This window comes from Streptococcus sp. 1449 (genome assembly GCF_013276805.1).
Lineage (GTDB): Bacteria > Bacillota > Bacilli > Lactobacillales > Streptococcaceae > Streptococcus > Streptococcus pseudopneumoniae.
In genome coordinates, this window is record NZ_VMLS01000046.1 from 1 (window position 1) to 57,671 (window position 57,671).

General features: G+C 40.9%; 50 protein-coding genes and 3 pseudogenes (1 of these 53 running past the window's edge). 36 read left to right on the plus strand and 17 right to left on the minus strand.

Going from position 1 to position 57,671, the window contains the following annotated elements:
* Positions 1–339: 339 nt before the first annotated feature.
* From HT687_RS08440 to HT687_RS08465, 7 genes are all read left to right on the plus strand, one after another.
* Positions 340–684 (plus strand): hypothetical protein, encoded by a 345-nt coding sequence (locus tag HT687_RS08440; RefSeq protein WP_025170608.1) that lies wholly within the window; start codon positions 340–342, stop codon positions 682–684.
* A 33-nt stretch (positions 685–717) separates the two neighbouring features.
* Positions 718–912 (plus strand): hypothetical protein, encoded by a 195-nt coding sequence (locus HT687_RS11975; protein ID WP_001810112.1) that lies wholly within the window; start codon positions 718–720, stop codon positions 910–912.
* Positions 913–994: 82 nt separating this feature from the next.
* Positions 995–1,639 (plus strand): YesL family protein, encoded by a 645-nt coding sequence (locus HT687_RS08445; RefSeq protein ID WP_023936029.1) that lies wholly within the window; start codon positions 995–997, stop codon positions 1,637–1,639.
* Between the two features lie 169 nt (positions 1,640–1,808).
* Positions 1,809–2,726 carry a dihydrodipicolinate synthase family protein gene (locus HT687_RS08450; RefSeq protein WP_001281495.1) on the plus strand — a complete coding sequence of 306 codons (918 nt, stop codon included), beginning with the start codon at positions 1,809–1,811 and terminating at the stop codon, positions 2,724–2,726.
* Positions 2,727–2,743: 17 nt separating this feature from the next.
* Positions 2,744–3,628, plus strand: a complete 885-nt coding sequence (locus HT687_RS08455) for an ROK family protein (RefSeq protein WP_000150277.1) — start codon at positions 2,744–2,746, stop codon at positions 3,626–3,628.
* Positions 3,629–3,724: 96 nt separating this feature from the next.
* The gene (locus HT687_RS08460) at positions 3,725–4,012 is read left to right on the plus strand and encodes a hypothetical protein (RefSeq protein WP_000150673.1); all 288 of its coding nucleotides are present in this window, start codon (positions 3,725–3,727) and stop codon (positions 4,010–4,012) included.
* The gene (locus tag HT687_RS08465; protein ID WP_172924159.1) at positions 4,002–4,352 is read left to right on the plus strand and encodes a type II toxin-antitoxin system RelE/ParE family toxin; all 351 of its coding nucleotides are present in this window, start codon (positions 4,002–4,004) and stop codon (positions 4,350–4,352) included. Before HT687_RS08460 ends, HT687_RS08465 begins: the two co-directional genes overlap by 11 nt.
* 61 nt (positions 4,353–4,413) lie before the next feature.
* Here HT687_RS08465 and HT687_RS08470 read toward each other — a convergent pair whose 3' ends face one another.
* Positions 4,414–5,265 (minus strand): MurR/RpiR family transcriptional regulator, encoded by an 852-nt coding sequence (locus HT687_RS08470; RefSeq protein WP_023936026.1) that lies wholly within the window; start codon positions 5,263–5,265, stop codon positions 4,414–4,416.
* Positions 5,266–5,568: 303 nt separating this feature from the next.
* Here HT687_RS08470 and pbp2b point away from each other — a divergent pair, with 303 nt between their 5' ends.
* From pbp2b to HT687_RS08555, 17 genes are all read left to right on the plus strand, one after another.
* Positions 5,569–7,626: a penicillin-binding protein 2B gene (gene pbp2b, locus HT687_RS08475; RefSeq protein ID WP_080674639.1), complete on the plus strand. Its 2,058-nt coding sequence runs from the start codon at positions 5,569–5,571 to the stop codon at positions 7,624–7,626.
* 10 nt (positions 7,627–7,636) lie between these two features.
* On the plus strand, positions 7,637–8,233 hold the full coding sequence (gene recR, locus HT687_RS08480; protein WP_000966761.1) for a recombination mediator RecR: 597 nt from the start codon (positions 7,637–7,639) through the stop codon (positions 8,231–8,233).
* Positions 8,234–8,408: 175 nt separating this feature from the next.
* A complete protein-coding gene (locus tag HT687_RS08485) occupies positions 8,409–9,452 on the plus strand; it encodes a D-alanine--D-alanine ligase (RefSeq protein WP_000814626.1) in 1,044 nt (347 codons plus the stop codon).
* Positions 9,453–9,535: 83 nt separating this feature from the next.
* Positions 9,536–10,909 carry a UDP-N-acetylmuramoyl-tripeptide--D-alanyl-D-alanine ligase gene (gene murF, locus HT687_RS08490; RefSeq protein WP_172924160.1) on the plus strand — a complete coding sequence of 458 codons (1,374 nt, stop codon included), beginning with the start codon at positions 9,536–9,538 and terminating at the stop codon, positions 10,907–10,909.
* Entirely contained in the window at positions 10,896–11,507 is a 612-nt protein-coding gene (locus HT687_RS08495; protein ID WP_000804584.1) for an NUDIX hydrolase, read from the plus strand. Before murF ends, HT687_RS08495 begins: the two co-directional genes overlap by 14 nt.
* A gap of 90 nt (positions 11,508–11,597) precedes the next feature.
* A complete protein-coding gene (locus HT687_RS08500) occupies positions 11,598–12,302 on the plus strand; it encodes a TIGR02206 family membrane protein (RefSeq protein ID WP_001055261.1) in 705 nt (234 codons plus the stop codon).
* Positions 12,303–12,520: 218 nt separating this feature from the next.
* Positions 12,521–13,894, plus strand: a complete 1,374-nt coding sequence (gene ftsA / locus HT687_RS08505; protein WP_000090408.1) for a cell division protein FtsA — start codon at positions 12,521–12,523, stop codon at positions 13,892–13,894.
* A gap of 16 nt (positions 13,895–13,910) precedes the next feature.
* Positions 13,911–15,170 carry a cell division protein FtsZ gene (gene ftsZ, locus HT687_RS08510; RefSeq protein ID WP_138706430.1) on the plus strand — a complete coding sequence of 420 codons (1,260 nt, stop codon included), beginning with the start codon at positions 13,911–13,913 and terminating at the stop codon, positions 15,168–15,170.
* 4 nt (positions 15,171–15,174) lie between these two features.
* On the plus strand, positions 15,175–15,846 hold the full coding sequence (locus tag HT687_RS08515; protein WP_138706431.1) for a YggS family pyridoxal phosphate-dependent enzyme: 672 nt from the start codon (positions 15,175–15,177) through the stop codon (positions 15,844–15,846).
* 9 nt (positions 15,847–15,855) lie between these two features.
* Complete coding sequence (locus HT687_RS08520) at positions 15,856–16,395, plus strand: cell division protein SepF (RefSeq protein WP_000053381.1); 540 nt, start codon at positions 15,856–15,858, stop codon at positions 16,393–16,395.
* On the plus strand, positions 16,395–16,658 hold the full coding sequence (locus HT687_RS08525; protein ID WP_000576513.1) for a YggT family protein: 264 nt from the start codon (positions 16,395–16,397) through the stop codon (positions 16,656–16,658). The genes HT687_RS08520 and HT687_RS08525 overlap by 1 nt, the downstream gene beginning before the upstream one ends.
* Positions 16,655–17,440 (plus strand): RNA-binding protein, encoded by a 786-nt coding sequence (locus HT687_RS08530; RefSeq protein WP_138707165.1) that lies wholly within the window; start codon positions 16,655–16,657, stop codon positions 17,438–17,440. The genes HT687_RS08525 and HT687_RS08530 overlap by 4 nt, the downstream gene beginning before the upstream one ends.
* An 8-nt stretch (positions 17,441–17,448) precedes the next feature.
* Positions 17,449–18,330 carry a DivIVA domain-containing protein gene (locus HT687_RS08535; protein ID WP_001123177.1) on the plus strand — a complete coding sequence of 294 codons (882 nt, stop codon included), beginning with the start codon at positions 17,449–17,451 and terminating at the stop codon, positions 18,328–18,330.
* 252 nt (positions 18,331–18,582) lie between these two features.
* Positions 18,583–21,375, plus strand: coding sequence for an isoleucine--tRNA ligase (ileS, locus tag HT687_RS08540; RefSeq protein WP_054388024.1), 2,793 nt, complete (start codon positions 18,583–18,585; stop codon positions 21,373–21,375).
* A gap of 145 nt (positions 21,376–21,520) precedes the next feature.
* Positions 21,521–22,213, plus strand: a complete 693-nt coding sequence (locus HT687_RS08545) for a phosphoglycerate mutase (protein ID WP_054388025.1) — start codon at positions 21,521–21,523, stop codon at positions 22,211–22,213.
* A 118-nt stretch (positions 22,214–22,331) separates the two neighbouring features.
* On the plus strand, positions 22,332–23,033 hold the full coding sequence (locus HT687_RS08550) for an ABC transporter ATP-binding protein (RefSeq protein WP_054388026.1): 702 nt from the start codon (positions 22,332–22,334) through the stop codon (positions 23,031–23,033).
* A 1-nt stretch (position 23,034) separates the two neighbouring features.
* On the plus strand, positions 23,035–25,743 hold the full coding sequence (locus HT687_RS08555) for an ABC transporter permease (protein ID WP_054388027.1): 2,709 nt from the start codon (positions 23,035–23,037) through the stop codon (positions 25,741–25,743).
* A gap of 198 nt (positions 25,744–25,941) precedes the next feature.
* Here HT687_RS08555 and tpx read toward each other — a convergent pair whose 3' ends face one another.
* The 6 genes from tpx to HT687_RS08585 form a co-directional block, all read right to left on the minus strand.
* Positions 25,942–26,433: a thiol peroxidase gene (gene tpx, locus HT687_RS08560; protein ID WP_172924161.1), complete on the minus strand. Its 492-nt coding sequence runs from the start codon at positions 26,431–26,433 to the stop codon at positions 25,942–25,944.
* 120 nt (positions 26,434–26,553) lie between these two features.
* Positions 26,554–27,483, minus strand: coding sequence for a metal ABC transporter substrate-binding lipoprotein/adhesin PsaA (gene psaA, locus HT687_RS08565; RefSeq protein ID WP_000733071.1), 930 nt, complete (start codon positions 27,481–27,483; stop codon positions 26,554–26,556).
* Between the two features lie 34 nt (positions 27,484–27,517).
* Complete coding sequence (locus tag HT687_RS08570; protein ID WP_000559786.1) at positions 27,518–28,366, minus strand: metal ABC transporter permease; 849 nt, start codon at positions 28,364–28,366, stop codon at positions 27,518–27,520.
* Positions 28,363–29,085: a metal ABC transporter ATP-binding protein gene (locus HT687_RS08575; RefSeq protein WP_000619143.1), complete on the minus strand. Its 723-nt coding sequence runs from the start codon at positions 29,083–29,085 to the stop codon at positions 28,363–28,365. The genes HT687_RS08570 and HT687_RS08575 overlap by 4 nt, the downstream gene beginning before the upstream one ends.
* A 478-nt stretch (positions 29,086–29,563) precedes the next feature.
* Positions 29,564–30,757, minus strand: coding sequence for an MFS transporter (locus HT687_RS08580; protein ID WP_001081491.1), 1,194 nt, complete (start codon positions 30,755–30,757; stop codon positions 29,564–29,566).
* Positions 30,758–31,082: 325 nt separating this feature from the next.
* Positions 31,083–31,865 (minus strand): ThiF family adenylyltransferase, encoded by a 783-nt coding sequence (locus HT687_RS08585; protein WP_230531986.1) that lies wholly within the window; start codon positions 31,863–31,865, stop codon positions 31,083–31,085.
* A gap of 370 nt (positions 31,866–32,235) precedes the next feature.
* Between HT687_RS08585 and pepO the strand changes: the two genes are divergently transcribed.
* The 3 genes from pepO to HT687_RS08600 all read left to right on the plus strand — a co-directional run bounded on the left by pepO (position 32,236) and on the right by HT687_RS08600 (position 38,112).
* Entirely contained in the window at positions 32,236–34,128 is a 1,893-nt protein-coding gene (pepO, locus tag HT687_RS08590; protein WP_172924162.1) for an endopeptidase PepO, read from the plus strand.
* 182 nt (positions 34,129–34,310) lie between these two features.
* Complete coding sequence (locus tag HT687_RS08595) at positions 34,311–34,934, plus strand: recombinase family protein (RefSeq protein WP_172924163.1); 624 nt, start codon at positions 34,311–34,313, stop codon at positions 34,932–34,934.
* A gap of 427 nt (positions 34,935–35,361) precedes the next feature.
* A complete protein-coding gene (locus HT687_RS08600) occupies positions 35,362–38,112 on the plus strand; it encodes an LPXTG cell wall anchor domain-containing protein (RefSeq protein WP_172924164.1) in 2,751 nt (916 codons plus the stop codon).
* Positions 38,113–38,431: 319 nt separating this feature from the next.
* Here the strand turns inward: HT687_RS08600 and HT687_RS08610 are convergent, their stop codons facing one another.
* A complete protein-coding gene (locus HT687_RS08610; RefSeq protein WP_172924165.1) occupies positions 38,432–39,061 on the minus strand; it encodes an MBL fold metallo-hydrolase in 630 nt (209 codons plus the stop codon).
* A gap of 463 nt (positions 39,062–39,524) precedes the next feature.
* Complete coding sequence (locus tag HT687_RS11980; protein ID WP_240152479.1) at positions 39,525–39,734, minus strand: hypothetical protein; 210 nt, start codon at positions 39,732–39,734, stop codon at positions 39,525–39,527.
* Positions 39,735–40,024: 290 nt separating this feature from the next.
* Between HT687_RS11980 and HT687_RS08620 the strand changes: the two genes are divergently transcribed.
* On the plus strand, positions 40,025–42,247 hold the full coding sequence (locus HT687_RS08620; RefSeq protein ID WP_050207829.1) for a bifunctional (p)ppGpp synthetase/guanosine-3',5'-bis(diphosphate) 3'-pyrophosphohydrolase: 2,223 nt from the start codon (positions 40,025–40,027) through the stop codon (positions 42,245–42,247).
* Between the two features lie 29 nt (positions 42,248–42,276).
* Complete coding sequence (dtd, locus tag HT687_RS08625; protein WP_000691416.1) at positions 42,277–42,720, plus strand: D-aminoacyl-tRNA deacylase; 444 nt, start codon at positions 42,277–42,279, stop codon at positions 42,718–42,720.
* A gap of 31 nt (positions 42,721–42,751) precedes the next feature.
* Here the strand turns inward: dtd and HT687_RS08630 are convergent, their stop codons facing one another.
* Positions 42,752–43,171 carry a hypothetical protein gene (locus tag HT687_RS08630; protein WP_000789565.1) on the minus strand — a complete coding sequence of 140 codons (420 nt, stop codon included), beginning with the start codon at positions 43,169–43,171 and terminating at the stop codon, positions 42,752–42,754.
* Between the two features lie 164 nt (positions 43,172–43,335).
* Entirely contained in the window at positions 43,336–43,986 is a 651-nt protein-coding gene (locus HT687_RS08635; protein ID WP_000188523.1) for a metal-dependent transcriptional regulator, read from the minus strand.
* Positions 43,987–44,097: 111 nt separating this feature from the next.
* Here HT687_RS08635 and HT687_RS08640 point away from each other — a divergent pair, with 111 nt between their 5' ends.
* A complete protein-coding gene (locus HT687_RS08640; protein ID WP_000160952.1) occupies positions 44,098–44,940 on the plus strand; it encodes a metallophosphoesterase family protein in 843 nt (280 codons plus the stop codon).
* A 75-nt stretch (positions 44,941–45,015) separates the two neighbouring features.
* On the plus strand, positions 45,016–45,453 hold the full coding sequence (locus tag HT687_RS08645; RefSeq protein ID WP_001166799.1) for an Rrf2 family transcriptional regulator: 438 nt from the start codon (positions 45,016–45,018) through the stop codon (positions 45,451–45,453).
* Positions 45,454–45,661: 208 nt separating this feature from the next.
* On the opposite strand, the gene HT687_RS08650 is transcribed toward HT687_RS08645, so the two are convergent.
* On the minus strand, positions 45,662–46,735 hold the full coding sequence (locus HT687_RS08650; protein WP_000181734.1) for a DUF2974 domain-containing protein: 1,074 nt from the start codon (positions 46,733–46,735) through the stop codon (positions 45,662–45,664).
* 155 nt (positions 46,736–46,890) lie between these two features.
* On the opposite strand from HT687_RS08650, the gene HT687_RS08655 reads away from it, so the two are divergent.
* Together HT687_RS08655 and HT687_RS08660 are read left to right on the plus strand one after the other, a co-directional pair.
* Positions 46,891–47,568: a response regulator transcription factor gene (locus HT687_RS08655; protein WP_000548991.1), complete on the plus strand. Its 678-nt coding sequence runs from the start codon at positions 46,891–46,893 to the stop codon at positions 47,566–47,568.
* Positions 47,561–48,535: a sensor histidine kinase gene (locus tag HT687_RS08660; protein ID WP_054393109.1), complete on the plus strand. Its 975-nt coding sequence runs from the start codon at positions 47,561–47,563 to the stop codon at positions 48,533–48,535. Before HT687_RS08655 ends, HT687_RS08660 begins: the two co-directional genes overlap by 8 nt.
* 46 nt (positions 48,536–48,581) lie before the next feature.
* On the opposite strand, the gene thrS is transcribed toward HT687_RS08660, so the two are convergent.
* The 3 genes and pseudogenes from thrS to HT687_RS11990 all read right to left on the minus strand — a co-directional run bounded on the left by thrS (position 48,582) and on the right by HT687_RS11990 (position 51,522).
* Positions 48,582–50,525, minus strand: a complete 1,944-nt coding sequence (gene thrS, locus HT687_RS08665) for a threonine--tRNA ligase (protein ID WP_050261660.1) — start codon at positions 50,523–50,525, stop codon at positions 48,582–48,584.
* A gap of 57 nt (positions 50,526–50,582) precedes the next feature.
* Positions 50,583–50,906, minus strand: a pseudogene (locus HT687_RS12375) (MazG-like protein).
* 256 nt (positions 50,907–51,162) lie between these two features.
* Positions 51,163–51,522 (minus strand): annotated as a pseudogene (locus tag HT687_RS11990) (hypothetical protein).
* Positions 51,523–51,727: 205 nt separating this feature from the next.
* Between HT687_RS11990 and rpsO the strand changes: the two are divergent.
* Together rpsO and HT687_RS08680 are read left to right on the plus strand one after the other, a co-directional pair.
* The gene (gene rpsO, locus HT687_RS08675) at positions 51,728–51,997 is read left to right on the plus strand and encodes a 30S ribosomal protein S15 (RefSeq protein WP_001018251.1); all 270 of its coding nucleotides are present in this window, start codon (positions 51,728–51,730) and stop codon (positions 51,995–51,997) included.
* 815 nt (positions 51,998–52,812) lie between these two features.
* Positions 52,813–53,427 (plus strand): CadD family cadmium resistance transporter, encoded by a 615-nt coding sequence (locus tag HT687_RS08680; RefSeq protein WP_054393199.1) that lies wholly within the window; start codon positions 52,813–52,815, stop codon positions 53,425–53,427.
* A gap of 292 nt (positions 53,428–53,719) precedes the next feature.
* Here the strand turns inward: HT687_RS08680 and HT687_RS08685 are convergent, their stop codons facing one another.
* Positions 53,720–54,469, minus strand: a complete 750-nt coding sequence (locus HT687_RS08685) for a 1-acyl-sn-glycerol-3-phosphate acyltransferase (RefSeq protein ID WP_054393198.1) — start codon at positions 54,467–54,469, stop codon at positions 53,720–53,722.
* Between the two features lie 132 nt (positions 54,470–54,601).
* Here HT687_RS08685 and HT687_RS08690 point away from each other — a divergent pair, with 132 nt between their 5' ends.
* Positions 54,602–56,938, plus strand: coding sequence for a cation-translocating P-type ATPase (locus HT687_RS08690; RefSeq protein WP_054393200.1), 2,337 nt, complete (start codon positions 54,602–54,604; stop codon positions 56,936–56,938).
* A gap of 561 nt (positions 56,939–57,499) precedes the next feature.
* On the opposite strand, the pseudogene HT687_RS08695 reads toward HT687_RS08690, so the two are convergent.
* Positions 57,500–57,671, minus strand: a pseudogene (locus HT687_RS08695) (IS1380 family transposase) (it continues 1,168 nt past the right edge of the window).

Sequence of the window (57,671 nt, forward strand, 5' to 3'; positions counted from 1 at the left end):
ACGTTTCTCATAAAAATAGGATGAATTGTTTTTTTGTAAAGCTTTGATAATACTCTACCATGAAATTGATCTTTGTGAGGTAGAGAAATGAGAATAAAATATTTAAAAATTGGTATCTTCTTGTCAGTCTGTTTATTGCTAATGAGTAATATTTTACCTTCAATTGTGTATGCGAATGAAGTCTCGCATATCCAAACTATACAGTCAGAAATGGATCGAATAGATGCAAAATTATCTCAAAATTACTTGCTAACTGAACAAGAAATTAAGGATTTGGTGGAAGATAGCAAAGGAGTCTATCCAGACATATCAGATGAACGTAAAATTGAATTGCTAGAAATGGTATCTTCTAAGTATGCTGCAAGAGCTAGTTTCTTAGATGGAAAGGGAATTACAGTTAATGAGATGGCTTGGATAATTAAGGGCATTGTGACTGGATTGATTGGTAAATACATAAAATTAGGTACTTATGCGGCTAAGTATGGTATTAGTATGGCGCGCTCGATCTTAAGTAGGGCAGCTGCAACTGCAGCAGCAAGAGTAGGATTATTGACCAAGATTTCTGGATGGATTTTACAAATAGCTGTGAATGTAGCTGATGTATATGGTAATTTTGCCTACAATATTGCTGCAGCTTGGGATGCACATGATAAAATCCCTAACAATGGTCGTATAAACTTTTAAAATGCGAGAATGAAAGCACTTTGTATTTTTTTATTGAAAGCACTTTGTATTTTTTTATTGAATATGTTAGCTTGGACAGTGCTTGCAATGATAATCCGTGGAGGGCTAGATGGATTTAATGAGCATACTTGGAGTACTATTTTAATTGCTTCGCTGTCCGGGATATATATAGATTATATGTCCATAGATAAAAGTAGAAAAAAATCCAAAAGAAAAAAGAAAAAATAGATTTGTTCATGGTAGGGACTTATGAAAGCTTTACTGACAAAAAAGAAAACAGTTTACAAAGAAAAATGATGGAGGAGCAAACATGGCACAAAAAGGAGTAAGCCTTATCAAGGCAGCATTTGATACAGACAACTTTCTCATGCGTTTTAGTGAGAAAGTCTTGGACATCGTGACAGCCAATCTTCTTTTTGTCGTCTCTTGTTTGCCCATCGTGACGATTGGAGTGGCTAAAATCAGCCTCTACGAGACCATGTTTGAGATTAAGAAGAGCAGACGGGTGCCTGTTTTTAAAATCTATCTAAGATCTTTCAAGCAAAATCTGAAACTAGGTCTTCAGCTGGGTTTAATGGAGTTAGGAATTGTGTTTCTTACCCTTTCAGATCTCTATCTTTTCTGGGGTCAAACAGCTCTGCCCTTCCAATTGCTGAAAGCCATTTGTTTAGGTATTCTGATGTTTCTTACTATCGTGATGCTGGCTAGTTACCCTATCGCGGCACGTTATGACCTATCTTGGAAAGAAATTCTTCAAAAAGGATTGATGTTGGCTAGTTTTAACTTTCCTTGGTTCTTCCTCATGTTAGCCATTCTTGTCCTCATTGTGATGGTTCTTTATCTGTCCGCCTTCAGTCTACTCTTAGGTGGCTCAGTCTTCCTACTTTTTGGGTTTGGACTATTGGTCTTTATCCAGACTGGATTGATGGAGAAAATTTTCGCAAAATATCAATAGGAGTCTTATTTCTGAAACTACTTTCAAAGGCTTCAAACGCTATTCTATAAGCTAGAAACTAAAATCTAAGTGTCTATAAGATATTGAAAGCCTTTTCGGTAAAGTGTATACTAAAGAAGTAAAGAAAGAATCTGCTTTAGCAGAAAATAAAAATAATAGGAGAAAATCTATGTCAGATTTGAAAAAATACGAAGGTGTCATTCCAGCCTTCTACGCATGTTATGATGATCAAGGAGAAGTAAGTCCAGAGCGTACACGTGCCTTGGTTCAATACTTCATTGATAAAGGTGTTCAAGGTCTTTATGTCAATGGTTCTTCTGGTGAATGTATCTACCAAAGTGTAGAAGACCGCAAGTTGATTTTGGAAGAAGTCATGGCAGTTGCTAAAGGTAAATTAACTATTATTGCCCATGTTGCTTGCAACAATACCAAAGATAGTATGGAACTGGCTCGCCACGCTGAAAGCTTGGGAGTAGATGCCATTGCAACAATTCCACCAATTTACTTCCGCTTGCCTGAATACTCAGTTGCCAAATACTGGAACGATATCAGTTCTGCAGCTCCAAATACAGACTACGTGATTTATAACATTCCTCAATTGGCAGGGGTTGCTTTGACTCCAAGCCTTTACACTGAAATGTTGAAAAATCCTCGTGTTATTGGTGTTAAGAACTCTTCTATGCCAGTTCAAGATATCCAAACCTTTGTCAGCCTTGGTGGGGAAGACCATATCGTCTTTAACGGTCCAGATGAACAGTTCCTAGGTGGTCGCCTCATGGGTGCCAAAGCTGGTATCGGTGGTACTTATGGTGCTATGCCAGAACTCTTCTTGAAACTCAATCAGTTGATTGCGGATAAAGATTTAGAAACAGCGCGTGAGTTACAGTATGCTATCAACGCTATCATTGGTAAATTGACTGCTGCACATGGAAATATGTACGGTGTCATTAAAGAAGTCTTGAAGATCAATGAAGGATTGAATATTGGTTCTGTTCGTTCACCATTGACGCCAGTAACGGAAGAAGATCGTCCAGTTGTAGAAGCAGCTGCAGCCTTGATTCGTGAAACCAAGGAGCGCTTCCTCTAATCCATAAGGAGGTATTTATGACACACTACGTTGCAATTGATATAGGTGGAACCAACATCAAGTATGGTTTGGTTGATCAAGAGGGGCAACTTCTTGAATCGCATGAAATGCCAACTGAAGCGTATAAGGGTGGATCTCATATCTTACAAAAAACCAAAGATATTGTAGCCAGCTATTTAGAAAAAGGCCCAGTAGCAGGTGTTGCCATTTCTTCTGCAGGAATGGTGGATCCTGATAAGGGGGAAATTTTCTACGCTGGACCTCAGATTCCAAATTATGCAGGAACCCAGTTCAAGAAGGAAATCGAAGAAAGCTTTGCTATTCCTTGTGAGATTGAAAATGATGTCAACTGTGCAGGTCTGGCTGAGGCAGTATCTGGTTCAGGTAAGGGAGCAAGTGTCACCCTTTGCTTGACCATTGGAACAGGTATCGGTGGTTGCTTGATTATGGATGGGAAAGTCTTCCATGGTTTTAGCAATTCGGCCTGTGAAGTCGGGTATATGCATATGCAAGATGGAGCTTTTCAGGATCTCGCTTCTACCACAGCCTTGGTGGAGTATGTAGCAACATCTCATGGAGAAGATGTTGATCAGTGGAATGGCCGACGCATTTTCAAGGAAGCCACTGAAGGCAATAAACTCTGCATGGAAGGTATTGACCGCATGGTAGACTATCTAGGAAAAGGTCTGGCAAATATTTGCTACGTTGCCAATCCAGAAGTGGTTATTCTTGGTGGTGGTATCATGGGGCAAGAGGCTATCCTCAAACCTAAGATCCGCACAGCCTTGAAAGAGGCTTTGGTACCAAGTTTAGCAGAAAAAACACGATTAGAATTTGCCCATCACCAGAATACAGCAGGTATGCTTGGTGCATATTATCATTTTAAGACAAAACAATCCTAGTTTGGCTCAGCCAAACTAGGATTTTCTAATCAAATTCCCTTGACTTTCTTTATAATTGTGAGATAATAAATAAAATATATAAAGGAATTATATAAAATGACTATAGCGAATTCAAGTAAGATTGTGACCTTCCAAGCTAATAGAGAATTAGTAAATGATGCCATGGAAGTGTTAAAAGAAAAAAATCTCTCTCTTTCATCAGCACTCAGATTATTTTTAAAGAATGTTGCCGTAACAAATGAAGTAGATTTACTGAGTGAAGAGGAATTAGAGAAGGAGTATTTGTTTAGACAATTACAAGCAGAAGTTCAAGAAAGTTATGCCAAGATTGAGGCTGGAAATTACTTGACAGATGAGGATGTCGTGACACGCTATGGATTATAAAAGATATAGGATTTTGTATTCTCCTAGAGTGATTGATAGTCTGGATAAAATATATCAGTATATAGTGGAGGAAATCGGTTCTGTAGAGGCTGCGAGACGAAAAGTAGCCAATATTAGAAAAGATATTAATCGGCTAGAAATTTTCCCCCAAGCTGGATTTGATGCTGATGAAAAATTTGGTAAGAAATTAGACCCTCGCTACCAAACGCGAGGGTTGACCTTGAGTAAGGATTACATTGTATTGTATACAATTGTTGAGGATACCGTCAGACTTGCTTATTTACTCCCTTCAAAAAGTGATTACATGAAATTATTCAAGACTAAGTCAAGATATGACTAATTTATAATCTTGAAGAGGTATGTTTGGTGATGAATAAAAATCCTAGTTTGGCTAAGCCAAACTAGGATTTTCTGACACGTTTTTGTCTACGATAGCCGTTGAGTTTCTTATTTTCCCAGTAGCTATTAAAGATTTTTTCCTTGCTTTCGCGATTGATTTCCAAAAAGTAGGCATAAATCAAATCGATAAAGAAGAGCATAGGAAGTTGAGCGGATATTCGTTGGATATAGGAAGGCTGGCTGTGGGTGGCTACAAGAACAGTCTCTGTGTAGGCCTGGCTATCTTTATTGGGAACACTTGAAAAGAGTACAGTCTTTGCCCCCATCTCCTTGGCATCTAATAGACTATCTAAAATAGAAGGTGTTGTACCAGAAAGTGAGAAGCCCAGTACGAGACAATTTTCCTCCATAATGCTGGTTGTCCATGCAAAGCCATCTTGATCGGTCAAGGCTTCGCAGACCACACCCAGACGCATGAACCGCAATTTCATTTCACGGGCGACGAGGCCAGAACTCCCTGTTCCGAAGAAGTAGACACGCTCAGCATCTTCGATTAGCTGGGCAATTCGTTCTAGTTGGATTTCGTCAATCAAGTCTTGTGTTTGTTCCCTCATGTTGCTATAACTTCTGAGGACTCGTTTGGTCAGTGGACTGTGCTTGGAGACTTGGTTGGCTTGATTTTCTGCCTGATGTTGGTATTGGAAAATAAATTCTCGGTAGCCAGTAAAGCCACACTTTTTAGCAAAGCGGGTCAAAGCAGCTTGAGAAATATGTAATTTTTGGGTGACTTGTTGAGAAGATAAATCATCTGTAATCGTTTCAGCTTGCAAAAAATAGTGAGCGATTTCTTGCTCTAGGTCTGTCATTTCTTCAAAATGTGAATCAATGATAGTTGCGATATCTGGTTTGTCCATAGGGAAAGCTCCTTTACATGAGTCATACTGGAAGACTAGATCAGGGAATAGTCACACTTCATTATAACACATAATATAAGGATAGATAAATAAAAACGCATCTCTGTTTTAAAAACGAAAAAGTCGAAAAAGCTTCTTACTTTTCCATAATTTTCTACTCAAATTGTGGTACAATTAAGAGTAAGATTTTAATTATACTCTTCGAAAATCTCTTCAAACTACGTCATCGTTGCCTTGCCGTACTCAAGTACAGCCTGCAGCTAGCTTCCTAGTTTGCTCTTTGATTTTCATTGAGTATTAGAAATGAGACTGATTTGTATGAGAAAATTTAACAGCCATTCGATTCCGATTCGGCTTAATTTATTGTTTTCAATCATCATTTTACTCTTTATGACCATTATTGGTCGTTTGTTGTATATGCAGGTTTTAAACAAGGATTTTTACGAAAAAAAGCTAGCATCAGCTAGTCAGACCAAGGTCACAAGCAGTTCTGCCCGTGGGGAAATTTATGATGCTAGTGGGAAACCTTTGGTAGAAAATACGCTAAAGAAGGTTGTTTCCTTTACGCGTAGCAATAAAATGACGGCTACAGACTTAAAAGAAACAGCTAAAAAGTTACTGACTTATGTGAGCATCAGCTCTCTAAATTTGACAGAACGCCAGCTGGCGGATTACTATTTGGCTGATCCTGAAATCTATAAACAGACAGTGGAGGCTCTCCCAAGCGAGAAACGCTTGGATTCAGATGGCAATCGCCTATCCGAATCAGAACTGTATAACAATGCGGTCGATAGTGTCCAAACGAGTCAACTAAACTATACAGAGGATGAAAAGAAAGAAATCTATCTTTTTAGTCAGTTAAATGCTGTTGGAAACTTTTCGACAGGTACCATTGCGACAGATCCTTTAAATGATTCTCAGGTGGCTGTTATTGCCTCTATTTCAAAGGAGATGCCTGGCATTAGTATTTCTACTTCTTGGGATCGAAAGGTTTTGGAAACTTCTCTTTCTTCTATAGTAGGGAGTGTATCCAGTGAAAAAGCTGGTCTCCCAGCGGAAGAAGCAGAAGCCTATCTTAAAAAAGGCTATTCTCTAAATGATCGTGTAGGAACCTCCTATTTGGAAAAGCAATATGAAGAGACCTTGCAAGGAAAACGCTCGGTAAAAGAAATCCATCTGGATAAATATGGTAATATGGAAAGCGTGGATACAATTGAGGAAGGTAGTAAGGGAAACAATATCAAGCTGACCATTGATTTGGCCTTCCAAGATAGCGTGGATGCTCTGCTGAAAAGTTATTTCAATTCCGAGCTAGGAAATGGAGGAGCCAAGTATTCTGAAGGTGTCTATGCAGTCGCCCTTAACCCCAAAACAGGTGCTGTTTTGTCTATGTCAGGACTCAAACATGACCTGAAAACGGGAGAGTTGACGCCTGATTCCTTGGGAACGGTAACCAATGTCTTTGTCCCAGGTTCGGTTGTCAAGGCTGCGACCATCAGCTCAGGTTGGGAAAATGGAGTCTTGTCAGGAAACCAGACCTTGACAGACCAGTCCATTGTCTTCCAAGGTTCAGCTCCCATCAATTCTTGGTATACTCAGGCTTACGGTTCATTCCCTATCACAGCGGTCCAAGCTCTGGAGTATTCATCAAATACCTATATGGTCCAAACAGCCTTAGGTCTTATGGGGCAAACCTATCAACCCAATATGTTTGTCGGCACCAGCAATCTAGAGTCTGCTATGGAGAAACTGCGTTCAACCTTTGGCGAATATGGCTTGGGTACTGCGACAGGAATTGACCTACCAGATGAATCTACTGGATTTGTTCCCAAAGAGTATAGCTTTGCTAATTACATTACTAATGCCTTTGGGCAGTTTGATAACTATACGCCGATGCAGTTGGCTCAGTATGTAGCAACTATTGCAAATAATGGTGTTCGTGTGGCTCCTCGTATTGTTGAAGGCATTTATGGTAATAATGATAAGGGAGGACTGGGTGACTTGATTCAGCAACTGCAACCGACAGAGATGAATAAGGTCAATATATCCGACTCCGATATGAGCATCTTGCACCAAGGTTTTTATCAGGTTGCCCATGGTACTAGTGGATTGACAACTGGACGTGCCTTTTCAAATGGTGCCTTGGTATCCATTAGCGGAAAAACAGGTACAGCCGAAAGCTATGTGGCAGATGGTCAGCAAGCAACCAATACCAATGCGGTGGCCTATGCCCCATCTGATAATCCCCAAATCGCTGTCGCAGTGGTCTTTCCTCATAATACCAATTTAACAAATGGTGTAGGACCTTCCATTGCGCGTGATATTATCAATTTGTATCAAAAATACCATCCAATGAACTAGAAAGGAAATTATGCTTTATCCAACACCCATTGCCAAGCTGATTGACAGCTATTCTAAGTTACCAGGTATCGGGATTAAGACGGCTACGCGTTTGGCCTTTTATACGATTGGGATGTCTGATGACGATGTCAATGAATTTGCAAAAAATCTCCTTTCTGCTAAGAGAGAATTGACCTACTGTTCCGTTTGTGGACGTTTGACAGACGACGACCCTTGCTCTATCTGTACCGATCCGACTCGTGACCAGACAACGATTTTGGTGCTAGAGGATAGTCGTGATGTGGCAGCTATGGAAAATATCCAAGAATACCACGGGCTCTATCATGTCTTGCATGGCCTCATTTCCCCTATGAATGGTATCAGTCCAGATGATATCAATCTCAAGGGGCTCATGACTCGTCTGATGGATAGTGAGGTTTCAGAAGTAATCGTAGCAACCAATGCCACAGCAGATGGGGAAGCAACTTCCATGTATCTTTCCCGCTTACTCAAGCCAGCTGGGATCAAGGTTACGCGCTTGGCACGAGGTCTTGCTGTGGGAGCAGATATCGAGTATGCGGACGAAGTCACACTCTTACGGGCTATTGAAAATCGAACAGAGTTGTAAGTGTAGACAAATTTACGAACTCCATTCATTTATAAAAAATCAAGGAGGCTGAAAATCGTTCCTATCGGCCTCTTTTTGTATAGTGTGATGAGTAGGATCAGGTTCAAGTTTTAAAAAACCAAGCAAATATGATATACTAAAGAGCGAGTATTCTAGTAGAATTAGGACAAATAATATGAAACAAACGATTATTCTTTTATATGGTGGAAGGAGTGCGGAACGTGAAGTCTCTGTCCTTTCAGCTGAGAGTATCATGCGTGCGGTTAACTACGACCGTTTCACAGTCAAGACTTTCTTTATCAGTCAGTCAGGTGACTTTATCAAAACGCAGGAATTTAGTCAGACTCCAGGTCAAGAGGACCGTCTCATGACCAATGAAACCATTGATTGGGATAAGAAAGTTGCACCAAGTGCTATCTATGAAGAAGGGGCAGTGGTCTTTCCAGTTCTTCATGGTCCGATGGGAGAAGATGGCTCTGTTCAAGGATTCCTTGAAGTTTTGAAATTGCCTTATGTCGGTTGCAATATCTTGTCATCCAGTCTTGCCATGGATAAAATCACGACTAAGCGTGTGTTAGAATCTGCTGGCATTGCACAAGTTCCCTATGTGGCTATCGTTGAAGGGGATGATGTGACTGCTAAAATCGCTGAAGTGGAAGAAAAATTGACTTATCCAGTCTTCACTAAGCCGTCAAACATGGGTTCTAGTGTCGGTATTTCTAAGTCTGAAAATCAAGAAGAACTTCGTCAAGCTTTGGAACTTGCCTTTCAATATGACAGCCGTGTCTTGGTAGAGCAAGGGGTCAATGCCCGTGAAATCGAGGTTGGTCTCTTGGGAAACTACGATGTCAAAAGCACGCTACCAGGAGAAGTAGTCAAGGATGTTGCCTTTTATGACTACGATGCCAAGTATATTGATAACAAGATTACCATGGACATCCCAGCCAAAATCAGTGATGATGTGGTAGCTGTCATGCGTCAAAATGCAGAGACGGCCTTCCGTGCCATTGGAGGCCTCGGTCTCTCTCGTTGCGATTTCTTCTATACAGATAAGGGAGAGATTTTCCTAAACGAGCTCAATACCATGCCAGGTTTCACCCAGTGGTCAATGTATCCACTACTTTGGGACAATATGGGAATCAGCTACGCAGAACTAATCGAGCGTTTGGTTGACCTTGCCAAGGAAAGCTTTAACAAGCGCGAAGCGCATTTGCTATAAAATGAAAGAGAGGGTAGAAGCCAGAACCATCACTGCCAGGTGACTAGAGTTCTCGGGCTTCGACCCTTTTTAAAGGAGTAGAAATGAAATTAACAATCCATGAAGTTGCCCAAGCTGTTGGAGCTAAAAATGATGTTAGTCTTTTTGCGAACGCCCAGTTAGAAAAGGCTGAGTTTGACAGTCGATTGATTGGGACTGGAGATTTATTTGTGCCACTCAAAGGTGCGCGTGATGGTCATGACTTTATCGAAACAGCCTTTGAAAATGGTGCGGTAGCAACCCTGTCTGAGAAAGAAATCGCAAATCATCCCTACATTCTAGTAGACGACGTGTTGACTGCATTTCAAAAACTAGCTGCCTACTATCTTGAAAAAACGACTGTTGATGTCTTTGCTATTACGGGTTCAAATGGTAAGACAACGACCAAGGATATGTTGGCACATTTGCTGTCAACAATCTACAAAACCTACAAAACTCAAGGAAACTACAATAACGAGATTGGTCTTCCTTACACAGTTCTCCATATGCCTGAAGGAACAGAAAAGTTGGTTTTGGAGATGGGACAGGATCACTTGGGAGATATTCATCTCTTGTCTGAATTGGCTCATCCAAAGATAGCCATCGTGACCTTGGTTGGAGAAGCCCATTTGGCCTTTTTCAAAGACCGTTCGGAGATTGCCCAAGGAAAAATGCAAATTGCAGATGGCATGGCTTCGAATTCCTTGCTTTTGGCCCCAGCCGACTCCATTGTAGAGGCCTACTTGCCAACTGATAAAAAGGTGGTTCGTTTTGGGCAAAGAGCAGAGTTGGAAATCACAGACTTGGTTGAGCGTAAGGACAGTCTGACCTTTAAAGCTAATTTCTTGGAACAAGCCCTTGATTTGCCAGTGACTGGTAAGTACAATGCCACTAATGCTATGATTGCTGCTTATGTGGCCCTACAAGAAGGAGTTTCAGAAGAACAAATTTGTCAGGCCTTCCAAAATCTTGAATTGACGCGTAACCGTACCGAGTGGAAGAAAGCAGCCAATGGAGCAGACATCTTGTCAGATGTTTACAATGCCAATCCAACTGCTATGAAGCTGATTTTAGAGACCTTCTCTGCCATTCCAGCCAATGAAGGGGGCAAGAAAATTGCGGTTTTAGCGGACATGAAGGAACTGGGTAACCAGTCAGTTCAACTCCATAATCAGATGATTTTGAGCCTTTCTCCAGATGTGCTGGATACCGTGATTTTCTACGGAGAAGACATTGCTGAATTGGCCCAACTTGCCAGTCAAATGTTCCCAATTGGCCACGTTTACTATTTCAAGAAAACAGAAGACCAAGACCAATTTGAAGACCTAGTCAAGCAGGTCAAGGAAAGCCTCAGTGCCAATGATCAAATCTTGCTCAAGGGCTCTAACTCTATGAACCTAGCCATGTTGGTAGAAAGTTTAGAAAATGAAACCAAGTGATTTTGTTAAGTATCTGCAAAGAATGATTGCCCTTACAGATACTGGCTTAACCTTTACAAAAGATCCTTTTGACTGTGAGCGCTACGAAGACTTGCGAAGTCTGTTATCTGAAATGTTGAATCAGGTATCAGACCTTGATGCAGACGAAGTGGCAGAACTCTTGAAACCGACCTCCGCTTATGCGACTCCCTTAATGGACGTCCGTGCTTGGATTGTTGAGGATGAGAAGATTTGTCTGGTTAGGGGACAAGGAGAGGATAGTTGGGCTTTGCCAGGTGGCTTTGGTGAAGTCGGCTATTCTCCAACTGAAAATATTCTCAAGGAAATTGAAGAAGAAACCGGTTTTAAAGCCAAAGTTGAAAGACTGCTAGCTGTTTTTGATACCAATCGTTTCCAACTACAGAGCAAACAATATGCAAAGTTTGTTTTTGAATGTAAGCTTCTCGATGGACAATTCCAAGAAAATCAAGAAATCGCTGACCTTCAATTTTTTGCAATTGACCAACTGCCGAATTTATCTGAAAAACGCATTACCAAGGAGCAAATCGAGATTCTTTGGCAGGTTTATCAAGGTCAGAGGGAGCAATATCTTGACTAAGAAGATGATTATCGTATTTCTAAATCCATTTTTGACAAATAGCATGGTATAATAATATGCAGGAAAATTTTGAATTATGAGGAAGACTAGATGAATTTATGGGATATTTTTTTTACAACTCAGCCAACAGAACCACCTAAATTTGACCTTTTTTGGTATGTTAGCCTATTTACGCTCTTAGCCTTGACCTTTTATACAGCCTATCGCTATCGTGAAAAGAAGGTTTACCAACGATTTTTCCAGATTTTACAGGCCGTTCAGTTGATCCTTCTTTATGGTTGGTACTGGGTCAATCATATGCCATTGTCAGAAAGCCTACCCTTTTACCATTGCCGTATGGCTATGTTTGTGGTACTCTTGCTTCCTGGTCAGTCCAAATATAAACAATACTTTGCATTATTGGGAACATTTGGGACATTAGCAGCCTTTGTTTATCCAGTGCCAGATGCTTACCCTTTTCCACATATCACCATTTTATCCTTTATCTTTGGTCATTTAGCACTCTTGGGGAACTCTCTAGTTTATCTATTGAGACAGTATAGTGCGAAATTGCTGGATGTGAAGGGAATTTTTCTCATGACCTTTGCCCTAAATGCCTTGATTTTTGTGGTCAATTTGGTAACAGGTGGGGATTACGGATTCTTGACAAAACCGCCATTGGTTGGGGATCATGGTCTAGTAGCTAATTATTTACTTGTTTCAATTGTGCTGGTAGCTACTATCAGTTTGACTAAGAAAATCTTAGAATTCTTTTTAGCTCAAGAAGCAGAAAAAATGATTGCAAAGAAAGCTTAACACAGAGCTTTCTTTTTTTGTCTTAGAGAGTTTTTACAAGCAGCTTATAAAATAAGAATTTCTGAACATAGAAACTCAAAAATTGGCTGGGAAATTTAGGAAAAAAGCAAGCATGATTAAATTTTTTGTGTTATAATATTCTGTGAATAGCTATGCCTAAGTTTAGCTATGGAATAATACGAAGTGCGAAACTTGGAAGATAGAGAGGATGCGATGTAATGGCTAGAGAAGGCTTTTTTACAGGTCTAGATATTGGAACAAGCTCTGTCAAGGTGCTTGTAGCCGAGCAGAGAAATGGTGAATTAAATGTAATTGGCGTGAGTAATGCCAAAAGTAAAGGTGTAAAGGATGGAATTATTGTTGATATTGATGCAGCAGCAACTGCTATCAAGTCAGCCATTTCCCAAGCAGAAGAAAAGTCAGGCATTTCGATTAAATCAGTGAATGTCGGCTTGCCTGGTAATCTTTTGCAGGTAGAACCAACTCAAGGGATGATTCCAGTAACATCTGATACCAAGGAAATTACGGATCAAGATGTTGAAAATGTTGTCAAATCAGCTTTGACAAAGAGTATGACACCTGACCGTGAAGTCATTACCTTTATTCCTGAAGAATTTATTGTGGATGGTTTCCAAGGGATTCGTGACCCACGTGGCATGATGGGGGTTCGTCTTGAAATGCGTGGTTTGCTTTATACAGGTCCTCGCACTATTTTACATAACCTACGTAAGACAGTAGAACGTGTCGGACTACAGGTTGAAAATGTTATTATTTCACCACTAGCAATGGTTCAATCAGTTTTGAACGAAGGTGAACGTGAATTTGGTGCTACAGTGATTGATATGGGAGCAGGTCAAACGACTGTCGCTACAATCCGTAACCAAGAACTTCAGTTCACACATATTCTCCAAGAAGGTGGAGATTATGTAACTAAAGATATCTCCAAGGTTTTGAAAACCTCTCGCAAATTAGCGGAAGGCTTGAAACTGAATTACGGGGAAGCCTATCCGCCTCTTGCAAGCAAAGAAACCTTCCAAGTAGAAGTTATTGGAGAAGTAGAAGCAGTTGAAGTGACGGAAGCCTACTTGTCAGAAATTATTTCTGCACGAATTAAGCACATCCTTGAGCAAATCAAGCAAGAATTAGATAGAAGACGTCTATTGGAGCTCCCTGGTGGTATTGTCTTAATCGGTGGGAATGCCATTTTACCAGGTATGGTTGAACTTGCTCAGGAAGTCTTTGGCGTCCGTGTCAAGCTTTATGTTCCAAATCAAGTTGGTATCCGTAATCCAGCCTTTGCGCATGTGATTAGTTTATCAGAATTTGCGGGTCAATTAACAGAAGTGAATCTTTTGGCTCAGAGAGCGATAAAAGGTGAGAATGACTTAAGTCATCAGCCAATTAGTTTTGGTGGGATGCTGCAAAAGACAGCTCAGTTTGTACAATCAACGCCTGTTCAACCAGCTCCTGCTCCAGAAGTAGAGCCGGTGGCGCCTACAGAACCAATGGCGGATTTCCAACAAGCTTCACAAAATAAACCGAAATTAGCAGATCGTTTCCGTGGCTTGATCGGAAGCATGTTTGACGAATAAAGAGGAAAAATAAATTATGACATTTTCATTTGATACAGCTGCTGCTCAAGGTGCAGTGATTAAAGTAATTGGTGTCGGTGGAGGTGGTGGCAATGCCATCAACCGTATGGTCGACGAAGGTGTTACAGGCGTAGAATTTATCGCAGCAAACACAGATGTACAAGCATTGAGTAGTACAAAAGCTGAGACTGTTATTCAGTTGGGACCTAAATTGACTCGTGGTTTGGGTGCAGGAGGTCAACCTGAGGTTGGTCGTAAAGCTGCTGAAGAAAGCGAAGAAACACTGACGGAAGCTATCAGTGGCGCAGATATGGTCTTCATCACTGCTGGTATGGGAGGAGGCTCTGGAACTGGAGCTGCTCCTGTTATTGCTCGTATCGCCAAAGATTTAGGTTCTCTTACAGTTGGTGTTGTGACACGTCCCTTTGGTTTTGAAGGAAGCAAACGTGGACAATTTGCCGTTGAAGGAATCAACCAACTTCGTGAGCATGTAGATACTCTATTGATTATTTCAAACAACAACTTGCTTGAAATTGTTGATAAGAAAACACCGCTCTTGGAGGCTCTTAGCGAAGCGGATAACGTTCTTCGTCAAGGTGTTCAAGGGATTACCGATTTGATTACCAATCCAGGATTGATTAACCTTGACTTTGCCGATGTGAAAACAGTTATGGCAAATAAAGGGAATGCTCTCATGGGTATTGGTATCGGTAGTGGAGAAGAACGTGTGGTAGAAGCGGCGCGTAAGGCAATTTACTCTCCACTTCTTGAAACAACAATTGATGGAGCAGAAGATGTGATTGTCAACGTAACTGGTGGTCTCGATTTAACCTTGATTGAAGCTGAGGAGGCTTCACAAATTGTGAACCAGGCAGCAGGTCAAGGAGTGAACATCTGGCTCGGTACTTCAATTGATGAAAGTATGCGTGATGAAATTCGTGTAACAGTTGTCGCAACGGGTGTTCGTCAAGACCGCGTAGAGAAGGCTGTTGCTCCACAAGCTAGACCGACTACTAACTACCGTGAGACAGTGAAACCAGCTCATTCACATGGCTTTGATCGTCATTTTGATATGGCAGAAACAGCTGAATTGCCAAAACAAAATCCACGTCGTTTGGAACCAACTCAGGCATCTGCTTTTGGTGATTGGGATCTTCGCCGTGAATCGATTGTTCGTACAACAGATTCAGTCGTTTCTCCAGTTGAACGCTTTGAAGCCCCAACATCACAAGATGAAGATGAATTGGATACACCTCCATTTTTCAAAAATCGTTAAGTAAATGAATGTAAAAGAAAATACAGAACTTGTTTTTCGAGAAGTCGCAGAGGCTAGTCTGAGTGCTCATCGAGAGAGTGGTTCAGTCTCTGTCATTGCAGTTACCAAGTATGTAGATGTACCGACAGCGGAAGCCTTGCTTCCGCTAGGTGTTCATCATATCGGTGAAAATCGTGTCGATAAGTTTCTGGAAAAATATGAAGCTCTAAAAGATCGAGATGTGACTTGGCATTTGATTGGTACCTTGCAAAGACGTAAGGTGAAAGATGTCATTCAATACGTTGATTATTTCCATGCCTTGGATTCAGTAAAGCTAGCAGGGGAAATTCAAAAAAGAAGTGACCGAGTCATCAAGTGTTTCCTTCAAGTAAATATTTCTAAAGAAGAAAGCAAGCACGGTTTTTCGAGAGAGGAACTGCTGGATATCTTGCCAGAGTTAGCCAGACTAGATAAGATTGAATATGTTGGTTTAATGACGATGGCACCTTTTGAGGCTAGAAGTGAGCAGTTGAAAGAAATTTTCAAGGCGACCCAAGATTTACAAAGAGAAATCCAAGAAAAACAAATTCCAAATATGCCTATGACCGAGTTAAGTATGGGAATGAGTCGTGATTATAAAGAAGCGATTCAATTCGGTTCCACCTTTGTTCGTATAGGTACAGCATTTTTTAAGTAGGAGAGAACCATGTCTTTAAAAGATAGATTCGATAGATTTATAGATTATTTTACGGAGGATGAGGATTCAAGTCTCCCTTATGAAAAAAGAGATGAGCCTGTGTTTACTCCAGTAAATTCTTCACAGGAACCGGCTCTCCCAATCACTCAAACTCCACAATCAGCTGGAACAAAGGAGAACAATATCACCAGACTTCATGCAAGACAACAGGAATTGGCAAATCAGAGTCAGCGTGCAACTGATAAGGTCATTATAGATGTTCGTTATCCTAGAAAATATGAAGACGCAACAGAAATTGTTGATTTATTGGCAGGAAACGAAAGTATCTTGATTGATTTTCAATATATGACTGAAGTGCAGGCTCGTCGTTGTTTGGATTACCTGGATGGGGCTTGCCATGTTCTAGCTGGAAGTCTGAAAAAAGTAGCTTCTACCATGTATCTGTTGACACCAGTGAATGTTATTGTGAATGTAGAAGATATTCGTTTGCCAGATGAAGATCAACAGGGTGAGTTTGATTTTGATATGAGACGAAATAGAGTACGATAATGATTTTTTTAATTCGTATGATTTATAATGCAGTGGATATTTACTCCCTGATTTTGGTAGCCTTTGCTGTCATGTCTTGGTTTCCAGGCGCCTACGAATCCAGTTTGGGTCGTTGGATTGTAGCGTTGGTAAAACCAGTACTTGCTCCCTTGCAACGCCTGCCTTTACAGATAGCGGGCCTTGATTTATCTGTTTGGGTTGCGATTGTTTTGGTTCGATTTTTAGGAGAAAACCTAGTCCGTTTTCTGGCGATGATAGGATGAATAAAGGGATTTATCAGCATTTCTCCATAGAAGATCGTCCCTTTCTTGACAAGGGAATGGAATGGATAAAGAAGGTAGAAGATAGCTATGCTCCTTTTTTAACTCCTTTTATCAATCCTCATCAGGAGAAACTATTAAAGATTTTGGCCAAAACCTATGGTCTTGCTTGTAGCAGTAGTGGGGAATTTGTCTCGAGTGAGTATGTTCGAGTTTTATTATACCCAGATTATTTCCAACCAGAGTTTTCAGATTTTGAAATATCTCTTCAGGAAATTGTGTATTCCAATAAATTTGAACATTTAACGCATGCTAAGATTTTAGGGACAGTCATCAATCAATTAGGGATTGAACGGAAACTTTTTGGAGATATCCTAGTAGATGAAGAACGGGCGCAGATTATGATTAATCAGCAGTTTCTTCTTCTCTTTAAAGATGGATTAAAGAAAATTGGCCGTATACCTGTTTCGCTGGAGGAACGTCCTTTCGCCGAGAAAATAGATAAGCTAGAACAGTATCGAGAACTGGATTTATCTGTGTCTAGTTTTCGATTAGATGTTCTTTTATCAAATGTTTTGAAACTATCTAGGAATCAAGCAAACCAGTTGATTGAAAAGAAACTTGTCCAAGTAAATTATCATGTGGTAGACAAATCAGATTACACTGTTCAAGTTGGAGATTTGATTAGTGTGAGAAAATTTGGTCGCTTGAGATTACTTCAAGATAAGGGACAAACGAAAAAAGAGAAGAAAAAAATAACCGTCCAGTTATTATTAAGTAAGTGAGGAATAGAATGCCAATTACATCATTAGAAATAAAGGACAAGACCTTTGGAACTCGATTCAGAGGCTTTGATCCAGAAGAAGTCGATGAATTTTTAGATATTGTGGTTCGTGATTACGAAGATCTTGTTCGTGCGAATCATGATAAAGATTTGCGTATTAAGAGTTTAGAAGAGCGTTTGTCTTACTTTGACGAAATGAAAGATTCATTGAGCCAGTCTGTATTGATTGCCCAAGACACAGCTGAGCGAGTGAAACAAGCAGCACATGAACGTTCAAACAATATCATTCATCAAGCAGAGCAGGATGCGCAACGCTTGTTGGAAGAAGCTAAATATAAGGCAAACGAGATTCTTCGTCAAGCAACAGACAATGCTAAGAAAGTTGCTGTTGAAACCGAAGAGTTGAAGAACAAGAGCCGTGTCTTCCACCAACGTCTCAAATCTACAATTGAGAGTCAGTTGGCTATTGTTGAATCTTCAGACTGGGAAGATATTCTTCGCCCAACAGCTACTTATCTTCAAACCAGTGATGAAGCCTTTAAAGAAGTGGTTAGCGAGGTACTTGGAGAACCGATTCCAGCTCCAATTGAGGAAGAACCAATTGATATGACACGTCAGTTCTCTCAAGCAGAAATGGCAGAGTTACAGGCTCGTATTGAAGCAGCCAATAAAGAATTGGCTGAATTTGAAGCTCAGACTAAACAGGAAGTGGAAGCTCCAACTCCTGTAGTGGGTCCTCAAATGGAAGAAGAACCTGCTCATCCAGTTGGTCCAATGTATGAAGAGCCAGAAGTAGCTCCAGTACATCCTTCGGCTCCAACACCAGCTACAGAAACATTTGATTCAGCACCAGGATTTGAAGCACCGCAAGAATCCGTTACAATTTTATAAGAAATATTCTGAGAACAATATCTTATCCTTATATTTCCAGCGAGCAGGAGATGGTGTGAGTCCTGTAATCCCTATTGATAAGATTATCCTCTCAAAAACTCAAGTCTGAAGTTAGTAGGATTTGACGTTCCCCACGTTACGGGATAAGAGGGAGAAAGACTAGATCTTTTTCCGAATAAAGGTGGTACCGCGATTTTCGTCCTTTTTGGCAGTCGTGGTTTTTAATTTGTTATTATTTATAAAGGAGATACCATGAAACTCAAAGATACCCTTAACCTTGGGAAAACAGCTTTCCCAATGCGTGCAGGCCTTCCGACCAAAGAGCCAGTTTGGCAAAAGGAATGGGAAGATGCAAAACTTTACCAACGTCGTCAAGAATTGAACCAAGGAAAACCTCATTTCACCTTGCATGATGGCCCTCCATACGCGAACGGAAATATCCACGTTGGACACGCTATGAACAAGATTTCAAAAGATATCATTGTTCGCTCAAAATCTATGTCAGGTTTTTACGCACCATTTATCCCAGGTTGGGATACTCATGGTCTGCCAATCGAGCAAGTTTTGGCAAAACAAGGTGTCAAACGTAAAGAAATGGACTTGGTTGAGTACTTGAAACTTTGCCGTGAATACGCTCTTTCTCAAGTAGATAAACAACGTGAAGACTTTAAACGTTTGGGTGTTTCTGGTGACTGGGAAAATCCATATGTGACTTTGACTCCTGATTATGAAGCAGCTCAAATCCGTGTATTTGGTGAGATGGCTAATAAAGGCTATATCTACCGTGGTGCAAAACCAGTTTACTGGTCATGGTCATCTGAGTCAGCCCTTGCCGAAGCGGAAATTGAATACCATGATTTGGTTTCAACTTCCCTTTACTATGCCAATAAGGTAAAAGATGGCAAAGGTGTTCTAGATACAGATACTTACATCGTTGTTTGGACAACTACTCCATTCACCATCACAGCTTCTCGTGGTTTGACGGTTGGAGCAGATATTGATTACGTTTTAGTTCAACCTGCTGGTGAAACTCGTAAGTTTGTCGTTGCTGCAGAATTATTGAATAGCTTGTCTGAGAAATTTGGTTGGGCTGATGTTCAAGTGTTGGCAACTTACCGTGGTCAAGAACTCAACCACATCGTAACAGAACACCCATGGGATACAGCTGTAGATGAATTGGTTATTCTTGGTGACCACGTTACCACTGACTCTGGTACTGGTATTGTCCATACAGCCCCTGGTTTTGGTGAGGACGACTACAATGTTGGTATTGCTAATGGTCTTGAAGTCGCAGTGACTGTTGATGAACGCGGTATCATGATGGGGAATGCTGGTCCTGAGTTTGAAGGCCAGTTCTACGACAAGGTTGTACCAACTGTTATTGAAAAACTCGGCAGCCTCCTTCTTGCCCAAGAAGAAATCTCTCACTCATACCCATTTGACTGGCGTACTAAGAAACCAATCATCTGGCGTGCAGTACCACAATGGTTTGCCTCAGTTTCTAAATTCCGCCAAGAAATCCTGGACGAAATTGAAAAAGTGAAATTCCACTCAGAATGGGGTAAAGTCCGTCTTTACAATATGATTCGTGACCGTGGCGACTGGGTTATCTCTCGTCAACGTGCTTGGGGTGTTCCACTTCCAATTTTCTACGCTGAAGATGGTACAGCGATCATGACTGCTGAAACGATTGAGCATGTAGCTCAACTCTTTGAAGTACACGGTTCAAGCATTTGGTGGGAACGTGATGCCAAAGACCTCTTGCCAGAAGGATTTACTCATCCAGGTTCACCAAACGGAGAGTTCAAAAAAGAAACTGACATCATGGACGTTTGGTTTGACTCAGGTTCATCATGGAATGGAGTGGTTGTAAACCGTCCTGAGTTGACTTACCCAGCAGACCTTTACCTAGAAGGTTCTGACCAATACCGTGGTTGGTTCAACTCTTCACTCATCACATCTGTTGCCAACCATGGCGTAGCACCTTACAAACAAATCTTGTCACAAGGTTTTGCCCTTGATGGTAAAGGTGAGAAGATGTCTAAATCTCTTGGAAATACCATTGCTCCAAGCGATGTTGAAAAACAATTTGGTGCTGAAATCTTGCGTCTCTGGGTAACAAGTGTTGACTCAAGCAATGACGTGCGTATTTCTATGGATATCTTGAGCCAAGTCTCTGAAACTTACCGTAAGATTCGTAACACCCTTCGTTTCTTGATTGCCAATACATCTGACTTTAACCCAACTCAAGATTCAGTAGCTTATGAAGAACTACGTTCAGTTGATAAGTACATGACGATTCGCTTTAACCAGCTTGTGAAAACGATTCGTGATGCTTATGCAAACTTTGAATTCTTGACAATCTACAAGGCCTTGGTGAACTTTATCAACGTTGATTTATCAGCCTTCTACCTTGATTTTGCTAAAGATGTTGTTTACATCGAAGGTGCCAAATCATTGGAACGCCGTCAAATGCAGACTGTCTTCTATGACATTCTTGTGAAAATCACCAAACTCTTGACACCAATCCTTCCTCACACTGCGGAAGAAATCTGGTCATACCTTGAGTTTGAAGCCGAAGACTTCGTCCAATTGTCAGAATTACCAGAAGCAGAGACATTTGCTAACCAAGAAGAAATCTTGGATACATGGGCAGCCTTCATGGACTTTCGTGGACAAGCACAAAAAGCCTTGGAAGAAGCTCGTAATGCAAAAGTTATCGGTAAATCACTTGAAGCACACTTGACAGTTTATCCAAATGAAGTTGTGAAAACTCTACTCGAAGCAGTAAACAGCAATGTAGCACAACTTTTGATCGTGTCTGAGTTGACCATCGCAGAAGGACCAGCTCCAGAAGCTGCCCTTAGCTTTGAAGATGTCGCCTTCACTGTTGAACGCGCTGCAGGCCAAGTATGTGACCGTTGCCGTCGCACCGACCCAACAACAGCAGAACGCACCTACCAGGCAGTCATCTGTGACCACTGTGCAAGCATCGTAGAAGAAAACTTTGCGGACGCAGTCGCAGAAGGATTTGAAGAGAAGTAAGGTTGTTGTCTGATACTAAGAAGGAAAAGGATTGCCAAACAGTCCTTTCCTTTTTGGTTTTGACTAGCTTTTTTGTGAAAAATTGTGTAGAATAGAATAGATAAACGAGGGGAAACCTCGGAAAATTTGAAGGAGAATCCATCTAATGGTAAAATTGGTTTTTGCTCGCCACGGTGAGTCTGAATGGAACAAAGCTAACCTTTTCACTGGTTGGGCTGATGTTGATTTGTCTGAAAAAGGTACACAACAAGCGATTGACGCTGGTAAATTGATCAAAGAAGCTGGTATCGAATTTGACCAAGCTTACACTTCAGTATTGAAACGTGCTATCAAAACAACGAACTTGGCTCTTGAAGCTTCTGACCAATTGTGGGTTCCAGTTGAAAAATCATGGCGCCTGAACGAACGTCACTACGGTGGTTTGACTGGTAAAAACAAAGCTGAAGCTGCTGAGCAATTTGGTGATGAGCAAGTTCACATCTGGCGTCGTTCATACGATGTATTGCCTCCAAACATGGACCGTGATGATGAGCATTCAGCTCACACTGATCGTCGTTACGCTTCACTTGACGATTCAGTTATTCCAGATGCTGAAAACTTGAAAGTGACTTTGGAACGTGCCCTTCCATTCTGGGAAGATAAAATCGCTCCAGCTCTTAAAGATGGTAAAAACGTATTCGTAGGAGCTCACGGTAACTCAATCCGTGCCCTTTTAAAACACATCAAAGGTTTGTCAGATGACGAGATCATGGACGTGGAAATCCCTAACTTCCCACCATTGGTATTCGAATTCGACGAAAAATTGAACGTAGTTTCTGAATACTACCTTGGAAAATAAAAAAATGTAAGTCTAGAATTGATTTCTAGGCTTTTTGTTTTTGTTCCCAGTTTCCAATGGCTTGAAAAAGCGATATAATGATAGTAGGAAGTAATTTGTTTAAGAGAGGGTGGCACTGATGGCTTATATTGAGATGAAACACTGTTACAAGCGTTATCAGGTTGGGGACACGGAGATTGTGGCCAATCGCGATGTGAATTTTGAAATTGAAAAGGGTGAATTGGTTATTATTCTAGGTGCATCTGGTGCAGGCAAGTCAACGGTTCTTAACCTTCTTGGGGGAATGGATACCAATGATGATGGGGAAATCTGGATAGATGGTGTTAATATTGCAGACTATAGTTCCCACCAGAGGACCAATTATCGTAGAAATGATGTTGGTTTTGTTTTTCAGTTTTATAATCTAGTTTCCAATTTGACTGCTAAGGAAAATGTGGAGTTGGCTTCTGAAATCGTGACAGATGCTTTGGATCCTGAGCAGGTCTTGACAGATGTAGGTCTGGCTCATCGTCTCAATAATTTCCCAGCTCAGCTGTCTGGAGGGGAGCAACAGCGAGTCTCCATTGCACGCGCGGTAGCCAAAAATCCTAAAATTCTCCTTTGTGACGAACCAACAGGCGCCTTGGATTATCAGACGGGCAAGCAAGTCTTGAAGATTCTCCAAGACATGTCTCGTCAAAAGGGGGCGACGGTGATTATCGTGACTCACAATGGAGCTTTGGCGCCCATTGCTGATCGCGTGATTCATATGCACGATGCCAGTGTCAAGGATGTGGTGATCAACCAGCATCCTCAGGATATCGACAGTTTGGAGTACTAGCATGATCAAGCGAAAAACCTATTGGAAGGACTTGATTCAGTCCTTCACAGGCTCCAAGGGACGTTTTTTATCCATCTTGACCTTGATGATGTTGGGTTCTTTAGCCCTAGTAGGCCTCAAAGTGACTAGCCCCAACATGGAGGCGACAGCTAATGCTTATTTAACAACTGCTCAAACCTTGGATTTGGCAGTTATGTCTAATTATGGTTTGGATCAAACAGATCAAGAAGAACTAGAACAGATAGAGGGCGCAGAGGTCGAGTTTGGCTATTTGACAGATGTGGCTATGGATAATGGGCAGGATGCCATTCGGCTGTATTCCAAACCAGAGCGAATTTCAACCTTTCAGCTAAGAGAAGGACGACTTCCTCAGTCAGACAAGGAAATCGCTTTGGCCAGTCATCTGCAGAGTCAATATAGTGTGGGCCAGGAGATTAGTTTTAAAGAAAAAGAAGAGGGTCATTCCTCTTTAAAAGACCATACTTATACCATTACTGGTTTTGTGGATTCAGCTGAAATCCTCTCCCAGCGAGATATGGGCTACGCAGGAAGTGGAAGTGGGACTCTGACAGCCTATGGGGTGATTTTACCTAGTCAGTTTGATCAGAAAGTCTACAATATAGCTCGTTTGAAATATCAAGATTTAGCAGGTTTAAATGCTTTTTCAGCAGCTTATGAAGAGAAATCCAAGCAACATCAGGAAGAGCTTGAACAAGCTTTGTCAGATAATGGCAAGGCACGTCTGCAAGTGTTGAAAAAAGAAGGGCAAGAGTCTCTCGATAAGGGGCAAGAGACCCTTGACAAGGCTGAGACTAATTTGCAGGAAGGCAAGCGTCGTTTAGCAGCTACTCAAGCTCGTATACAGGCTCAAGAAAGTCAACTAGCCTTGCTTCCTCAAGCCCAGAGAGAGCAGGCCAGTGCTCAACTTACCCAAGCCAAGCAGGAATTGAGCAAGGAAGAGGATAGGCTAAAGCAGGCTGAACAAAATCTAGACCAAGAAAAGGAAAAATTAGAAAAACATCAGCAAGTCTTGGATGATTTGGTGGAGCCAAGGTATCAGGTCTATAATCGTCAGACCATGCCAGGTGGTCAGGGCTATCTCATGTATAGCAATGCTTCATCCAGTATTCGAGCAGTGGGCAATATCTTTCCTGTGGTGCTTTATGCCGTAGCAGCCATGGTGACCTTTACGACCATGACTCGCTTTGTGGATGAAGAGCGAACTCATGCAGGGATTTTTAAGGCCTTGGGCTATCGTAGTAAGGATATTATCGCCAAGTTTCTTCTCTACGGTCTAGTAGCTGGGACTGTCGGAACGGCTCTAGGTAGTATACTTGGCCATTATTTACTAGCCAGTGTGATTTCAAGTGTCATTACAAAAGGAATGGTGGTGGGAGAAACCCAGATTCAGTTCTATTGGACCTATAGCTTACTGGCTCTTGTCTTGAGCTGGTTGGCTAGTGTTCTACCAGCCTACTTGGTAGCTCGTAGGGAACTTCATGATGAAGCAGCCCAGCTTTTACTGCCTAAACCTCCTGTCAAAGGAGCTAAAATCTTACTGGAGCGCATCGGTTTTATTTGGCGTCGTCTCAGTTTTACCCATAAGGTAACAGCTCGCAATATCTTTCGTTATAAGCAACGGATGTTGATGACAATCTTTGGTGTGGCAGGTTCTGTAGCTCTGCTCTTTGCAGGTTTGGGAATCCAATCCTCTGTAGCAGGAGTTCCGTCTAGACAGTTTCAACAAATCCAACAGTATCAGATGATTGTCTCTGAAAATCCTAGTGCGACCAATCAGGACAAGGCAGAGTTAGAAGAAGTGTTGAAAGGGCAGGATATTCAAGACTACCAGAAAATTTATTCTAAGACGCTAGACAAGGATTTCAAAGGTAAGGCAGGTCTTCAAACAATTACCCTTATGATGACTGATAAGGAAGATTTGACTCCCTTTATTTATCTGCAAAATCATCAGCAGGAGCTGACATTAAAAACTGGGGTCGTTATCACGGATAAACTCTCCCAGCTGGCAGGTGTCAAGGTTGGGCAGACTTTAGAAATTGAAGGTAAGGAGCTAAAGGTCGCTGCCATTGCTGAGAACTACGTTGGTCATTTTATTTATATGAGTCAGGCTAGCTATGAGCAAATTTACGGACAGCTACCCCAAGCCAACACTTATTTGGTCTCGTTAAGAGATACCAGTGCTACTAGTATCGAAAGACAGGCAGGCTTACTTATGAATCAAGCTGCGGTGTCCAGTGTTGTCCAAAATGCTTCAGCCATTCGCCTCTTTGACTCCGTCGCTAGCTCACTCAATCAGACCATGACCATCTTGGTCATCGTGTCGGTTCTGTTGGCTATTGTTATCCTCTACAATTTGACCAATATCAACGTAGCTGAAAGAATCCGTGAACTCTCCACTATCAAGGTTCTCGGTTTTCATAATAATGAAGTCACTCTCTACATTTACCGTGAGACGATTGTGCTGTCCCTTGTTGGAATCGTCCTTGGTCTGGTATCTGGTTTCTATTTACACCAATTTTTGATTCAAATGATTTCACCAGCGACTATTCTCTTTTATCCACAGGTAGGCTGGGAAGTCTATGTAATCTCAGTGGCAGCAGTAAGTATCATTTTGACCTTGCTTGGTTTCTTTGTTAATCATCATTTGAGAAAGGTTGATATGTTAGAAGCCTTGAAATCTGTAGAGTAATACTCAATGAAAATCAAAGAGCAAACTAGGAAGCTAGTCGTAGGTTGCTCAAAGCACCGCTTTGAGGTTGCAGATAAAGCTGACGTGGTTTGAAGAGATTTTCGAAGAGTATAAGGTGGTTGTTTTTAGCTGATTGAACTTCTATTTACTAATATTCAAAAATCCTCTGTCACAAANNTTTGTGACAGAGGATTTTTTCTATAGGGCTTTAGTAGCTGCAATTGCGGCTTCGAAGTTTGGTTCAGAGTTGATATTGTCCACGTATTCAACATAGCGAATCGTATTGTCAGTATCGAGGACAAAGACTGCGCGTGCCAATAGGTGCCACTCATTGATTAAGAGAGCATAATCACGTCCAAAGGAATGGTCGAAATAGTCTGAGAGCATGATGGCGTTTTCAATACCTTCAGCCCCGCACCAACGTTTTTGGGCAAAAGGGAGGTCCATGGAAACAGTCAAGACAACCGTATTATCCAGTCCAGTCAGTTCTTCATTAAAGCGACGCGTTTGAGTTGAGCAGATACCTGTATCGATAGAAGGCACGACACTCAAGACTTTTTTCTTTCCATCAAAATCAGCCAGAGATTTTTTAGAAAGGTCTGTTGTAGTGAGAGAAAAATCAAGCGCCTTGTCGCCGACTTGTAGTTGTTTACCTGTAAAGCTCACAGGATTTCCGAGAAAAGTTACCATAGGATACTCCAATCTTTTTTCTTCCATTTTAGCTGAAACGGTCAGAATTTTCCAATGATTTGACCGAAAATGTGGGCATAGAAAAAACGCCAGCTCATTGTACTGACGTTTTTCAGAGGCTTATTTTGCCAATCCTTCAGCAATCTTATCAAGGTTGTATTTCATCATGCTGTAGTAGCTGTCGCCTTCTTTACCTTCTTCTGCGATAGAGTCAGTAAAGATTTGTGCGTAGATTGGGATGTTTGTGTCTTGAGAAACAGTTTTCATTGGACGGTCATCCACACTAGATTCTACAAAGAGTGATGGAACTTTTGTTTGGCGAAGTTTTTCAACCAAGGTCTTGATTTGTTCAGGTGTTCCTTCTTCTTCAGTATTGATTTCCCAAATGTAAGCACTTGGGACACCATAGGCTTTAGAGAAGTATTTGAATGCTCCTTCGCTGGTTACAATGAGTTTCTTTTCAGCAGGGATGTTATTAAATTTATCCTTACTTTCTTTATCAAGTTTGTCTAACTTATCAGTATATTCTTTGAGATTTTTTTCATAGAATTCCTTGTTGTTAGGGTCTTTGGCGCTCAATTGTTTAGCGATATTTTTAGCAAAGATAATCCCATTTTCAAGGTTGAGCCAAGCGTGTGGGTCTTCTTTACCTTTTTCATTTTTTCCTTCAAGGTAGATAACTTCAACCCCTTCGCTGACTGCAAAGTAGTCTTTGTTTTCAGTTTTCTTGGCATTTTCTACCAATTTGGTAAACCAGGCATTGCCACCTGTTTCAAGGTTGATACCGTTATAGAAAATGAGGTCTGCCTCAGAAGTTTTCTTAACATCTTCAGGAAGTGGTTCGTATTCGTGTGGGTCTTGCCCAATCGGAACGATACTATGAAGATCAATTTTGTCACCAGCAATATTTTTAGTAATATCAGCGATGATTGAGTTTGTAGCAACAACTTTTAGTTTTTGACCAGAAGCTGCATCTTTTTTTCCGCTAGCACATGCTACAAGAGCAATGACGGAAAGAAAGAGAACGAGTAATGTACCTAATTTTTTCATTAGATCCTCCAATTTATTATTGGGGCTTTGCCCCTTATTTTAACAAATGTTTATTTTTTAGTTTCAAATATCGTTGTTTTGGAGCGATAAAGAAGCTAATGAGAAAGAAACTAGCAGCTGTGAGCACGATACTAGAACCTGCCGCAACATTAAAACTATAACCGATAAAGAGTCCCAAAACTGAAGCAGTAGCTCCAAAGGTTGAGGAAAGGAAAATCATGCTTTTCAGGCTATTAGCATACAGATAAGCAGTTGCAGCTGGGGTAATCAGCATGGCTACAATCAGGATAGTTCCGACACTTTGCATGGCTGTTACAGACACGAGAGTCAAGAGTACCATGAGAAGGTAGTGATAGAAATTGACAGGCATTCCCATGGCTTTAGCCAAGAGTTCATCAAAGGAAGTTATCAAGAGTTGCTTGAAGAAAATCCAGATTAACAAGAGAATGGCTGCCCCAACACCCATGGTAATAAACATATCCGTATCTTGGACGGCCAGGATATTACCAAAAAGGATATGGAAAAGGTCAGTTGAACTTTTAGCGACACTAATCAAGATGATACCGAGGGCTAAGAAAGAAGAAAAGGTAATGCCGATGGCGGTATCGCTTTTGATAATCGAGTTTCCCTTGATGTAGGTAATGATGATGGCAGCTAGCAGTCCAAAGACAATGGCTCCGATAAAGAAGTCAAGGCCCAAGATGAAGGAGAGGGCTACACCTGGTAAGACAGCATGTGAAATGGCATCTCCCATGAGTGACATCCCGCGTAGAATGATGAAACATCCTACAGCTCCAGCTACGACCCCGACGACAATAGCTGTTATCAAGGCATTTTGTAGGAAATGGAATTTTTGCAATCCATCGATAAATTCTGCAATCATAGGTCACCTCCATTGAAAAAGAGTTGATTACCGTAAGCTTCTTTTAGATTGGTTTCGGTAAAAGTTTCTTTTGTTGGACCAAAGGCAATCACTTCTCGATTGACAAGTAAGACTTGATCGAAGTAGTGGGGAATCTTGCTGAGGTCGTGGTGAACGATGAGAACCGTCTTCCCAGCTTTTTTCAAATCTCTCAGCGTATTCATGATGATTTCCTCACTGACAGAGTCAATCCCAGCAAAGGGTTCATCCAAGAGGATATAGTCGGCTTCCTGCACCAAACATCTGGCAATCAAGACCCGCTGGAATTGACCTCCAGACAGTTGACTAATTTGACGTTCAGCGTAGTCAGCTAGGCCGACGATTTCAAGGGCCTCTTGCACTTTCTTCCAATGTTTAGCCTTTAAACTTCGAAAGAGAGGAATAGAGGGAAATAGTCCTAACGAGACGCATTCCTTGACCTTGATGGGAAAGTTGTAGTCGATATTGATTTTTTGTTCGACATAGGCAATTCGGTGTAAGGATTTTTTAACTTCCTTGTCATCGAGAAATGCCTGACCTTGATGTGGGATAATTCCCAGCATCCCTTTTAATAGTGTTGATTTCCCAGCGCCGTTTGGACCAATGATGCCGGTAATTGTTGGTCCATGGAGCACTAGTGAAATATCCTTAAGTGCCAACGTTTCTTTGTAGGAGACACTGAGGTTTTCGATACGTATCATAAACTTATATTCCTCCTGTCTCTTAATATACATTAAAAAAAAAATTAAGTCAAGTTAATTTTTGAAAAAATTAAAATAAGTCATTAAAAAATCTTTACACATCACACAAGGGAATCAATATATAGTGGATTGAATTTGGAATAGTCCACCGAGTTTTTTAAAACATTGTTAGAAATTCAAAGTAAATTATAAAAATGCCTTAGAAGCAGCATTGTACTACTCCAGCTCCAACTCCAACTAACTCTATTTTGCTATATATTTAGTAGGAGGTCTAATAAAACGCATAATCTCAAGGTTTATACACCTGATATTATGCGTTTTTATGATTTTAAAGATTCTTTAATTAGATTTACTATCTGTACTTCAAAAAGTGTTTTAATCTATCCATGGATAACCCCTTAGTTTACCCTTTGATTTTTGTTGAGTATGAGCGATTCTTTGATGAATTATTTTGAATCAGTATATCACACTTTAAACATCAATAGTTTTTACTTTTGGTTAATGGACTAAAGTAACTAAATCCCCCTGCAAGAAATCTTATAGTACCTGCTAATATTAGAATACTTATGATAGTTAAGTTATGTGAAACAAGTATCCCTCCAAGGTATGCTCCTAAGGGGATAGAAGCAAATGAGATCATTCTAGTAATACTAACAACACGTCCCAACATTTCTTTTTTGACAACTTTTTGTCGTAACGTAAAATATGTAATGGCATTGATATTGCCAAACATATTACTCAAACCTAAAAATACTCCCATATATATATAGTTTGTGTTAATTGATAGCAACATAGTAGATAGACCAGCTAGCATTGTACTGATGGAGAGGATTTTTCCATATCTAAACTTTTTAATTAATTCAGGGGCAAGAATAGCACCTAATATAGCTCCTACACCAGCTATTGAGAGTATTAATCCATAGTGAAAGGAGGTATAGCCTAGAACATCTGTAATATAGTAAACTAAGTTGGCCTGAAATATATGAATACCAAAGTTTGTTCCAAAAAAAAGAATAGCTCCACTTAGGATGATTTTATCATTTTTTACATAGTGCAAACCAATAGATATTGTTTTAGAAAGACTCTCTTTTTTAGAGATATTTACTAGTGTATTTTCTGGAGTTTTTATGCAGAGAATTAATAGGCTGGCAATTAAAAAGGTAAGAGCATTGACCCATAAAACTTTAGCTGGATTAATAAGTAATAGAACAGAACCACTAATCATAGGACCAATAAGATTTAATGTATTGTCAATAAGTTGGATTCCTGAATTGGCTTTTGATAGCTGATTGTCTGTTACAATCTGTGGTAACAAGCTTTGAAATGCTGGGTGGACTAATGGCTCTGTAGAGGAGAGCAGGAAGGTTAAAATATAAATTAAGAGTAAGAGTATATTATCATTTTTAAAAGATATTATTAGCAAACTTAGAATGACTAATGAGATTAAATGACATATTGAAATGATATATACTTTTTTGAATTTATCTGCTAATATACCTCCTACTAGAGAAAATAAAATCCATGGTAAAAATGAAATACCGTATAGAGTAGCCATATGAAATGGAGATCCTGTTTTCTCAAATACTAGCAAAGGTAGAGCTAATTTTCTTAGCCAATCACCAAAGTTGGATACAAGAAATGTTAGCCACAATATTTTGTAATTTCTATTCAATAATATTACCTCCACGACAGGTTATACAATTGGGATCTATATGCCAATGCTCGGCTATTTTTGTAGTCATTGTATTCATATCTATAGATTTTAATTGGCCTACAGTAGTTAATTCACCGATACCAGTGATATATTTTGTAACTTCTGAACAAATGATACCAGTTGCTACAGATACTAGAGGAGCTATGGCAGTATTGTCACCAACTAAATTTAAACGAGTTCTTTCTTCAAGGATTAGGTGAGAAATAGGGTGTTCTTTTTGGATAGTATTTCTCCAACAATCTATGCATCCAGATATTTTGGGGATAATAGTATATTGCAGGACTCATTGCGCTTCTAAACCTGCACAAAATAAAGGAATATTCAGCTTTACTATAGCTTCATTTACCCATCTTGCTAGTTTGATTTTAGGTCTATCCGCAACTAGTATTAAGCAGTCGAATCCTCGGAATGATTCAACAACATCTTCAGATGAATTGATTTTCTTTTCCTCAACAGTAAATTTTATTTGAGGATTAAATTCATAGATGCGTTGTTTTGCTATACTTGCTTTACTCTTTCCTATATCATCAAAGTTATATAAAATTTGTCTATTTAAATTAGATATATCAACGACATCAAATTCAACAGCTTTTATTTCTCCTATACCTAAGCCAGCTAAGTCATATATAATGTGAGAGCCTAATCCGCCTAATCCAATAATTCCAATTTTTGAATCAATTAATTTTTTTTGAGAAATATATTTATTTTCACTTAAAGTTGCGTAAGATGAAAAAAAGTTGATGTTTCTGTGATAACGTTCTAATTCATACTTGGATAATATTTTAGAACCAGTAAGATTTAAATCCTCGATAAATCGTTCTTTACTGATTTCATCAATAGCTTCCATTACATCAGATGGTGATAGTTCACTGTAGGTTTCTGAAACTTCTCTTATGATTTTTTCGACGGTATTAATTCCATCCATTTTTTTGAGCATGTATTCAATAGCTCCGCTAGGGTCTTCATATTCTGTAATTTCTCCAACCCCACCTATATAGACCGATCCGTCTTTATATACTACTGGGTAAGCCTTTTTTAGTTTTGGACGAGCTTTTAGTAGATCCATTATATCTCCTTATATCAATTAAAAGAAAAGGTAACTAGAGAAAGTCTAGTTACCAGCCTCGGTGAAGAAAGTATTACTATCCTTCTACTGCGATTCCTGCAATACTTACAGAATGAACACGTTTTTGCTTAAGCATAAAATCTACCTCCTAATATTTAAATTTCAAGTAGCAAAGCTATGAGATAGATAGAATTTTATCATTTTATATATTTTTTGTCAATTCATTTTTCAGACAATTAATTTTTTTGTGAATTTTTAAAAAATTGAAATAATAACTGAAAAATGATAGAAAAGGAAAGTTCATTTTTAATTGCATTCCCTAGTGATTTTTGTTAAGATAAAGACAAATACAAATGAAAGCGAGAACAAGATGACACGTTATCAAGATGATTTTTATGATGCTATCAATGGAGAATGGCAACAGACAGCTGAAATCCCAGCAGATAAGTCTCAAACAGGAGGTTTTGTTGATTTAGACCAGGAAATTGAAGACCTGATGCTGGCGACAACAGACAAGTGGTTGGCAGGAGAAGAGGTGCCTGAGGATGCTATCTTGGCAAACTTTGTCAAATACCACCGCCTAGTTCGTGATTTTGACAAGAGAGAAGCTGACGGTATCACACCTGTCTTACCACTCCTTAAAGAATTCCAAGAATTGGAGACTTTTGCAGATTTCACTGCCAAACTAGCAGAGTTTGAACTTGCAGGAAAACCAAACTTCCTTCCTTTTGGTGTATCGCCAGACTTTATGGATGCTAGAATCAATGTTCTATGGGCTAGCGCTCCAAGCACAATTTTGCCAGATACGACCTACTATGCAGAAGAGCATCCTCAGCGCGAAGAGCTCTTGACTCTTTGGAAAGAAAGCAGCGCAAATCTCCTCAAGGCTTATGATTTCTCTGATGGAGAAATTGAAGACTTGCTAGAGAAAAGACTTGAATTGGATCGCCGAATTGCAGCAGTGGTGCTTTCTAATGAAGAAAGTTCAGAGTATGCTAAACTTTACCATCCATATTCTTATGAAGATTTCAAGAAATTCGCGCCTGCCCTACCTTTGGATGACTTCTTCCAAGCCGTTCTTGGACAAGTACCAGACAAGGTTATTGTAGACGAGGAACGTTTCTGGCAAGCAGCAGACCAATTCTATAGTGAAGAGGCTTGGCCTCTTCTCAAAGCAAACTTAATTTTAAGTGTAGTCAATCTTTCAACCAGTTATTTAACAGAGGATATCCGTGTTTTGTCTGGTGCCTACAGCCGTGCCCTTTCTGGAGTTCCAGAGGCAAAAGATAAGGTCAAAGCAGCTTATCATCTAGCACAGGAACCTTTCAAGCAAGCCCTGGGTCTTTGGTACGCCCGTGAGAAGTTCTCTCCAGAAGCCAAGGCGGATGTGGAGAAAAAAGTGGCAACCATGATTGATGTCTATAAGGAGCGTCTGCTTAAGAATGACTGGCTCACTCCAGAAACCTGTAAACAGGCTATCGTGAAGCTCAATGTGATCAAACCTTATATTGGCTATCCAGAAGAATTGCCTGCACGTTACAAGGATAAGGTGGTGAATGAAACTGCCAGTCTTTTTGAGAATGCTCTAGCCTTTGCGCGTGTGGAAATCAAGCACAGTTGGAGCAAGTGGAACCAACCTGTAGACTACAAAGAATGGGGCATGCCTGCTCATATGGTCAATGCCTACTACAATCCACAGAAGAACCTGATTGTCTTTCCTGCGGCTATTTTACAGGCGCCTTTCTATGACTTGCATCAGTCATCTTCTGCTAACTACGGTGGTATTGGGGCAGTGATTGCCCATGAAATTTCCCACGCCTTTGATACCAACGGAGCTTCCTTTGACGAAAATGGTAGCCTCAAGGATTGGTGGACAGAGAGCGACTATGCTGCCTTCAAGGAGAAAACACAAAAAGTCATTGACCAATTTGATGGACAGGATTCTTATGGAGCAACCATTAACGGTAAATTGACTGTATCAGAAAACGTGGCTGACTTGGGAGGAATCGCAGCAGCGCTTGAAGCAGCTAAGAGAGAAGCAGACTTCTCAGCAGAAGAGTTCTTCTACAACTTCGGTCGCATCTGGCGCATGAAAGGTCGTCCAGAATTTATGAAACTTTTGGCTAGTGTCGATGTGCACGCGCCAGCCAAACTTCGTGTCAATGTACAAGTGCCAAACTTCGATGATTTCTTTACAACCTATGATGTCACAGAAGGTGACGGAATGTGGCGTTCACCAGAAGAGCGCGTGATTATTTGGTAATACAAAGAGACAAGTAAAACTCCTATAATTACACCTTCCCTATCTATGTACACCCTAAAAAGTTAGATAGAATAATCTAGCTTTTGGGGTGTAGTTCATAGGGATTATGAAATTGAAGTCTTTTCTTATTTTAAAATTCATAGTAAAATATCCCTCTGTATCAAGATAACAGGAGGATTTTTATGTCTCAAAAGACTATCAACATAGGCTACGCCCGTGTATCTACTCATAAGCAAGACCTAGGATTGAAAGTGCAAATCGAAGCTCTCAAACATTGCGATAAACTTTTTATAGAAAAGGAATCTGGTGCAAATAACACTCGTCCTGAACTTACAAAAGCCTTAAAACTGGCCTCTGACTTTTCGAAAGATGGCAAGCAGGTTACTTTCACTATCTATAAGTTAGATAGACTGACTCGATCTATGTTTAAGCTACTAGAACTTATTGAACAATTTAATGAATATCATATTCAGCTAGTCAGTTTGCATGAAAAACTAGAAACAGACTCTCTTATTGGCAGGTTACTTTGCGTCATTTTAGGCTTTGTGGCAGAAAATGAGCTGGAAAATCTGAGGTTTCGCACAAAAGAAGGACTTCGAAAAGCTAAGGAAAATGGTGTTAGATTAGGAGCAAAACGGATTTCAAAAGAAAAGGAGGAGCGGATACTTAACAAATATCTACATTCAAATATAAGCATACGTAATATTGCAAAAGCTGAACAAATTTCTACATCAACCCTATATAAAGTGTTAGAACGCAATAAAGTGGCGAACAATTGTCAAAAAAAAACGGAAAATCATTGCTAAAAATAGGGAAAAATGGTAGAATGAAGCTGTAAATTTGTTTCGATTAACGACCGTTTGATGAAACAGTCAAAACAACAATATGAATATTTAAAAAATACGAGTTTAACAGTGTTTTTAACCTGTATTAGACTGGTATTTTTTGTGTATCGTTTAACGGTCGTTACGCGATACACTTAGTTCCCTATCTCTAAAGTAGTTAGCGAGCTTATGGTAACAAAAAATTTAAAAATTATTAAGATATGTAATAGTGTAATAGCTGTATTGTTCAGTTAATGGATAAAGGTTCATTTAAGGCTTCTATCAAGAACATTAAATGTTTAGAGAATGAGTTGGCTCAAAATTTTGCTTTTGTGGTCTTGAAAGGAAGTTGATTTTGTTATTTTATAAGCCTAAAAAGGCAATTTTACATTCCCAAGGAGGAAAAATTATGAATAAACTAACTAAACTAGGTGTCATCACCTTCTCTACTGTTGCTCTTAGCGCTGCCGCATCAACTTTGGTGCGTGCCGAGGAAAACGTTGCGCCACAGCCAAACGCTGCCGCTCAACCTAACGCTACTCAACCAACACCCGCACCAAAACCTAATGGTAGCTGGGTTGATTTCAGTATGCTCGACCCAATCGCTAAACCAAAGCCAAAACCGAACGTAGGAGTTTCGAAACCTGCTGAAAAGCCGGTAGAAGAGCCCGCGCCTGTCGAAAAACCTTCGACCGAGGGCAATATTCTTGCGAACGGAACAGATGAAGCTATCGAACAGGACAAGAAAAATGCTGAGATACAGAAAAAATACAACGTCGATCCAACTAATCAGCTACCCGAGCCAGGTCTACCAATCATAACACCTGAGCCAGAACAACCTATAACAGATTCTAAAGAGATGAAGAAGATGGTAGCAGAGGATTTAGCCTATAAGAAAGGAGCAGCTAAGACTCAAGAAGAGTACAATAAACTGATAGCTGAGGCTAATGAGAAGCTTTGGGCTGCTGACGGAGTTGATATGGATGAACTGATCCATAGACTAATCCCAGAAAAACCTGGAGCCGTGCCAGCATTCTCAGATATAAGCGTTCGAAAATATGAAATCCAAGCAGATTTCTTAGATGCTGATCTTGTCCAAAAACATGGATACACTACTGAATCAAGAATTGATAGTCCAAAACAAGCAGAAGTTAGCTCTACATGGAATGTACATGACAAAGATAGTGCAGATGGAATAATAACAGCAGCAAGAATTCCCGGCTACACTTTTAGCCACGTTGTAAAATCAACCACAGACCATCCAGATATCAACCCAGATCCAAAAGTTGTTAGAGTTAGTTATGATGCAGCCTATGCTTTGCGTGGTTCTGGTTACAAAAATGGTAAAGGAGATAATCTTTTCCGCTACTATTTTATTTACACTAAAAATAAACCAGTAGAAGAAAAACCAACTCCTAAAGATCCGCAACCAGTGGAAACGGAAAAACCTGCTGTAACTCCGAAACCAGCGGAAACAGTTAAGCCAACTGAGCAACCGAAACCAGTTGAGAACAAGCCGGTTGAAAATAAACCTGCTGAAACACCCGTTCCGGCTACAAAACCAGCAGAAACCCCTCAACCAGAGGTTAAACCTGCAGAACAACCACAACCTGCTAAACCAGTGGAACCAGCCGAAAATACTGGATTGCCAAAGATTCCTTATCGCAACGACCAGCCAAAACGTTGGTTTAATAATGGAACAGGTCGTCCTACTCTAACAACAAACGACCTTGCTGCTCCCCTTCCTACTGAAAATGTAGAAAAAACATCTTACGGTTGGTGGACAGCTGAACCAGACCTGCTTCATGCAGGCTCTCATATAAAAGTAAATACTTTTAATTCGAATTTCAATAATCCGATGTTCGAAAACGGTAAAGAGATAAAATTTAAAGGTAGCGGATTTGGAGATATGGACAGTAGGTTTAAACCTGCTCTTGTTCGAGTAAAAGTTCCAGAGTTGGAAGGAATGAACTACGAAGCTTATACAATCTTCTATGAAGTTCCTAATAAAAATGGAAATCCAACTTACGGAACAAATCGAACTCTCCAAGGTGGTGGCATCTCTTTAACTATCAAATCAAAAGAGAAGAAAGAAGATATTCAGGTTTATACATTAACTAAGGATAGAAAACTGGAAGAACTCTATTATCCAGGATTCCCAAGTGAAGAAACAAATCGCTATGATGAGAAAACTAAAACTCATTCATACAATCTATTTGGTGAAACCTACGATACTTACGTTTTCTTGTTTAAGAACCCTGCTGAAAAACCAGCTGAGCAAGTAAAACCTGAAGTTAAGCCAAGTGAACAACCTAAGCCAGACAAGCAACCAAGTGTTCCTACTGTTCCAGTTGATCAACCACAACCTGCTAAGCCAGTGAAACCAACTGAGAAGCCAAGTGAGAAACCTGTAGTTCCTGACACACCAAAACCAGTTGCACCAGCTGTTCCAGATCAACCACAACCTGCTAAGCCAGAGAAACCAACTGAACAACCTGTGAATCCAGTTGCTCCAATAACACCGACAACTCCCGTAACGCCTACGCTTAATCCAGCCATCTCAAACAATACTCGTGTTCTTTCGAACAAAGCTGGAAGCGTTCAAGTGCATGGTTCAGAAGCAACACTCAAAAATGTCAGCTATATCAAGGTAGAAGAAACCAAGCCGACTTCACTTGAATCAAAAGACTACAAGGCCTTTGACATTCATCTGTATGACGCGAATGGTAAAGCTATCCAGCCAAATGGCATGGTTCTAGTAAGTCTTTCTGCCGATAAGCCAGTTGAAAATGTTTACTATGTTGCTCCAGATGGTACTTTACAGGCATTGAAGTTCAAACAAGATACAGATAAGGTTACTTTTGAAACCAATCACTTTAGTATCTATGCTATGACTTTCAAAGTTGCCGCAAGCCGTGATAACGGAGGTAGTACAACTCCTGTTCCAGTTGTAAATAGTAGTAATACTGAACAAAAAGGAAATGACGCAAGTAGTACAAAAACTCAAGCTGAGTCGTTAGCAACTAAGACTGAAACTATTTCGAAACAAGTAGCTAAGACTTTGCCAAATACTGGAGAAAATCACTCAATTCTCGCTACCCTATTTGGAATGTTAACTCTAACTGCTGGATTATTTAGCTTTCGTAAGGAGTCAGAATAACTCCAATTCATAGTTTATCTATCAATTATTTTAGACTGTGAAAAAATCAATTTGAGGAGATGATTTAGAAAATCTTTTCATGATAAAACGCATAATATCAAATTTTCTACATCTGATATTATGCGTTTTTTATAATTCTAATACTCTTCGAAAATCTCTTCAAACCACGTCAGCTTCGCCTTGCCGTATGTATATGTTACNNTATCTGCAACCTCAAAGCTGTGCTTTGAGCAACCTGCGGCTAGTTTCCTAGTTTGCTCTTTGATTTTCATTGAGTATTAAATTGTGCTATCGATTGTCATCATCTGTCATCATCTTGCTAGAAAAAAGGATTGAAGGTTTTTTCGTGAGCGATAGTAGTAGCTGAACCATGTCCTGGATAGACATCGTAGTTTGGTAGGGTGAAGAGTTGGGTCTGGATACTATGAAGGAGTTGCTCTGTACTACCAGTCGGAAGATCCGTTCGTCCGATGGTTTCACGGAACAAAGCATCTCCTGTCAAGACTAGGTGAGCATTAGGGAAGACGATAGAAACACCACCGATAGAGTGTCCTGGTGTTGGCAAGACAGTGAAACGAAATTCCTCTAGTTGGTATTCTTCGTGAAAGATAAAAGTGTGTTCTGCAGGTTTTGTGACCACATCTGCCATATCATCGTGACGAGGGAGACCAGAGAGATTATCGGCAGGAGTGTAGAGCCAGCTGGCTTCACTCTCTGCGATATAGACAGGAGGATTGCCAAAAGTCTCGCGAACCAAGTCCAGACTCATGATATGGTCATAATGGGCGTGGGTCAAGAGAATAGCGCAGATAGGTTTGTTGAGGTTCTCGATTGTCTGACGAATGCCTTCCCAATGGCTACCAGGATCTACCACGATAAGGTGCTTTTCGCCCTCTAGGAAATAGGTATTTTCATAGGCAACAGGATTCACAGTTTTATGGATTTTCATTTTATCTCCAATCTCAAAGAATGTACTAAATTAAGTATAGCACAGTTAGGGAGAATAGGTAAGGATTTAGAATGAACTTAAAAACCAGCATGACTAGATGAAGACAGGCTGGTTCTCAATTTATCACTATTGGAAAGGTGTCAATTGCCCTTCATAGGTTGCATAAACTCCGTCACTAGCTTGTTTGATAGATGTGATGTTTAGAGTGCCACCGTAGTTGGCTTCTCATTTGTCGCTATATTCACTATACGTTATCCTATTGGGCAGGTTCTGGTCGTTAGCATAGTATTGAACGACTGTTTTTTTATAACTTTGCTGGCTGAATAGAAACAGGCAGCTAACTCCTAACACTAGGAGAGCAAAGATAGAAATAGCAGCTTTTTTCATAGGTGTTCTCCTTATAAACTAAAGGATAGAAGAAAGTATCTTGAGGATTTTTATACTCTTCGAAAATCTCTTCAAACTACGTCAGCGTCACCTTGCCGTATATATGGTTACTGACTTCGTCAGTTCTATCTGCAACCTCAAAACGGTGTTTTGAGCTGACTTCGTCAGTTCTATCCACAACCTCAAAACAGTGTTTTGAGCTGACTTCGTCAGTTCTATTTACAACCTCAAAGCGGTGCTTTGAGCAACCTGCGGCTAGTTTCCTAGTTTGCTCTTTGATTTTCATTGAGTATTAATTCCAAAATCCAGTCAAGGTACCAGTGTATGTGATACGTTTATCTTTCGTATCTTCAGGGAAATTGGGGAAGTCAAAAAGTCTTTGGGTTACAATATGGTTTCCGTTCTTCTATCTCTCCTTCTATCACCTAAGTTTAAAATCTAACTTCGTAGTATATTATGGACCAATAATTCAGAATTATCAAGCAATTCTGAATTATTTTTTTCTTATTCTGTTCCAATCTAGTTTTCATATTCTTAAAAAAGTGATAAAATGGTAGGAAGAATTGGAGAGTAGAGATGCCAAAAGAAGTGAATTTAACAGGCGAAGAAGTTGTCGCTTTAACCAAAGAATATTTAACGGAAGAGGATGTCCATTTTGTCCATAAGGCCTTGGTCTATGCGGTGGATTGTCATAGTGGTCAATACCGCAAATCAGGCGAGCCTTATATCATTCACCCTATTCAAGTGGCAGGTATTCTAGCCAAACTCAAGCTGGATGCTGTAACGGTAGCTTGTGGTTTCTTGCATGATGTGGTGGAAGATACAGATGCGACCTTGGACGATTTGGAAAGAGAGTTTGGTCCCGATGTGCGCGTGATTGTTGACGGAGTCACCAAGCTTGGCAAGGTCGAGTACAAGTCTCACGAAGAGCAGTTGGCTGAAAATCATCGCAAGATGCTCATGGCCATGTCTGAGGACATCCGCGTTATCTTGGTCAAACTGTCTGACCGCTTGCACAATATGCGAACCCTGAAACATCTTCGAAAAGACAAGCAGGAGCGCATTTCCAAAGAAACTATGGAAATCTATGCCCCACTTGCTCACCGTTTGGGGATTTCCAGTGTCAAATGGGAATTGGAAGACCTGTCTTTCCGTTATCTCAACCCGACAGAGTTTTACAAGATTACCAATATGATGAAGGAAAAGCGCAGAGAGCGTGAAGCCTTGGTGGATGAGGTAGTCACAAAATTAGAGGAGTATACGATAGATCGTCACTTGAAAGGGAAGATTTATGGTCGTCCCAAGCATATTTACTCAATTTTCCGCAAAATGCAGGACAAGAGAAAACGGTTTGAGGAAATCTATGACCTGATTGCCATTCGTTGTATTTTGGATACCCAAAGTGATGTTTATGCCATGCTTGGTTATGTGCATGAGCTTTGGAAACCCATGCCTGGTCGCTTTAAGGACTACATCGCTAACCGCAAGGCAAATGGTTACCAGTCTATCCATACGACTGTCTATGGGCCAAAAGGGCCGATTGAATTCCAAATTCGGACCAAGGCCATGCACGAGGTGGCTGAGTACGGGGTTGCGGCTCACTGGGCTTATAAGAAAGGCGTTAAGGGGCAGGTTAACAGCAAGGAGTCTGCTATTGGGATGAACTGGATCAAGGAGATGATGGAGCTTCAAGATCAGGCTGATGATGCCAAGGAATTTGTGGACTCTGTTAAGGAAAACTATCTGGCTGAGGAGATTTACGTCTTTACACCAGATGGAGCTGTCCGTTCTCTTCCAAAAGATTCAGGACCTATTGACTTTGCTTATGAAATCCATACTAAAGTCGGTGAAAAAGCGACTGGTGCCAAGGTCAACGGCCGTATGGTTCCACTGACAACCAAGCTCAAAACAGGGGATCAGGTTGAAATTGTCACCAACCCCAACTCCTTTGGACCTAGCCGCGACTGGCTCAATATGGTCAAGACCAGCAAGGCGCGCAACAAGATTCGTCAGTTTTTTAAAAACCAAGATAAGGAATTATCTGTTAATAAGGGTCGTGAAATGTTGATGACCCAGTTCCAAGAAAATGGTTATGTGGCCAATAAATTTATGGACAAGCGTCATATGGACCAAGTCCTGCAAAAGACCAGCTACAAGACAGAAGACTCCCTCTTTGCGGCCATTGGTTTTGGGGAAATCGGTGCTATTACTGTCTTTAATCGTCTGACTGAAAAGGAACGTCGTGAAGAAGAACGTGCCAAGGCCAAGGCTGAGGCAGAAGAACTTGTCAAAGGTGGCGAGGTCAAGGTTGAAAATAAAGAAACCCTCAAGGTCAAGCATGAAGGTGGTGTGGTCATTGAAGGTGCTTCTGGTCTCCTAGTGCGGATTGCCAAGTGTTGTAACCCCGTGCCTGGTGATGATATTGTCGGCTACATTACCAAGGGTCGTGGTGTGGCTATTCACCGTGTGGACTGTATGAACCTGCGCGCCCAAGAAAACTACGAGCAACGTCTCCTTGATGTGGAGTGGGAAGGTCAGTACTCTAGCTCAAATAAAGAGTATATGGCTCATATTGATATTTATGGCCTCAACCGTACAGGATTGTTGAACGATGTACTGCAAGTTCTCTCAAACACAACCAAGAATATTTCAACAGTCAATGCCCAACCAACCAAGGATATGAAATTTGCCAATATCCATGTGTCCTTTGGCATTACCAACCTCTCGACGCTGACTACGGTTGTGGACAAGATTAAGAGTGTGCCAGAAGTTTACTCTGTCAAACGAACCAACGGTTAATTGTCTGAGTTCTTACTAGAAAGGCTATTATGAAAATCATTATCCAACGTGTTAAAAAAGCCCAAGTCAGTATCGAAGGTCAGGTTCAGGGAAAAATCAATCAGGGGCTCTTATTGCTGGTTGGTGTTGGACCAGAGGACCAAGAGGAAGATTTGGACTATGCTGTGAGAAAACTGGTCAATATTCGGATTTTTTCAGATGCAGAAGGCAGGATGAACCTATCTGTCAAAGATATTGAAGGAGAAATCCTTTCTATTTCCCAGTTTACCCTCTTTGCGGATACCAAGAAAGGCAATCGTCCAGCCTTTACAGAAGCAGCCAAACCTGATATGGCATCAGACTTCTATGATGTTTTCAACCAAAAACTAGCGCAAGAAGTGCCTGTTCAGATAGGTATCTTTGGAGCGGATATGCAGGTTGAGCTGGTCAATGATGGGCCAGTTACCATTATCCTAGATACTAAAAATAGATAAGAAAGATCAAGCCCAGCCGGCTTGGTTTTTCTCATCTATCATAAAATACTCCAAAAGAAATCGGTGCTTGATAGGCTTGGGGAAAGTCTTGTTTCAGGATTTGGCAGGTGCGATAGGAAGGGATGAGATGTCCTAGGATGAGGAGAGTCCCCTGAAGGAAAAGTGGGGTACCACTTAAACATATCAAGGAGAGAATCATCAGGCTATCCCATAGGAGGATTTGTAAGGCAAATCGCCAGAATCTCGGTCTAATCTGGGAATAGAGTTGACTAAAGTGGTCACAAAGCTGGTTAGAAAGATAGGTCAATAGCACAGGATGAAAGAAAATGAGCCAACCGCTATAAATTAAAATCCAATCCCAAGTAAGCCCTTCTTTAAATGTCAAAAATGCCAGCATGATTCCATCAATGACAAGGAGTTGAATGGTTTTGATGTATATGATGTTTTTCATGATAAAACCTCCTTTTTTCCTCTGTTAGTGACGGAATAGTTTATATAATTATTATACAATATTTAGTTGGATTATGGAAGCGCTTACTATCGTTTTTGATATACAAAATAGATAAGAAAACCCTGAAAATCAAACTTTCAGGGTTGGTTGGGGTACTTGAGAAATTAGTTGATTTTCTCGACATAGAGTTGTTTGGCAATGTCCATATTCACTTGTAAATCATTGTTTTTATTAAGGATAGTGAAGGTGTTGCTGAAGCCATCAAACTGCTTGACTTGGAGCGAATCACCGATGTGAAGTGAGTGCTTATCCAAATAACTGAGAATGTCAAAGCTATCGTGCACCCGAGTCAGGCGGTAGGCGCCAGCTTCCTTGATGTCAGCTAGTGGCAGGTTATTGATTTCAACGAGGAGTTCTCCCTTGGCAGGAATAGTTCCTCCGTGGGGGCAGGTTTTAGGGAAACCTAGCAGTTTATCTAGTCTTTCCACGAACAGGTCAGAGACAGTGTGTTCCAAGACCTCAGCTTCCTCGTGAATCTGGTCACTTGTATAGTCTAAATGATGAACTAGAAAAACTTCAATCAAGCGGTGCTTACGATAGAGCTCAGAGACCAGTTTGAGGCCGAGGTCAGTCAGTAGATAGCCACATTCCTTGTCCTTTAGGATGAGGTTTTCACTCTTCATCCGTTTGATCATTTCAGTTACGGCAGGGGGAGAGACTTGCATGCGGGCAGCAATTTCCTTGTTGGTGATTTTATACAGGTCTATGCCAATTTCATAAATACATTTTAGATAATCTTCTTTATTTGGGGTCATTCGTTTCCTCTTGTCTAATATCTTTATCTAGTATATCAAAAAAAGCTAGATTTCTCTAGCTGTGACTTTTTATGTTATACTTATTGCAAGAGAAAAAACGAGGAGATGGATATGACGAAAATAGCTCTTCTTTCAGATATTCATGGAAATACCACTGCTTTAGAGGCTGTTTTGGCAGATGCTCGGCAGCTAGGAGTGGATGAATACTGGCTTTTGGGAGACATTCTCATGCCAGGGACAGGGCGTAGAAGGATTTTGGACTTGTTGGCTCAACTACCGATTACAGCTAGAGTTTTGGGAAACTGGGAAGACAGTCTTTGGCATGGTGTCCGCAAGGAATTGGATAGTACTCGTCCCAGTCAACGCTATCTCTTGCGCCAGTGCCAATATGTTTTAGAGGAAATTTCCCTAGAAGAAATCGAATTGCTCCACAATCAACCACTCCAGCTTCATCGTCAGTTTGGGGCTTTGACGGTGGGAATTAGCCATCATCTACCTGATAAGAATTGGGGGCGTGAGTTGATTCATACTGGAGCGCAAGAGGATTTTGACCGCTTGGTGACCAATCCACCTTGTGATATTGCTGTTTATGGTCATATTCACCAGCAGTTGCTTCGTTACGGTACTGGTGGGCAATTGATTGTTAATCCGGGTTCGATTGGGCAGCCTTTCTTTCTAGATGCTCAGTTGCGGAAGGACTTGCGGGCCCAGTATATGATTTTGGAGTTTGATGACAAGGGCTTGGTAGATATGAACTTCCGACGGGTAGACTACGATGTGGCAGCTGAATTGCAGCGGGCTAAAGACCTGAAACTTCCCTATTTTGAGGTTTATTATGAAAGTCTGGTCAATGGTATCCATCATACTCATAATCAGGAATTTCTGAGAGAATTGGCCCAGAAAGAGGGATACGATAGGGAGTTAGATGCCTGGTTGAAAGGTGGTAATGATTGACATTACAACTAAAAAGGGTATAATAAAAGAAAAAGAAGAGTAGAGGCAGGGATGTCTCGTAAAAAGGAGAAGAGCATGCAAATTCCAAGTAGATTTACCATTGCGACTCATATGCTGATAATCATTGCCCTCAAGGGGAAGGAAAGCAAGGTGACCAGTGATTTTTTAGCTGCTAGTGTCGGGGTCAATCCTGTCATTATCAGAAAAACCTTGTCCCAGTTGAAGAAGGCAGAGCTGATTTCAGTCGCGCGTGGAACAGGGGGGACAGAGATTGTCAAGGATCTCAAAGACATTAGTCTTTTAGATGTTTATCAGGCGGTGGAGTGTCTTGGTAAGACAGGCCAACTCTTTAGTTTCCATGACAATCCAAATCCAAATTGCCCAGTCGGAGCTCATATTCATGAGGTTTTGGATCAAAAATTGGAGAGAATCCAGCGAGCTATGGAGGCTGAACTTGGTCAGACCAGCCTAGAACAAGTCGTGGCCGATGCAGAGAGTCAGATGAAGGATTGATTTTTTCTTTAAAACAAGAAAAGCTTATGAGAAGGTTTTTATACTCAATGAAAATCAAAAAGCAAACTAGGAAGCTAGCCGCAGGTTGCTCAAAGCACTGCTTTGAGGTTGTAGATGAAACTGACGAAGTCAGTAACATATATACGGTAAGGCGACGCTGACATGGTTTGAAGAGATTTTCGAAGAGTATTACCTTTTCATAAGCTTTTTATCTATTCTTCCAGGCTTGGTAACGGGTATCAATCAATAATTGGGTAAGGCGTCCCATGGTTTCCCTTTCTTCTGGAGTGAGGGATTGAGCTTGGACAAAGAGATGATGAATGTGTTCAATAGCCTTAAAGGAAGACAGGTCATTGATGGAGCTAATTCCAGCAGCTAGAATGGTGCCAAAGAAGAGGTCGAAGTAGAGCTGAAGTTCTTCATCAGGGACTGTCGCTACCCATTCTTTAAAGGTTGTGTCTACCTGTTGACTATCACTATTGGTCTTATCCAGTTGGACGAAGTGCTTGTCCTCAATCTGCCAACTAAAGGTATCGTGCTGGGCGATGCCACCCAAGGCAGTGCTATGAACGATGATTTGGTGGGCAGGAATTTCCAGCATCCTACCGATAATGGAACCTTGTGGAATGAAGACCTTGGTTCTATCCATTATCCTTTGATAACCTTCGGTCTGTGTCAATTCTTGATGGAGACCAGGTGCATCAAATGTATAGACTTCGGTAATCTGATTTTGCAAGCTTTGCTCAATTTGACTAGCAGCATAGATAGCTAGATTTCCTCCCTTGGAATGCCCAGCTAGAATGACTTTTTTCCTAGGGTGGTGGACAAAAAAGTTCTCTAAATAGCATAGGGCGTGCTTTTGAGCAGGAATTTCCTTCATATAGGTCATGTGGAAATCTTCCTTCCAGCCAATGATACTGTCATCAGTCCCACGAAAGACAATCAGATAGGTATCGAGAGTGAGGCGGTAGGTCATAGCCGCAAATTGCTTTTGCAATTCAGGGTCGATGTCGTTGATAAAATGGGAGAGTTTGCAATTTTTGAAGCGCTTGTGTCGAGCTAATTCATCCAATAATTGGAGACGATTTTTACTGGTCAACATGCTGGACTCTCTTGGAACCTGAGGTGCCAAATCTAAAAGTCGCTGAGGAGTTGAGGAGACTAGATTATCAAAGGGAAGGTAGGTGGTTTCTGTTAAGGTTAGAATGTCTAATTCATTTAAAGGTAGGTCGTAAAAGGAATCATATGCGACAACTTTCAGGTAGTCAAAAATATTGGTCATAAGTGCTCCTTTCTTTTTATTTATCTTATCAAATTTCCCTCAAATTAGCTAGTAGGATTGCCTGTCTCTGCTGGTTAAAAACAAGCTATTTCAAATTCAGTTTCAGACCTTCGAGCATGGAAAAATCTGTTATAATAATAGAAAAGGAGGAGCGCATGCACAAGATTTTACTAGTAGAAGATGATCAGGTTATTCGTCAACAGGTCGGGAAAATGCTCTCTGAATGGGGATTTGAAGTGGTTTTGGTAGAAGACTTTATGGAAGTTTTGAGTCTATTTGTTCAGTCGGAACCTCATCTGGTCCTCATGGATATTGGGCTGCCTTTGTTTAATGGCTATCACTGGTGTCAGGAAATTCGTAAGATTTCCAAGGTTCCCATCATGTTTCTGTCTTCGAGAGACCAGGCTATGGATATTGTCATGGCAATCAATATGGGGGCGGATGACTTTGTGACCAAACCTTTTGACCAGCAGGTTCTTTTAGCCAAGGTTCAGGGCTTGCTGCGTCGTTCCTATGAGTTCGGGCGTGACGAGAGTTTACTGGAATATGCTGGTGTTATCCTCAATACCAAATCCATGGATTTACATTATCAAGGGCAAGTCTTGAATTTGACCAAGAACGAATTCCAGATTTTACGCGTGTTATTTGAGCATGCAGGCAATATTGTAGCGCGTGACGACCTCATGCGGGAACTTTGGAACAGTGACTTTTTCATTGATGATAATACCCTCTCTGTCAATGTGGCTCGTTTGCGTAAAAAATTGGAAGAGCAGGGCTTGGTAGGATTTATCGAGACCAAGAAAGGGATAGGGTACGGACTGAAGCATGCTTGATTGGAAACAATTTTTTCTAGCCTATCTGCGCTCCCGTAGTCGTCTGTTTGTCTATCTGCTTGCTTTAGCATTTCTGATTTTGCTCTTTCAGTTTTTATTTGCCAGTTTGGGAACTTACTTTCTCTACTTTTTCCTCTTGTGTTGCTTTGTAACCATCTTATTTTTCACTTGGGACATATTGGTGGAAACGCAGGTCTATCGTCAGGAAATTCTCTATGGGGAGAGGGAAGCTCAGTCTCCTTTGGAAAGAGCCTTGGCTGAAAAATTAGAAGCGCGTGAGATGGAACTCTATCAGCAGAGGTCTGACGCAGAAAGAAAACTGACGGATTTGCTGGATTACTATACCTTGTGGGCCCATCAGATTAAGACCCCCATTGCAGCCAGTCAACTCTTAGTTGCAGAAGTGGTCGACCGCCAACTGAAGCAGCAATTAGAACAGGAAATTTTCAAGATTGACTCCTATACCAATTTAGTTTTACAGTACCTGCGTTTAGAAAGTTTTCATGATGATTTGGTCTTAAAGCAGGTTCAAATTGAGGACTTGGTCAAGGAAATAATTCGTAAATACGCTCTTTTCTTTATTCAAAAAGGCCTAAATGTCAATCTACATGACCTTGATAAAGAAATCGTGACGGATAAAAAGTGGCTGCTAGTGGTTATTGAGCAAATTATCTCAAATAGTCTCAAGTACACTAAGGAAGGTGGTCTGGAGATTTATATGGAGGGGCAAGAGCTTTGTATCAAGGATACGGGAATCGGGATAAAAAACAGTGATGTCCTCCGAGTCTTTGAACGTGGATTTTCAGGATATAATGGACGCCTAACCCAGCAGTCATCTGGCCTTGGCCTTTACCTATCTAAGAAAATTTCTGAAGAACTGGGGCACGAGATTCGTATCGAGTCTGAGGTCGGAAAAGGAACGATAGCGCGGATTCAGTTTGCTCAAGTGAACCTAGTCCTTGAGTGAGAATAGACGAAAAAGCCTCCGGACTGGAGGCTTTTATGCTAGGTTCTTATTTCTCAACGCGTGATTTGTTGGCTATATCAGCTAGGATAGCTCCAACAAAATCATCAACTGAGACAGTTTGTGTTTCTTTTTGGCCATAGCGACGAACGTTAACAGTTCCGTCTTCCATTTCCTTGTCTCCAACAATCAATTGGTAAGGAATCTTGCTGGTTTGTGAAGCACGGATCTTGAACTGCATTTTTTCATTGCGCTCATCTACGTCTGCACGGACACCGCGGTCACGGAGTTTCTTGGCCACTTCCCAAGCGTAGTCCACGTGTTTTTCGTTAGATACTGGGATGAGGGTTACTTGGTGTGGTGCAAGCCATGTTGGGAAGGCACCCTTGTAGTTCTCAATCAAGATAGCTGTGAAGCGTTCCATAGTTGAGATAACCCCACGGTGAATCATAACTGGACGGTGTTCTTCGCCATCAGCTCCGATGTATTTAAGGTCGAAGCGTTCTGGAAGTAAGAAGTCAAGTTGGATAGTAGAAAGAGTTTCTTCTTTTCCAAGAGCAGTTTTAACCTGGATATCCAATTTTGGTCCGTAGAAGGCTGCTTCGCCTTCGGCTTCAAAGTAGTCCACACCCATTTCATCAAGGGCTGCACGAAGCATGGTTTGGGCATTTTCCCACATCTCATCGTTGTCAAAGTACTTGTGAGTATCTTGAGGGTCGCGAAGAGAGAGACGGAAGCGGTAGTCAGTCAAGTTGAAGTCTTCATAAACATCGATAATCAACTGAAGGGCACGTTGGAATTCTTCTTGGATTTGTTCTGGAGTAACGAAAAGGTGACCGTCGTTGAGAGACATTTCACGCACACGTTGAAGACCAGTGAGGGCACCAGATTTTTCATAACGGTGCATCATACCGATTTCAGCGATACGGATTGGCAACTCACGGTAAGAGTGAACATGGTGTTTGAAGACTTGGATGTGGTGTGGGCAGTTCATTGGACGAAGGACAAATTCTTCCCCGTCACCCATGTCCATAGTTGGGAATATGTCTTCTTGGTAATGATCCCAGTGACCAGAAGTCTTGTAAAGTTCAACAGAAGCAAGTGGTGGAGTATAAACGTGTTGGTATCCAGAAGCCAACTCTTTGTCAACGATGTAGCGTTCCAACTCACGACGAATAGTCGCACCATTTGGCAACCAGAATGGAAGTCCTTGTCCCACTTCTTGTGAAATCATAAAGAGGTCAAGCTCTTTACCAAGTTTACGGTGGTCACGTTCCTTAGCTTCTTCACGCATTTGAAGGTAGTTTTTCAAGTCTTTCTTATCAAACCAAGCTGTCCCGTAGATACGTTGCATCATAGCGTTGTCGCTATTTCCACGCCAGTAAGCACCAGCTACATGGAGAAGGTGGAAGATTTGGATACGACCTGTTGATGGAACGTGAGGTCCACGGCAGAGGTCTACATATTCACCCTGACGATAGATAGTCAAACCGCCTTCGTCTTCTGAGTGTTCTTCAATCAATTCCAACTTGTAAGGGTCATTTTTGAAGATTTCACGTGCCTCGTCTTTAGTCACTTCTTCACGAATAGATGGGAAGTTTTCTTTGACGATTTTTTGCATTTCTTCTTCGATACGAGGAAGGTCTTCGTTAGAGATTTGACCAGCTGTGTTGTCAGTATCGTAGTAGAAACCATCTTCGATGGCTGGACCAACTCCCAAGTGAATGTCTGGGAAAAGACGACGAGCTGCTTGGGCGAACAAGTGAGCTGCTGAGTGACGCAAGATTGGAAGGGCATCTTCGTGATCAGGTGTTACAATTTCGATGCTTCCATCTTCAGTGATAGCACGAGTAGTGTCGATGAGTTTGCCGTTGAATTTACCAGCCAAGGCTTTTTTAGCTAGGGAATTGCTGATAGATTGGGCAATTTCAAAAGTTGTAACGCCAGATTCGAATTCACGAACAGCGCCATCTGGGAAAGTAATGTTAATCATGATGTTCTCCTTTTTTATTATTTCATAGTTTCTAAGCATTGATTTTTTATCAGCAGACTACTTCCAAGTCCTAACGTTCAATTGCTTTTCTTTATCAGAGAGGAAGTTTTCCATTTCCGTCAGAATATCTATATCCAAACGTTGAGAAAGTTCTAATAGTCACCAGATATTTTCTGAAAGTTTTTGTTCCAGTGTGTAGGGTGTTTCATCATAGTAGCGTCCTTGTTTTGTCATCACCAGTCGTTGGAAATTTCCAATATCATTAGATAAAGCCAAGAGGTCTTCTTCTACCGTCCACTTGGAATCATGATGCTTAACTTCCAGTTCGTTATAAGCTTGTCGGATTGCCCAACTGCGCTCCACTAATTCTTGCAACTCCATAATTAGTATCCTAATAAAAAAATGCGACATCCTCGAAAGGACGTCGCAACGTGGTTCCACCTTCATTTATGTACCTCAAAAGAGAGGGACACCTCTGATTGGCTCTAACGTGGCCACCGTTTTATGTTTTCATAAAAAACTCAAGAGTAGTATCAGTATAGTCTTTCTATGCGTTCTCAGCAACCACGCACTCTCTAGTAGAAAGGGACTAAGTGACTTGTCTCTATGGATTATTATAGCATGATTGTGAGATTTTTCAAGGATTTTGTGAAAGTTTTTTGTTTTTTATTTTTGCAGAATATGCTTGATACCAATACCGGAAGCCATGCCGACCAGAGCAAAGGTTTCATAGGCTAAAAAGTAGACAATGCTAAAATCGTGGAAAGAAATGATAGTAAAGCAAAAGAGCAATCCAATGTCAAAAGGGAAAAAGGGAAGCGGTAACCGTAAAGAAGAGAAACGATGAAGGTTACTAACGGAGAAAAGATAAAGATATTTAGAAGATGAGTCCTAGCAGATTGGGACCGGATGAGAGCAGTGAAAATAATTCATAAAGAGGCCAATAAAAGAAAAAGATGACCAGATAGTGGGGGAGATGGGAATAGAATCTAGGCATGATAATCAGCTCGTTTTAAAAAAACAGACAACTTAAATCTCTTGCTATGATTATTATAGCATGTTTAAAACAAGAAAGTAAATCTGTTGACAAAGAAGTTAGTTATTGGTAGAATAGGGATTGTCGTAAAGACAAATAACTTCTTCTTGGTTACAGGCATGCCAACCTGTCACTCGGATGAAGCCAAATAAAAAGGAGAAACATCATGGCAATCTCAAAAGAGAAAAAAAATGAAATCATTGCACAATATGCACGTCACGAAGGTGATACAGGTTCAGTAGAGGTTCAAGTTGCTGTCCTTACTTGGGAAATCAACCACCTTAACGAACACATCAAACAACACAAAAAAGACCACGCTACTTACCGTGGACTGATGAAAAAAATCGGTCGCCGTCGTAACTTGCTTGCATACTTGCGTAAAAACGACGTTAACCGTTACCGTGAGTTGATCAACTCTCTAGGACTTCGTCGCTAATTCAAGATACAAAGGCCGTCAAAAGCACAAAGCAAAAATAGGAAAATTGACGAAGAAACTTCAGTTTCTAGGAGATTTTATCTTTTTTGCCAAGTGCTTAGGCCGTGTTCAATTGAGCATATCTTGATAATAAAGCTACTCTAAATTGGGTAGCTTTTTTGCGTTGTCACCTTACCTCGCTATACTCAAGTATAATCTTCGGTTACGGTTCCTAACACTGTAAGGTAAAATAAACTAGCTTTTCTCCCTTCGGGGAGATTTTTTTTGTTTCACTGAAAGTTTCGTACAATCTTCGCCTCGTCGCCTAGCCTATAAACGGTTTATCTAGCAAGAATCATGATGCTAAGGGTGTCAAAAATCCGTATGAAAATAGGGAAATGACACAGTGTTCGATGAACACAAGGAGTTTCATCTTTTCCACTAAGATTTTAGCCCGGGCTCAAATCAGCTCTCTGACTTCAGAGGGCTTTTTTATTGAGGTTTTATCGGTCACAATTTTGGAGACTACAAAAACCTCAAATGGTATCAGCTAATTACACCATAAAGGTGCGCAGCTACTCGGCTTGAAAAGTCGAGTAGGTGTCTGCAAGCCCCCTCGGAGAGCCCACACTTTACGAAGTAAAGTATAATATGTTATACTTTACATGGAAGTAGTCACTGAATTCCAGTTAGAAATTACTTTGTAACTACGTTTTGAGGAGGAGTAAAATGCTTTCCTACGTTCGACATTACCCACTAGCGATAGCTAAATTAATGTGTCTGTGCTCTCCTAAAATCTGCTGATTTATTACTGACTAATACAGGAGGTTTTTTTTATGGGACAGACAATCATATCTGCTATTGGTGTTTATATTTCCACCAGTATCGATTATTTAATTATTTTAATTATTTTATTTGCACAGCTATCACAGAATAAACAGAAATGGCATATTTATGCGGGGCAATATCTAGGCACAGGCTTACTTGTAGGGGCGAGTTTAGTTGCTGCTTATGTCGTTAATTTCGTGCCTGAAGAATGGATGGTTGGATTGCTTGGTTTAATCCCTATCTATTTAGGGATTCGCTTTGCAATTGTTGGAGAAGATGCGGAAGAAGAAGAGGAAGAAATTATTGAAAGATTAGAACAAAGCAAGGCAAATCAACTGTTTTGGACAGTTACATTGCTGACAATTGCGTCTGGCGGAGATAATTTAGGTATCTATATACCTTATTTTGCTTCGTTAGATTGGTCACAGACCCTCGTGGCCTTGCTTGTGCTTGTAATCGGCATAATTATCTTTTGCGAGATTAGTCGGGTGTTATCCTCTATTCCGTTACTATTCGAGACAATTGAAAAATACGAGCGAATCATTGTGCCCTTAGTATTCATTCTACTTGGACTATACATCATGTATGAAAATGGCACGATAGAGACTTTTCTGATCGTGTAGATTTTTTTGTTTCACTAGGATTTTAGCCCGAGCTCAAATCAGCTCTCTGATTTTCAGAGGGCTTTTTCATTGAGTATAAATGGACAAATCTTAACGTTACTCTATTGTAGAGTGGCTTTTGATTTGATTAGGAGATTCTTATAAATATAGTAAAATGAAATAAGAATAGGACAAATCGATCAGGACAGTCAAATCGATTTCTAAAAATGTTTTAGAAGTAGAGGTGTACTATTCTAGTTTCAATCTACTATATAAATGAAAACCTTAGCTGTTTGGCCAAGGTTCATTTCTTCTATGCAAGTTCTTCTCTTTTCTTATCTGGGTTCCAGATGAAGCTTGCGATAAAGCTAAAGATGATGGTTAGGATAGCGAGGATAATAGCAAGGATGAGGGCAGGAATGCGGATAAACCACCAGAGTGGATTTGGTTTTTTATCATTGTGCCATTGTTTCGTTTCTTCGTCCAGACGTTGGAATTCTGTTTGAATACGATTGGCGACTGTTTCAATGCCTTCATCATTCATTTTCTTGATATCTGAGATATCGATTGGATTTCCAAAGTTCATATCGACACGTTCACGGCTAATCAAGCCCTTCAAAGTCATGGGACCGGTGTAGGTAACCGGCATGATACGGACCTTGGCCATTTTGGCAATCAGAGCTACGCCCCCCTTGACATCGTTTGAGTGACGGCTCCCACTTGGAAACATGATGAGAGAGCGGTCACTTTTTTTGAGAACATTGATAGGGTATTTGATGGCTGAGGCGCTAGGATTTTCACGGTCGATAGGAAAGGCGCCACACATACGAATCCACCAGCCAAAGATACGGTTGGTAAAGAGTTCTTTTTTTGCCATAAAGATAAACTGTTTTGGCTTGGTCGCAAAGGCCATATAAACTGGATCCCACCAAGTGCGGTGAGGCGCAACCAAAATATAATTTTCATCTTGATTAGGAATTTTATCAGTATTATGATAGTGGGCATTGCCATTGATGGACCATAAGAGCAATACAACTAATCCACGCAAATAAGTATAAAACATGCGATCTCCTTCGATTGTTTTCTTGTTATTATTATACCTTATCAAAGGAGGGCTGGCAAACTTTTCCCTTGACTAGATGCATATTTGGGATGAGATTAGAATTCTTTTAGAAAAAATGATATGATAGAATTTATGGATAAAAATAAGATTATGGGATTAACCCAAAGAGAAGTCAAGGAAAGACAGACTAAGGGCTTGGTCAATGATTTTACTGCTTCGGCCAGTACCAGCACTTGGCAAATCATCAAACGAAATGTCTTTACCCTTTTTAACGCTTTGAACTTTGCCATTGCTTTGGCCCTTGCCTTTGTGCAGGCTTGGAGCAATCTGGTCTTCTTTGCTGTTATCTGCTTTAACGCTTTTTCTGGAATTGTGACCGAGCTACGGGCCAAACACATGGTGGACAGGCTCAATCTCATGACCAAGGAAAAGGTCAAGACTATTCGTGATGGCCAAGAAGTGGCTCTGAATCCTGAAGAATTGGTGTTAGGAGATGTCATTCGTCTGTCTGCTGGAGAGCAGATTCCCAGTGATGCCTTAGTTTTGGAAGGCTTTGCGGAAGTCAATGAAGCCATGTTGACGGGGGAAAGTGATTTGGTACAAAAGGAAGTGGATGCCTTGCTTTTGTCAGGAAGTTTCTTAGCCAGTGGGGCAGTTTCAGCTCAAGTTCACCATGTTGGATCTGAGAACTATGCTGCCAAACTCATGCTGGAAGCCAAGACCGTTAAACCCATCAACTCTCGTATCATGAAATCGCTGGACAAGCTAGCTGGTTTTACTGGGAAGATTATCATTCCTTTTGGTCTAGCTCTCTTGCTAGAAGCCTTGCTTTTAAAAGGCCTGCCTCTCAAGTCTTCCGTTGTAAACTCGTCGACAGCACTTCTGGGAATGTTGCCCAAGGGAATTGCCCTTTTGACCATTACTTCGCTCTTGGCTGCAGTGATTAAGCTGGGCTTGAAAAAGGTCTTGGTGCAGGAGATGTACTCTGTTGAGACCTTGGCGCGCGTGGATATGCTCTGTCTGGACAAGACGGGTACCATCACTCAAGGAAAGATGCAGGTGGAGGCTGTTCTTCCTTTGACCGAAGAGTATGGAGAGTCAGCGCTTGCTAGCATCTTGGCCAGCTATATGGCTCATAGTGAGGATAAGAATCCAACTGCCCAAGCCATTCGACAGCGTTTTGTGGGAGAAGTTACTTATCCTATGATTTCCAAGCTTCCCTTCTCCAGCGACCGCAAGTGGGGAGCCATGGAGTTAGAATGTTTGGGGACAGTTTTCTTAGGGGCACCTGAGATGTTGCTGGACTCTGAAGTCCCAGAAGCCAGAGAGGCCTTGGAGAGAGGTTCACGTGTCTTGGTCTTAGCTCTCAGTCAGGAGAAATTAGACCATCACAAACCACAGAAACCTTCTGATATTCAGGCTCTGGCCTTGTTGGAAATCTTGGACCCTATTCGAGAGGGAGCAGCAGAGACGCTGGACTATCTCCGTTCTCAGGAAGTGGGCCTCAAGATTATCTCTGGTGACAATCCCGTTACGGTGTCCAGCATTGCCCAGAAGGCTGGTTTTGCGGACTACCATAGCTATGTAGATTGTTCGAAAATCATCGATGAGGAATTGATGGCCATGGCGGAGGAGACAGCTATTTTCGGACGTGTTTCCCCTCATCAAAAGAAACTCATCATCCAAACGTTGAAAAAAGCGGGTCATACAACGGCTATGACAGGGGACGGGGTTAATGATATCTTGGCCCTTCGTGAGGCGGATTGTTCTATCGTGATGGCGGAGGGGGATCCAGCAACCCGTCAGATTGCCAATCTGGTTCTCTTGAACTCAGACTTTAATGATGTTCCTGAGATTCTCTTCGAGGGTCGTCGCGTGGTCAATAACATTGCCCATATCGCCCCGATTTTCTTGATAAAGACCATCTATTCCTTCCTGTTAGCAGTCATCTGTATTGCCAGTGCTTTACTAGGTCGGTCAGAGTGGATTTTGATTTTCCCCTTCATTCCGATCCAGATTACCATGATTGACCAGTTTGTGGAAGGTTTCCCACCATTCGTTCTGACTTTTGAGCGAAATATCAAACCTGTTGAGCCAAACTTCCTCAGAAGATCCATGCTTCGTGCCCTACCAAGCGCTCTCATGGTCGTGTTCAGCGTTCTTTTTGTGAAAATGTTTGGAAGTAGCCAAGGTTGGTCTGAGTTAGAAATCTCAACCCTCCTCTATTATCTACTTGGGTCTATCGGTTTCTTATCTGTATTTAGAGCCTGCATGCCATTTACCCTCTGGCGTGTCCTCTTGATTGTTTGGTCAGTAGGAGGCTTCCTAGCTACAGCTCTCTTCCCAAGAATTCAAAAATTACTTGAAATTTCGACCTTAACAGGACAAACATTACCTGTTTATGGTGTCATGATGTTGGTCTTTACCGTGATTTTCATCCTGACTAGTCGCTATCAAGGCAGAAAATAAAGAAAGGCTGCAATCTGTGGATTGCAGTTTTTTTATACGACGAGTCTATCGTATAGTGGATTGAATCTGGAATAGGACATCATAGCTACTAAAACATTTCTAATACTCTTCGAAAATCTCTTCAAACCACGTCAACGTCGCCTTACCGTACTCAAGTACGGCCTGCGGCTAGTTTCCTAGTTTGCTCTTTGATTTTCATTGAGTATAAAAATTAATTTGCCTTTCCTAATCGATTTGTTCATATATTATTTTAATATACTATAAATCTGATGTGCAAGGCCTACGTGTCTATTATCTATCGGTGAACCCAAGAGCGACCCTCAAGACTGTTTGTATTGAGGTAGCAGCTTCAAATGTATGTGGCTAGACTATTTGAAGTATGACGCAAGAAACAATACTCTTCGAAAATCACCAGAAAAGCTAGTTAAACTACTATCCTTCTGGTGATTTTGCTTAATTTCTGATGTTCGAGACATGATTGAGGAGATTTGTCTTGATTTTTTCCTAAAAAAGGGCAGACTCCTCCCTTGGTTTGATGCTCGATTTTTAAAATAAGGTGACTTATTCTGTTAGGCATGTTTTCCCCTGCTCTCTAGCTCTATATGGAACAGGGAGTATCAGATTTATCTGGCAGATTGTATCAAATAAGGCTTGAAACTGTTTTGAATAGGCGTATAGACTTGAGAATTTGAGAATATGTCGTCTAGCAGTAGAGACATATTTTCGGCAATAT

What these genes read in the sequence shown, in the direction of transcription:
- HT687_RS08440 (WP_025170608.1), top strand. Translation starts at nt 340, where the DNA reads ATGGTATCTTCTAAGTATGCTGCAAGAGCTAGTTTCTTAGATGGAAAG.
- HT687_RS08445 (WP_023936029.1), top strand. Translation starts at nt 995, where the DNA reads ATGGCACAAAAAGGAGTAAGCCTTATCAAGGCAGCATTTGATACAGAC.
- HT687_RS08450 (WP_001281495.1), top strand. Translation starts at nt 1,809, where the DNA reads ATGTCAGATTTGAAAAAATACGAAGGTGTCATTCCAGCCTTCTACGCA.
- HT687_RS08455 (WP_000150277.1), top strand. Translation starts at nt 2,744, where the DNA reads ATGACACACTACGTTGCAATTGATATAGGTGGAACCAACATCAAGTAT.
- HT687_RS08460 (WP_000150673.1), top strand. Translation starts at nt 3,725, where the DNA reads ATGACTATAGCGAATTCAAGTAAGATTGTGACCTTCCAAGCTAATAGA.
- HT687_RS08465 (WP_172924159.1), top strand. Translation starts at nt 4,002, where the DNA reads ATGGATTATAAAAGATATAGGATTTTGTATTCTCCTAGAGTGATTGAT.
- HT687_RS08470 (WP_023936026.1), bottom strand. Translation starts at nt 5,265, where the DNA reads ATGGACAAACCAGATATCGCAACTATCATTGATTCACATTTTGAAGAA.
- pbp2b (WP_080674639.1), top strand. Translation starts at nt 5,569, where the DNA reads ATGAGACTGATTTGTATGAGAAAATTTAACAGCCATTCGATTCCGATT.
- recR (WP_000966761.1), top strand. Translation starts at nt 7,637, where the DNA reads ATGCTTTATCCAACACCCATTGCCAAGCTGATTGACAGCTATTCTAAG.
- HT687_RS08485 (WP_000814626.1), top strand. Translation starts at nt 8,409, where the DNA reads ATGAAACAAACGATTATTCTTTTATATGGTGGAAGGAGTGCGGAACGT.
- murF (WP_172924160.1), top strand. Translation starts at nt 9,536, where the DNA reads ATGAAATTAACAATCCATGAAGTTGCCCAAGCTGTTGGAGCTAAAAAT.
- HT687_RS08495 (WP_000804584.1), top strand. Translation starts at nt 10,896, where the DNA reads ATGAAACCAAGTGATTTTGTTAAGTATCTGCAAAGAATGATTGCCCTT.
- HT687_RS08500 (WP_001055261.1), top strand. Translation starts at nt 11,598, where the DNA reads ATGAATTTATGGGATATTTTTTTTACAACTCAGCCAACAGAACCACCT.
- ftsA (WP_000090408.1), top strand. Translation starts at nt 12,521, where the DNA reads ATGGCTAGAGAAGGCTTTTTTACAGGTCTAGATATTGGAACAAGCTCT.
- ftsZ (WP_138706430.1), top strand. Translation starts at nt 13,911, where the DNA reads ATGACATTTTCATTTGATACAGCTGCTGCTCAAGGTGCAGTGATTAAA.
- HT687_RS08515 (WP_138706431.1), top strand. Translation starts at nt 15,175, where the DNA reads ATGAATGTAAAAGAAAATACAGAACTTGTTTTTCGAGAAGTCGCAGAG.
- HT687_RS08520 (WP_000053381.1), top strand. Translation starts at nt 15,856, where the DNA reads ATGTCTTTAAAAGATAGATTCGATAGATTTATAGATTATTTTACGGAG.
- HT687_RS08525 (WP_000576513.1), top strand. Translation starts at nt 16,395, where the DNA reads ATGATTTTTTTAATTCGTATGATTTATAATGCAGTGGATATTTACTCC.
- HT687_RS08530 (WP_138707165.1), top strand. Translation starts at nt 16,655, where the DNA reads ATGAATAAAGGGATTTATCAGCATTTCTCCATAGAAGATCGTCCCTTT.
- HT687_RS08535 (WP_001123177.1), top strand. Translation starts at nt 17,449, where the DNA reads ATGCCAATTACATCATTAGAAATAAAGGACAAGACCTTTGGAACTCGA.
- ileS (WP_054388024.1), top strand. Translation starts at nt 18,583, where the DNA reads ATGAAACTCAAAGATACCCTTAACCTTGGGAAAACAGCTTTCCCAATG.
- HT687_RS08545 (WP_054388025.1), top strand. Translation starts at nt 21,521, where the DNA reads ATGGTAAAATTGGTTTTTGCTCGCCACGGTGAGTCTGAATGGAACAAA.
- HT687_RS08550 (WP_054388026.1), top strand. Translation starts at nt 22,332, where the DNA reads ATGGCTTATATTGAGATGAAACACTGTTACAAGCGTTATCAGGTTGGG.
- HT687_RS08555 (WP_054388027.1), top strand. Translation starts at nt 23,035, where the DNA reads ATGATCAAGCGAAAAACCTATTGGAAGGACTTGATTCAGTCCTTCACA.
- tpx (WP_172924161.1), bottom strand. Translation starts at nt 26,433, where the DNA reads ATGGTAACTTTTCTCGGAAATCCTGTGAGCTTTACAGGTAAACAACTA.
- psaA (WP_000733071.1), bottom strand. Translation starts at nt 27,483, where the DNA reads ATGAAAAAATTAGGTACATTACTCGTTCTCTTTCTTTCCGTCATTGCT.
- HT687_RS08570 (WP_000559786.1), bottom strand. Translation starts at nt 28,366, where the DNA reads ATGATTGCAGAATTTATCGATGGATTGCAAAAATTCCATTTCCTACAA.
- HT687_RS08575 (WP_000619143.1), bottom strand. Translation starts at nt 29,085, where the DNA reads ATGATACGTATCGAAAACCTCAGTGTCTCCTACAAAGAAACGTTGGCA.
- HT687_RS08585 (WP_230531986.1), bottom strand. Translation starts at nt 31,865, where the DNA reads ATGGATCTACTAAAAGCTCGTCCAAAACTAAAAAAGGCTTACCCAGTA.
- pepO (WP_172924162.1), top strand. Translation starts at nt 32,236, where the DNA reads ATGACACGTTATCAAGATGATTTTTATGATGCTATCAATGGAGAATGG.
- HT687_RS08595 (WP_172924163.1), top strand. Translation starts at nt 34,311, where the DNA reads ATGTCTCAAAAGACTATCAACATAGGCTACGCCCGTGTATCTACTCAT.
- HT687_RS08600 (WP_172924164.1), top strand. Translation starts at nt 35,362, where the DNA reads ATGAATAAACTAACTAAACTAGGTGTCATCACCTTCTCTACTGTTGCT.
- HT687_RS08610 (WP_172924165.1), bottom strand. Translation starts at nt 39,061, where the DNA reads ATGAAAATCCATAAAACTGTGAATCCTGTTGCCTATGAAAATACCTAT.
- HT687_RS11980 (WP_240152479.1), bottom strand. Translation starts at nt 39,734, where the DNA reads ATGAAAATCAAAGAGCAAACTAGGAAACTAGCCGCAGGTTGCTCAAAG.
- HT687_RS08620 (WP_050207829.1), top strand. Translation starts at nt 40,025, where the DNA reads ATGCCAAAAGAAGTGAATTTAACAGGCGAAGAAGTTGTCGCTTTAACC.
- dtd (WP_000691416.1), top strand. Translation starts at nt 42,277, where the DNA reads ATGAAAATCATTATCCAACGTGTTAAAAAAGCCCAAGTCAGTATCGAA.
- HT687_RS08630 (WP_000789565.1), bottom strand. Translation starts at nt 43,171, where the DNA reads ATGAAAAACATCATATACATCAAAACCATTCAACTCCTTGTCATTGAT.
- HT687_RS08635 (WP_000188523.1), bottom strand. Translation starts at nt 43,986, where the DNA reads ATGACCCCAAATAAAGAAGATTATCTAAAATGTATTTATGAAATTGGC.
- HT687_RS08640 (WP_000160952.1), top strand. Translation starts at nt 44,098, where the DNA reads ATGACGAAAATAGCTCTTCTTTCAGATATTCATGGAAATACCACTGCT.
- HT687_RS08645 (WP_001166799.1), top strand. Translation starts at nt 45,016, where the DNA reads ATGCAAATTCCAAGTAGATTTACCATTGCGACTCATATGCTGATAATC.
- HT687_RS08650 (WP_000181734.1), bottom strand. Translation starts at nt 46,735, where the DNA reads ATGACCAATATTTTTGACTACCTGAAAGTTGTCGCATATGATTCCTTT.
- HT687_RS08655 (WP_000548991.1), top strand. Translation starts at nt 46,891, where the DNA reads ATGCACAAGATTTTACTAGTAGAAGATGATCAGGTTATTCGTCAACAG.
- HT687_RS08660 (WP_054393109.1), top strand. Translation starts at nt 47,561, where the DNA reads ATGCTTGATTGGAAACAATTTTTTCTAGCCTATCTGCGCTCCCGTAGT.
- thrS (WP_050261660.1), bottom strand. Translation starts at nt 50,525, where the DNA reads ATGATTAACATTACTTTCCCAGATGGCGCTGTTCGTGAATTCGAATCT.
- rpsO (WP_001018251.1), top strand. Translation starts at nt 51,728, where the DNA reads ATGGCAATCTCAAAAGAGAAAAAAAATGAAATCATTGCACAATATGCA.
- HT687_RS08680 (WP_054393199.1), top strand. Translation starts at nt 52,813, where the DNA reads ATGGGACAGACAATCATATCTGCTATTGGTGTTTATATTTCCACCAGT.
- HT687_RS08685 (WP_054393198.1), bottom strand. Translation starts at nt 54,469, where the DNA reads ATGTTTTATACTTATTTGCGTGGATTAGTTGTATTGCTCTTATGGTCC.
- HT687_RS08690 (WP_054393200.1), top strand. Translation starts at nt 54,602, where the DNA reads ATGGATAAAAATAAGATTATGGGATTAACCCAAAGAGAAGTCAAGGAA.